This is a genomic window from Gluconacetobacter dulcium, assembly GCF_014174165.1.
Classification (GTDB): Bacteria; Pseudomonadota; Alphaproteobacteria; order Acetobacterales; family Acetobacteraceae; genus Gluconacetobacter; species Gluconacetobacter dulcium.
This window is the reverse complement of the sequence record NZ_JABEQN010000012.1, coordinates 57,672-113,430: the sequence shown is the minus strand read 5'-3', so window position 1 is coordinate 113,430 and position 55,759 is coordinate 57,672. Positions and strand designations below refer to the sequence as shown.

Sequence of the window (55,759 nt, the reverse complement as noted above, 5' to 3'; positions counted from 1 at the left end):
CTGCCGGCGATCCATGCGCTCTCCTGCCGTTATCGCCTGACGCTGGGCCGGCGGGACGAGGTTCTGGCCGAAGGCTGGATGACGGCCGAGGTGGAGCAGGAATGCGTGCTGACGGCCGAGCCGTTCGTGAGCGTGCTGACCACGGAGATCGTCGCGCGGCTGGTGCCGGCGGAGCGGTTTCGCGAGGATGAGGAACTGGACCCCGAGGCGGTGGACGAGATCCCGTATGAGAACGATACGATCGATCTGGGCGAACTGACGGCCGAGGAGCTGTCGCTGGCGCTCGATCCCTATCCGCGTCGGCCGGGGGCCATGCTGCCCGACGAGATCGGGCATGTGGATGTGCCGCCGACGAATCCGGAAGGAGTGGAGGACGCGGAAGAAGGCCGTCCGTCACCGTTCGCGGGGCTGGCGGCGCTGCGGAAGGATGATACATAGAGGCATGCCGGGGGCGGGGTGGTGAGAAGATGCCTTGCGAATGGGCTTTCTTCCTGCTAGAGGCGCCCCCTCATTATTGATAACTGATCGGGCTCCAGCCGGACCCGGTTAAGATCTCAGATCGGAGGGGCCCGGGCCCATGGCTGTACCCAAAAGAAAAACCTCACCGTCCCGTCGCGGCATGCGCCGCAGCCACGAGGCGCTGAGCGTGCAGGCACATGCCGAATGCGCGAATTGCGGCGAGCTGAAGCGCCCGCACCACGTCTGCAGCCATTGCGGCCATTATGACGGCCGTGAGGTCGTTGCGGCCGGCAAGACGCTGAAGACCGCCGTCCGGGCCTGACCGGCGGCGCATGGCTGCGCGGACGCGATGACATGGCCCGTCAGGTGGCGGGCCATGCTTTCTTGCGACACGATTCCGTGACGACCTTGCGAATTTGGTGTTCACCCGGCAGAAGGCAGGCATGAGCGAGACAGGTTCCTCTTTTTCCGGGGCTGAGCCCTTCACGCTGGCGGTTGACGGCATGGGGGGGGATGGCGGTCCGGAAGTTGTGGTGGCCGGCCTGGCGATTGCTGCCGACAGGCACCCCGGCACACGGGTTCTGCTGATCGGCGACGAGCGCCGCCTGACCGAGACGCTGGCCCGCCACCCCAAGGCGGCCGCGATCTGTACGGTGCGCCCGGCGGGTAGCGCCATTTCCATGGACATGAAGCCGACGGCCGCGCTGCGCGTGCGCGATTCGTCGATGCGGCTGGCGATGGATGCCGTGGCACAGGGCGAGGCCCTGGGCGTGGTGTCTGCCGGCAACAGCGGCGCGATGCTGGCGCTGGCCAAGATTGTCATCAAGACCCTTCCCGGTGTTTCCCGTCCCGCCATGGCGGCGATCAGCCCGACGCTGAAGGGCGATGTCGTGATGCTGGACCTGGGTGCGAATGTCGCCTGCGACGCGCGCAACCTCGTTGAATTCGCGGTTATGGGCGAAGCCTTCGCCAAGGCGGTGCTGGGTTTGCCCGCGCCGACCATCGGCCTGCTGAATGTCGGGTCGGAGGAAGTGAAGGGTGACGAGAAGCTGCGTCAGGCGGCCGAGATTCTGCGCAACAGCGCCCTGAGCGCGCAGTTCCGTGGATTTGTCGAAGGACATGATATTACCGCCGGCACGACCGATGTGGTGGTGACGGACGGATTTACCGGCAATGTCGCGCTGAAGACCGGCGAGGGCGCGCTGAAGATGGCGTTCGTGCTGCTGCGGCAGGTCTTCCGGTCGGGCCTGCTGGCCAAGCTGGGCTACCTGCTGGTGCGGCCCGGCCTGGAGCGCATGCGCGAGTGGCTGGACCCGCGACGCTATAACGGCGCCGTATTCGTCGGCCTCAATGGTGTTGTGGTCAAATCGCATGGCGGGACCGATGCGGAAGGCTTTGCATCGGCGGTGGATGTTGCCATGGATATGGTATCGCACCGGTTCAATGAAAGCATAAGGGAACAGATCTCCCGACTGGAGACGCTGTCCGTCATGCGTCCGGGCGTGGAAAAGGAACAGCCGGCGGTCGCAGCCGTAAGCTGACCCGCTCCGCAGGGGCGGTGCGTCTCCACGGGGGCGAAGCCGGGCTTGGAATGATGGGAATGATGGCGAGACGTTCGCTGATGGTCGGGTTTGGCGGGTACCTGCCGGATCGGATCGTGACCAATGACGAGCTGGCGGCTCGCCTCGAAACTTCGGACGAATGGATCCGAGCCCGTACCGGGATCGGCCAGCGGCACATCGCCGGGCCTGGCGACACCGCCGTGAGCATGGCGGCGGCGGCGGCGGCGCGGGCGCTGGACTATGCCGGCGTGGCGGCGGCCGATGTGGGCGCGGTCATCGTCGCCACCAGCACGCCGGACCAGGCCTTTCCGGCCACCGCCGTTCGCGTGCAGGCCGAGCTTGGGATGCGGGGCGGCTTCGGCTTCGATATCGCCGCCGCCTGTTCGGGCTTCGTTTATGCCCTGACCGTGGCCGACTCGCTGATTCGCAGCGGCCAGACGGATTCGGTGCTCGTGATCGGCAGCGAAGTCTATTCGCGCATTCTCGACTGGTCGGATCGCGGCACCTGCGTGCTGTTCGGCGATGGCGCCGGGGCCGTGCTGCTGACGGCCGGCGATGCCGCGCAGCCCGCCGGCATTCTCTCCACACACCTGCATTCGGACGGCACGACGGGCGACCTGCTGTATGTCGATGGAGCCGTGGGGCTGCGCGAGCAGTCCGGCTTCCTGCGCATGCAGGGGCGCGACGTGTTTCGCCATGCTGTGGCCAAGCTTTCGTCTTCGGTGGACGAGGTGCTGCAGGCCAACGGGCTGACCTATGCCGATGTGTCCTGGCTGGTGCCGCATCAGGCCAATCTGCGGATTATCGAGGCGGTGGCCCGCAAGCTGGAACTGCCGCCCGAGCGCGTGGTGGTGACCGTGGACAAGCATGCCAATACCTCGGCCGCGTCGATCCCGCTGGCGATGAACGAGGCCGTGCGTGACGGCCGTATCCGCAAGGGAGACCTGGTGCTGATGGAAGCGCTGGGTGGCGGGCTGACCTGGGGTTCGGCGCTGGCGCGCATATGAGCGCGGGCGCCCGATCGGCCGGAGACGGTTTTTCGCGGGCTTGCGGTGACTTGCCAGACACCGAACGTGAAAAAAGAGTGCGGGTTAACGCATTGAATTGACGTGTCCTCGTCGCATGCCATAGCTTTGCACCATGAGCACCGTGACCCGCGCCAGTCTGGCAGAGCATATTTACAGTCAGGTCGGACTCTCCCGAAACGAGTCGGCCGACCTTCTCGAACACGTTCTCGAGCGCGTGGCGAAGGAGCTTGAGGGCGGGAATACCGTTAAAATCAGTGGATTCGGGACGTTCTCCGTCCGTCAGAAGGGGCGCCGCACCGGGCGCAACCCCAAGACGGGCGTCGAGGTGCCGATCCTGCCGCGATCGGTCCTGGTCTTCCGGCCCAGCCAGCTTCTGCGGGCGCGGGTCAATGGCCGGCAGGTCGAGGGCATCGAGGATGACGGTGAATGAACGCGCTCAACGCGGGGCAGGAAGACTGGCCGGATTCCGGCATGCCGGAGCCGGGCGAGGCCGCCGACCCGCATGTGCTTGATGACGCGGCGGCTGCCGGCCGCCTGAAGAAGGCGCCCCATGCGTTCCGCACCATCAGCGAGGTCGCGGACGAACTGCATGTGCCGCAGCATGTGCTGCGCTTCTGGGAGACGCGGTTCAGCCAGGTCCGCCCGCTGAAGCGGGGCGGCGGCCGGCGCTACTATCGCCCCGACGATATCGAATTGCTGCGGCGGATTTCGGACCTGCTGTATGTGCAGGGTTATACCATCAAGGGCGTGCAGCGGATGCTGCGTGAAGGCGGCGATGCCGTGGCACCTTCCGGCGAGAGCCCGGTCGACGTGGTGCGGGAAGCCGAGCTGATTGCGCCCGATTCGCCTGTTCCGGTCGAGACGCTGGGCGGTGATGTCGCGGCCGAGATATTCGTGCCCGAGATATCCGCGCCTGAGATGCCCGAGTCTGTGATGGACGCGCCAGTGGTGGATGCCCCAGTGGTCGATGAGCCTGTGGTGGACGGGCCGGGCGATGGTGGAATCGTGGTGGAAAGCGTGATCGAGTCCGTGACGGTGGTGGCGGTAGAGGTGGAGGCCGAATCGCCTGCGCCGCCTGCTGCGATTCCGCATGAGGAAACAGCCGCAGCGGCCTCGGAAATCGCGCGAATCCATCGTGAGAACCTGATCCTGAAGGATAGCCTGCGCGGGATTCTGGTCGAATTGCAGGCCCTGAGACGGCTGATTCCGGTCTGAACCGGATTTGCTGCCAGATTGGTGGCACTCATGGGTTGCGGAGGATGGCGCGCGCTGCTACACGGCGTGTCGTCGCAGACGGTCGGGCAGTAGCGCAGCCTGGTAGCGCATCAGTCTGGGGGACTGGGGGTCGTGGGTTCGAATCCCGCCTGCCCGATATTCCCGTCTGCGACCATTTTCCCCTGAAAAGAGAGAAGACCACCGGCTGGATTAAGACGGCTCCGGTGGTTTGACGTTGGCCTGTTCAGCCGAGGCTTCTGTCCGGCAGGTCGTCCATGTCCTCGCGCTCGCCGCGCGTGGGGTCCTGGAGGCGGTCGCGGGTCCAGTTGCGCCAGATCAGGTGCAGGACGGACATGATGGCCGGCCCGATGAACAGGCCCAGAAGGCTCCAGCTTTCCACCCCGCCGAGAATGCTGACCAGCACCCACAGGAAGGGCATCTGGGTCGAGCCGCCGATCAGTGCGGGCCGCACGAAATGGTCGGCGATGAAGATCACGGCCATGCCCAGGCAGAAGATCACCACGGCGGCGATGACGGTGCCCTTCACCAGCAGCGCCAGCGCCACCAGCGTGACCGCCACGACGGCGCAGAACGGGATCATGGCCGCCACGGCGGTGAAGACGCCGAACAGGAACGGGTGCTGCGCGCCCGCGATCAGGTAGGCGACGCCCATCAGCGCGCCTTCGCCCAGCCCCACCAGCACCAGACCGGCGACCGTGCCGTGGATCGAGGCCACGATCTGTTCGGCGATGGTCTCGCCCCGCTTGCCGAAGGCCCGGCGGGACACCACCAGGCATTGCCGGGTGATGGTGTCGCCGTCCTTCAGCAGGAAGAACAGGGTGAGGATGGTGAAGATGAACAGCAGGCCGCGATGGAAGACCTGTGTCCCGACCTGCTGCGTCATGCGCATGCTGCGGCCGATATTGAAGGAATGCAGCAGTTCCGACACGTCGTCGGGGTCCTGTAGATGCTGCTGCCACCAGTTGGTGATGGCCGAGGCGCCGGCGGGCAGGCGGCGGAGCCAGCCCGGCACCGGCACGCCCGTGTGGCGCGCGATGTCGGCCCAGCTCAACACGCCCTGGGCCTCACGCCCCGCTTCCAGCGCGAAGAGGCCCATCGGGATCAGGAAGATCAGGGCGATCGCCGTGGTGAACAGCAGCGGCAGGATGACGCTGCCGGGCCGGATCTTCCAGCGGTTGCGCACCGCGATATAGGGCGGCCAGGCCGCGATGGCGAAGATGACGCCCCAGATCAGCGACGGCAGGAACCCCCGCACCGTATAGAGCCCCAGCAGGACGAAGGAGGTGGCCAGCAGGCCGCGCGCGATGCGCTGCACCTTGTGGCGTTCGCGCATCTGGCGGAACGGCGACCGGTCCATAAGGGGGACGATCGCGGGGCTGCCGTTGTCCGTCATCATGATCCTTTGCTCGGGCGTCACAGCAGGTTCGTGCCATCCGCCGCCCAGATGGCGAACGCCTGAATCAGTGCGGCTTCCTTCAGGGCGTCGAAACGGCCCGAGGCGCCGCCATGGCCGGCTTCCATGTTGATGCGCAGCATGATCGGCCGGTCCGACAACGTGTGGTCGCGCAGGCGGGCGACCCATTTCGCCGGTTCCCAATAGGTCACGCGCGGGTCCGACAGGCCGCCGATGGCGAGGATGGCGGGATAGGGGCGCGGACCGACCTGTTCGTAGGCGGCGTAGCTGGCGATCAGGTCGTAGGCGTCCGGGTCTTCCAGCGGGTTGCCCCATTCCGGCCATTCGGGCGGCGTCAGGGGCAGGCTGGTGTCGGACATGGTGTTGAGTTCGTCCACGAAGGGCACCACCGCCACGATGCCCGCGAACAGGTCGGGGCGCATGTTGGCGATCGCCCCCATGACCATGCCGCCGGCCGAGCGACCGTCGCTGACGATTCTGCCGGCACGGGTGAAGCCGGTGGCGGCCAGATGTTCGGCGCAGGCGATGAAATCGGTAAAGCTGTTGGGCTTGTTGCGTCCGCGCCCGCCGAGGAACCAGTTCCAGCCTTTTTCCGATCCGCCGCGCACATGGGCGATGGCGTAGAACCAGCCCCGATCGACCAGACTGAAAACGCCGGTGGAGAAGGTGGGCTCGATCGTATGGCCGTAGGACCCGTAGCCGTAGAGCAGCAATGGGGCGGAGCCGTCGCGCGGCGTGTCGTGCCGTCCTAGCACGGTGACCGGCACCTCGGTGCCGTCAGGGGCGGTGGCGGTGAGGCGCCAGCAGCGATAATGCGCGGGGTCGTGGCCTGACGGGACCTCCTGGCTTTTGACCAGATGGCGGGTCCGCGTCCGCATGTCGTAGGCGTACCATTGCCGGGGCGTGGTCGGGGACTGGTAGACGTAGCGCAGTTCGGTCGTGTCGTATTCGTAGGAGCCCGAGAAGGACAGCACGTAGGCTTCCTCGTCGGAGGACAGCACGTGCTCCGCCCCGTCGGCGGGGCGGATCACCAAGGCCGTGTTGGCGTCGCGGCGTTCGCGCCAGACCAGATGCCCGGCGAAGGCCACGCACTCGGTGATGTAGCGGCCGGGCTCATGGGGGACCAGGTCGCGCCAGTTTTCCCGTGACAGGGCCGTGTCGGGCGTTTCCATCAGCTTGAAATCGACCGCATCGTCGGCGTTGGTGAGAATCGCGAACCGGTCGCCCCAGTGGCTGAGCGTGTAGAGGACGCCGCTGCGGCGTGGCTCGACGCAGACGGGTGCGGCCTCGGGGCGGCTGCCGGGGATCAGCCAGGATTCCGATGTGTCCTGATTGGCGGCGGAAATGACGATCCAGCCTCCGGAGCGGCTGGCCTCGACCCCGATGAAGAAGCCGGGATCGGCTTCCTGATAGACCAGCACATCGTCGGCGGTGCCGATGCGGCGGCGATAGATCTGCGTCGGGCGGCCATGCGCGTCGCGCCAAGTCCAGAACAGATAGTGCGCGTCGGGCGAGAAGGTGAAATTGCCGCTGCAATTCTCGACCGCCGGCCCGACCGGCGCGCCGCTGGCGATGTCGCGGATGATGACGCGATAGACTTCCGAGCCCTGGCTGTCTTCCGCATGGGCGAACAGGCGGTGGTCGGGGCTGTGGGTCGCGGTGGTGACGGCGAAATAATCGTGGCCCTGTGCCGCGTGCTCGACATCCAGCAGGATGGTTTCGTCATCCGGCCGGCCGGCCGGATGACGGGCGTAAATGGGGTGCTGGGCGCCGCTATTGTAGCGCATGTAATAGCGCCAGGGACCGTGCGGCAGGGCGGGGTAGGTTTCGTCTTCGCGGATGCGGCCGCGCATTTCGGCGACGATGGTGGCCTGCAAGGCTTCGGTCGGCGCCAGGGTGGCGGCGGTATAGGCGTTTTCGGCCCGCAGATGGACGGCGATGTCCGCGCGCAGCACCGATGGGTCGCGCAGGACGGCCTGCCAGTTCTCGTCCTTCATCCAGCCATATTCGTCGACGCGCGTGCGGCCGAGCTGGGTGATCGTCTGGGGCTCCTTGCGGGCGACCGGGGCGGTGGTCATCGTCTCTCTCCATCGCTGTCCGACCGGAAGCCGGGACCAACCGGGAGCATACAAGACCGCCTGTGGAAGGGACAGAGGGGGAGCGACACAGGGCGTGACCTGTACATGACCGCGCCTGGCGGGCGGTTTTCAGAAGGCCTGGCAGCCCGTGCGAATGACCAGCCCGACGGATTGCTGCTGGAAGTCGTGGCGGTATTCCGCGCGGATGGCGTCCAGCCGGGTGGTCAGGTCCGGGGCGTCGGGCCGGGTGGCGATCCAGACGATGCGCGAAGGTTCGGTGGTGACCTGCTGACTGGCGCGGTCGCGCCACTGGCCGCTGGCCTGGAACACGCTGAGCCCGTCGGGGAAGCGCGGGGTGACCGCGCGGCGCAGGAAAGCCTGCCACTCCGCGTCGGTGACCGGCCGGCCGTCCGGGCGGGTCAGGCCGAACAGCAGCGAGACCTCGATGCCGCGATGGGCGCCAAATCGTTCGCAGGCCAGGCTTGCGGGCGTCGCGCGATCAGGCGGGGCCGGGGTGCAGGCGGCCAGCAGGCATGCCGCCGCCAGGATGTGCGCTGCCCTGTGCATCAGGCGAAGGCCGGATTGTCCAGCCCGGACAGGCCCGTGCGCAGGCGCCGGCCGTCGGGACTGTCGGGGTCGATGAGGCCATGGCGGAGGAACAGGTCGATCAGCACCAGATTGACGTTGAATTTGAAATCGTCGCCCGCCCGCACGATCCGCAAGGCTTCTTGCAGGGGGATCAGCGAGAAGGACTCGACCTCGCCATCAGTGGGGACGGGGACGAAATCGGGCGGCAGATCGAGGTCGTAGCAATGCAGCACGTCGCGGCGCAGGCCCTCGGGCCGCTCCATGGCGTAGCGGATGCGGCCGGTGGCTGTGGCCTGGGCGATCAGGGCAGGGGGGATGCCGGCTTCCTCGGCCGCTTCCTTCTCCAGCGCCTGCCGGGGCGTGTGGCCGGCGGGGATGCCGCCGGCGACGAGGTGGTCGAGCTTGCCGGGGTCCAGGCGCTTGTTCATGGCGCGGCGGCCGATCCACAGATGCAGGCCGTCCGGGCGGCGGACCAGCCCGTTCATATGCACGCCGTGGGCGATCAGCCCGAACAGTGGCAGCGCCCCGCGGTCGATGCGCGCGACGGGCGGCGCGTCGGCCGTGGGGGCGACATCGAACAGTTCGTGGTGGGAGCGGTAGAGCCCGTCGGCGGCCAGGGTTTCGCCGAGTGCTTCCAGCCGGGTCGGGTCGTCCAGCACCAGTGCTGCGTCCTGCCGGCGCAGGCCGCGCCGTTCCAGTTCGGGCACCAGGGCGGGCGCGAGCCAGCCGGCCGGGGACGTTCCAAGGCGGAAGGCGGTGCGGTCGCCGGGCAGGCGTGCGGTGTTGCAGGAATCGAGATGCCGGATGAAGGGGGCGGCGTCCGCTGACATGCGCGTCTGCTCCTTATGCGTGGGCTTGGCATACCGGGTGGGGCAAGGTGTGACAATCCTGCCGCGCCTGCCGCCGGACAGGGGTTGGCGGTTTGCAAACGCGCCCTCGCATGCCACATCCAGAGGCATGACACCGCCCTCATCCTCCGCCCGGCCCGCGCGCGAGCGCCCCGTGCATGCGACCCTGCGCGCCCTGCTGCCCTATCTCTGGCCCCGTCACGATCTGGGCACCCGCGCGCGGGTGGTGGGGGCCTGCCTGCTGCTGGTCGCCGCCAAGATCGCGACCATCGCCGTGCCGTATGTGTACAGCCTGGTGGTCGATGCGCTGCATGGCGGGCAGGGGGGCGGCGTTTCCGGCCCCATGCGTGAAATGACGGTGCCGATGGCGCTGATCATCGGTTACGGCACGCTGCGCCTGATGTCGGCGGGCATGGGGGAATGGCGCGATGCGCTGTTCGCCCCGGTGCGCTTTCATATCAGCAGCGTGGCGGCGATGCGCAGTTTCCGCCATATGCATGCGCTGTCGCTGCGCTTTCACCTGGACCGCCAGTCGGGCGGCGTGACGCGGGCCATCGCGCGGGGGACCGAGGCGATCGAGACCATTCTGCGGGTGGGCGTGTTCAACATCGTGCCGACGCTGATCGAGGCGCTGCTGGTGATCGCCGTGATCTGGCGCCTGTTCGACTGGCGCTATGCCGCGATCATGCTGCTGGCGGTGGCGGCCTATGTCGCCTTCACGATCAGCTTCACCTCCTGGCGGATCGGCATCCGCCGCGAGATGAACGAGATCAACAGCGAGGCGAGCTGGAAGGCGCTGGACAGCCTGCTGAACTACGAGACGGTGAAGTATTTCGGCAACGAGGAGCATGAGAGCCGGCGGTACGAGGAGACGCAGCGGCGCTACGAACGCGCGGCGGTCAAGACCCAGCTTTCGCTCAACGGGCTGAATTTCGGGCAGGCGGCGATCATCGCCGTGACGCTGACGGTGGTGATGCTGCTGGCGGCGCATGACGTGGGGCAGGGGCGCCTGACGGTGGGGCGGTTCGTGCTGGTCAACACCTATCTGATGCAGCTCTATCTGCCGCTCAATTTCCTCGGCAGCATCTATTCCTCGCTGCGCACCTCGCTGGTGGATCTGGAGCAGATGTTCCGCCTGATGGAGGAAGCGCCGGACGTGAAGGACCGGCCGGATGCCATCGACCTGCCGGCGCGGCTGGACGAGGCGCCGGCGGCGGCGATCCGTTTCGAACATGTGCGCTTCGGCTACCGGTCCGACCGCGAGATCCTGCATGATGTCAGCTTCAGCGTGCCGGCCGGCGGGCGGGTGGCGATCGTGGGGCCGACCGGGGCGGGCAAATCCACCATCAGCCGGCTGCTGTTCCGCTTTTATGACGTGACCTCGGGGCGGGTGGTGATCGACGGGCATGACGTGCGTGACTACCATCAGGCGGCGCTGCGGGCGGCGATCGGCGTGGTGCCGCAGGATACGGTGCTGTTCAACGACACGATCGGCTACAATATCGCCTATGGCCGGCTGGGGGCGTCGCAGGACGAGATCGAGCATGCGGCGCGGCTGGCGCAGATCCACGATTTCATCACCAGTCTGCCCGACGGCTATGCGACCCGGGTGGGCGAGCGGGGGCTGAAGCTGTCGGGTGGCGAGAAGCAGCGCGTGGCCATCGCCCGGACCATCCTGAAGAATCCGCGCATCCTGATCCTCGACGAGGCGACCAGCGCGCTGGATACCCATACCGAGCAGGAGATCCAGGTGGCGCTGCGCACCGTTTCGGCGGAGCGGACGACCGTGATCATCGCCCACCGGCTGTCCACCGTGATCGACGCGGATGAAATCCTTGTGATGGGGGATGGCGTGATCAAGGAGCGCGGCACCCATCGCAGCCTGCTGGCCCGCGACGGACTGTATGCCGGCATGTGGGCCGCCCAGGCCGAGGAGCGTGGAGAGGATGCCGGCCACGCGGCGGTGGGGGCTGGTCTTCCGGCCTGAACGGGGGCACGGTGCGCCCGCCGCGTCCATGGGGCGCAGGGACAGAATGCCGTCTGAGAGACGCGCGCAGCGAGGAGAGGATGACATGGCGGAGACGGAAGGCGAGGGACCCGCGCTGGGCCAGGATGGATCGGTCCCCGAGGAACTGAGCCATTGCGGCGCCGTGGTCGACAAGGCCATCGAATACATGCTGGGCGAGAACCTGCCGCCGATCGCCATCGCCTCGGCGCTGCTGGGCGGGTCGCTGGGCCTGCTGTCGCGCACCATGGACCAGGGCACGATGCTGGCGATGCTGGAAAACGCCATGCACAGCGTGCGCTCGGGCGACCTGCATCCCGACCGTGACAAGGTCACGCGCCCCGAGTAAGGGGAAGGGCCGGAAGGGGATTCGGGCGAAAACGCCCCGAATCGTGCCTTTCGACTTGACGGGGCGCGGTAGCTTGGCCATAAGCCGCGCCTAATCTTGACGATCGTTGCCGGGCATTATGCCTCGGCCCCAGTTATCCGAGGATGATACCATGTCTCGCCGTTGCCAGATCACGGGCAAGGGCGTGCTGACGGGAAATAACGTCAGCCACGCCAACAACAAGAGCCGCCGTCGCTACCTGCCGAACCTGCAGGAGACCTCCCTGCTGTCCGATATCCTCGGCAGCGCGGTGCGCCTGCGGCTGAGCACCAACGGCATTCGCACGGTCGAGCACAATGGTGGCCTGGATGCGTTCCTGCTGTCGACGCCGAACCGCAAGCTGCCGGTCGAGGCGCAGGCGCTGAAGCGCCGCATCCTGCGCGCCCAGGAAAAGAAGGCCGCGACGGCAGCCTGAAGCCATTGGCGCCGGTCCGGTCGTTTTCGACCGGGCCGGGCTTGCATGTTTCAGGTGCCTGACGCATGTCAGGGCCATCTGTCTATTCAGCCGGTCTGCATCTTCCTCGATCCTGGTGACGAGGTGGGGGGCTTCCGGCTCCGACGGGCGCGAGGGGAAAGGTTCCGTTCGCGCCTGAATTGTTTTGTGGAGGTTCCCCCGTGTCTGAAAAGTCCGATCTTTCACTGATCCGTAATATCGGCATCACCGCGCATATCGATGCCGGCAAGACCACGACCACCGAGCGGATCCTGTATTACACCGGCGTGTCGCACAAGATCGGTGAGGTCCACGAGGGCAACACCACGACCGACTACATGGACCAGGAGCGTGAGCGCGGCATCACGATCACCTCGGCCGCCGTCACCTGCGAGTGGGACGGGCATCGGATCAACATCATCGACACCCCGGGCCACATCGACTTCAACATCGAGGTGAACCGCTCGCTGCGCGTGCTCGACGGCGCGGTGTTCATCATCGAGGGCGTGGCCGGCGTGCAGCCGCAGTCCGAGACCAACTGGCGCCTGGCCGATCGCTACAACGTGCCGCGCATCATCTTCATCAACAAGCTGGACCGCACCGGCGCCGACTTCTACCGCGCGTTCGACACGCTGAAGGAGAAGCTGGACATCGTCGCGATCCCGCTGCAACTGCCGATCGGGGCCGAGGAAAACTTCATCGGCGTCGTCGATCTGGTCGAGATGCGCGCGATCATCTGGGAAGGCGGCGAGCTGGGCGCGAAGTTCCACTATGCCGAGATCCCGGACGACCTGAAGGAAAAGGCCGCCGAGGCCCGCCAGGAACTGCTGGACACGGCGCTGGCCGTCGACAACGCGGCGATGGAAGAATATTTCGAGAAGGGTGACGTCGACGTCGCCACTCTGAAGCGCTGCATCAAGAAGGGCGCGATCTCGGGCGAGTTCCGCCCCGTGCTGTGCGGCACGGCCTTCAAGAACAAGGGCGTGCAGCCGCTGCTGGATGCGGTGATCGACTACCTGCCGGCGCCGGACGACGTGGCGGGCATCCGCATCGCGCCGCCCGAGGGCGAGGACGTCGACGAGAACGCGCTGCCGATCATCCCGGTCGATCCGAATGGCAAGTTCGCCGGCCTGGCGTTCAAGATCATCAACGACAAGTACGGCACGCTGACCTTCGTGCGCGTCTATCGTGGCGTGCTGCGTTCGGGCGACAGCGTCCTGAACACCACGAAGGACCACAAGGAGCGTATCGGCCGTATCTTCCAGATGCATGCCGACAAGCGCCAGGAAGTGAAGGAAGTGCATGCCGGCGATATCGCCGCCTTCGTGGGCCTGAAGGACACGCAGACGGGTGACACGCTGGCCGACGCCGCCGATCCGGTGGTGCTGGAGCGCATGAGCTTCCCGGTGCCGGTGATCGACATCTCGGTCGAGCCGAAGACGAAGGACGGGGTCGAGAAGATGACCCTGGCGTTGCAGAAGCTGGCGGGCGAAGACCCCTCGCTGCGTCTGAAGACCGACCAGGAAACCGGCCAGACCATTCTGTCGGGCATGGGCGAGCTGCATCTGGACATCATCATCGACCGTCTGCGTCGTGAGTATGGCGTGGATGCGAACATCGGCGCGCCGCAGGTGGCCTATCGCGAGACGATCACCCAGCCGCATGTCGAGACCTACACCCACAAGAAGCAGTCGGGTGGTTCGGGCCAGTTCGCCGAAGTGAAGATCGAGTTCGCGCCGCTGGAGCGGAACCAGGAGATTCAGTTCGAGAACAAGGTCGTCGGCGGCACCGTGCCGAAGGAATATATTCCGGCGGTCGAAAAGGGCATCCGCATGCAGTCCACGACGGGCGTGCTGGCGGGCTTCCCGACCGTGGACTTCAAGTTCACGCTGCTGGACGGCAAGTACCATGACGTCGACTCCTCGGCGCTGGCGTTCGAAATCGCCGCCAAGGCCTGCTTCCGCGAAGGCATGAAGCGCGCCGGCCCGGTGATCCTGGAGCCGATCATGGATGTGGAAGTCACGACGCCGAACGACCATGTCGGCGACGTGGTGGGCGACCTGAACCGTCGCCGTGGCATGATCCAGAACCAGGAAAGCTCGGGCTCGACCGTCATGGTCCGTGCGCTGGTGCCGCTGAAGGAAATGTTCGGCTACATCTCGCACCTGCGTTCGATCACGAAGGGCCGTGCGTCCTTCACGATGCAGTTCCATCATTACGACCCGGTGCCGCGCAACGTGGCGGACGAGATCGTGGCCAAGTCGGCCTGATCCCGACCGGATCGCACGAACAGGAAAGCCGGCCCGAAAGGGCCGGCTTTTTTTGTCTCCGGGGCCGGCTGGGGTGGCCCTGATTCCGGGGCCTGACCTGAATGCGCGCGCCGGATCGCCGCCGGCGCGTATGGTCGGTCAGGCTTTCAGAGATAGGCGCGGAGCGTGAGCGTTGCGGAGGATTGTCCGGAGTCGCGGCCGATCGTCAGTGATATCGTCGCGCCCGGCGGGCCGTTCAGCGCCTGCTGGAGCGCCTGCGGTGGCGGGCTCAGGATGGTATCGCCGGGGTGGATGCCGGCCTGCTCTCCGGGGCTCCCCTTGCCGACGCCCGTGACGCGCGCCGCATCCCCGGCCTGGGTGACGGCGAGACCGGAGAGCGCGTAGGTGAAGGGACCGGGCGTCAGGCTGTTGCGGCGGGTCCAGAGGACGCGTTGCACCGGATCGCAGGCCAGATTGAAGCACCGCAGCAGGGGCAGGCCGATCAGGCCTTGGGAAATGTCGACCATCTGATTGTCGGGCAGCAGCAGGGCCAGCAGCCCCTCGAAGGTGTATCCCGCGAATTCCATCTTCTCCAGCCTGATGATCCGCGCGCCGTTTCGCGCCGGCGCGAACGGGCGGTCGTCCGACCACAGGCCGAGCGTGCGGGCTGTATGATGGTTCAGTCGTACCAGCGACAATCCGCCGGTATCGAGCAGAAAGCGCAGGCGCGTGCCGTTGACGACGCCCGAGGCGGTCATGAAAGGCGACCATCGGTCGCCTTCCGGGCGGGTGATGGTGGAATCCAGCCTGGTGAAGCCTTCCAGCTTCGGACGGCCAGTCGGCCAGACGCGCCATTGCAGGGCGTCGAAATCCAGTTCGCTGAAGACCGTTGCGAGGATGCCGGAGGCCAGGGCCCCCGCGATCTGGTCGCCCAGCACATGCGGCCCGACGCCGACCAGCAGGATATTCCGCTGGCGTATGATTCCGGCGAAGGAGGCGTCGCTGATCACGAACGTATTGCGGAAGCCGGTTACCCCTCCGACCCCGACATTGAGCGTGCCGCCGTCCGGGAGGGACAGTTGCCGTGCCAGATCTTCGCGAATCAGGCTGAAGGCGCCACCGGTGTCGATGGCGAACAGGAAGGTGCCTGCGTTGCCGATGCTGACCGGCATGACCACCCGGCTGCCGACCAGTTGGATCGGCCCGACCAGCGGTCCGTCATTGGCGGAGGCAAGGGTGGGGGAGGCGGTGACGGCCAACGTCGCCCCCAGGGATGAGCAGAAGCGACGGCGGTGCATGCGGAACGGCCTTCCTGACGGGTCGTGCATCTTTTCAGGATGGCGCCATTGTTCAGGAAGACAGGCCCGCCAGCAAGATATCCAGCGCCGCCGGTATCGGGGTGGGGCCGACTTTCTCTTCGGTCAGTTGCCCGTCGAGCATCAGCATGGCCAGGCCATGGACCTGTGCCCAGCATGCGGTTGCCTGTGCCGTCAGCGGAGAGTCGCGAAACACGCCGGTGCGTTGCCCGTCCTCCAGAAAACGCAGCAGGATACCGAAGGAGGTCATGGCCGCGTCATGCACCTCCGGGTCCGCTGCCTTGTCCGCGTCCATGCTGAACATCAGCCGATAGAGGCCCGGCTGTTCCTGCGCGAAGGCGATGCAGGCTTCGCCCGCCGCCAGAAAGCGTGTCCGGAACGGACGATCGGGCGGCGAGAGGGCGTTTTCCATGACGGCTGCCAGCCGTTCGAAGCCGATTTTCGCCAGTTGGCTCAGCAGGGCGCCCTTGTCGCGGAAATGCTTGTAGGGGGCGCCGTGGCTGACGCCGGCCTGCCGCGCGACCTCGCGCAGGGTGAAGGTCCAGTGCTGGTCGGTGGCCAGCATGGCCAGCGCGGTTTCGACCAATACCCGGTGCAGGTCGCCATGGTGATAGGGGCGGCCATCGGTTTCACGCATACGCGAGCCCTATGTAGACAGGGGAAACATTTGATTGACGTGCGGCGGAGGCCGGGCGTATCTCGGGAAAGGACATGATCTTCCGTAAAATATGGAGGCCGCGATGGCCGTCAATGCGTCGTCCGATGCCCGCCAGGCCGCCCTGTCGCGGATGCTGGAGCATCAGCGTGCGGCATTCCTGCGCGATGGCCCACCGGACCTGCGACAGCGCCGGGAGGATCTGCGCCGCCTGAAAGATGCGGTCGTGCGGCGGCGCGGCGAAATCGTTCACGCCCTGAACACGGATTTCGGGCGCAGGTCGGCGCGCGAGACGGCGATTGCGGAACTGTTGCCGCTGGTTCGGGCGATCGACATGATGTCCCGGCGGCTGCGGCGCTGGATGAAGCCGGAGCGGCACCGGGTTTCGCCCTATTTCCTGTTCGGGTGTGCCTGGATCATGCGCCAGCCGGTCGGTGTCGTGGGTATTGTCGCGCCGTGGAACTATCCGTTCTCCCTGGCGCTGCTCCCGCTCGCGACCGCCATTGCCGCCGGCAATCGGGCCATGATCAAGCCATCGGAGATGACGCCGGCCACGGCGGCGGTGATCGGCCGGATCGTGGAAGCCATATTTCCGCCGGAACAGGTGGCGGTGGTGACGGGCGATGCGGATGTCGGCGCGCTGTTCACTGCCCTGCCGTTCGACCACCTGCTGTTTACCGGCAGCACGGCAGTGGGGCGCAAGGTCGCGGTGGCGGCGGGACATAACCTGACGCCGGTCACGCTGGAACTGGGCGGCAAGTCGCCGGTCGTTATCGAACCCGGCTTTGCGGCGGCGCGGGCGGCGGCGCATATCGCATTCGGCAAGTTGATCAACGCGGGCCAGACCTGCATCGCGCCGGATTACGTGCTGGTGCAGGAAAAGGACAGGGAAGCCTTTGTCGCGGCCTGCGGCAAGGCGATGGAAAACCTCTATCCCGCCGGGTTCGGTGCCTCGCCCGATTATACGGCGGTGCTGAACAGGCGCCATTACGAGCGTCTCCGGCATCTGGTGCGCGACGCCGACGAACGGGGCGCGCGTATCGTCACGCTGGGGAGCGACGGGCCGCGCCCCGACAAGGACGGGCAGGAGGACAGTCACGGGGCCAATCACGGGGACAGTCTGGTGATGCCGCCCGTCCTGCTGCTGGACGTGACGCCGGAAATGGCGGTGATGCAGGAGGAGATCTTCGGCCCCGTGCTGCCGGTGCTGACCTATCGCACCCTGGACGAGGCGATCGCCTTCATCAACGCCCGCCCTCGGCCGCTGGCCCTGTATTATTTCGGCACCCAGCCGGCGATGCAGGCGCGCGTGCTGGACCGCACGGTGTCCGGCGGCGTCACGATCAACGGGACATTGCTGCATTATGCGCAGGAGGACCTGCCGTTCGGCGGTGTGGGGGCCAGCGGGATCGGCGCGTATCATGGGCGGACGGGCTTCCTGGCCATGACGCATGCGCGGGCGATCTACCGGCAGGGGCGGTACAACGCCACGACGATTCTACGCCCGCCCTTCAGCCGGCTGACCGATATCGTCATCCGTTTCCTTCTCCGCTGAGGCGGCGGAACGCGGGGAATAGGAGACGGGTCAGATGACGTATTCGATATGTTCCTTCAGGCGATGATCCGGGAGCCCGGTCAGATCTTTCCCGATGGTTCCGATGAGCTTGCGTCCGGCCTCCGGCCCGAGGTGGCTGACGATTTCCGCATTGCTGTGCGCGGGCGCGATGACCAGGAGCCGCGCATAGGCATGGTTGCGTTCGTTTATCTGTCCGGCAACGAATTTCGAAAATGACGCCTTTTCCAGCCGGTGGCGGTCATGGCGCGGATTGAGCGCATGATGGGCGGTCGAGCCGGTATGGTAGCTCGCACCCGGTGCGTCGTCTCCCAGGTCGGAGGTGCGCTGATGCGCGGATATCGCGTCGAAGGAGGCGATGGTGTGCAGTGCATGGTCTTCGGCCGGTTGTACGAACCGCGCATGCTCGCCATCTGCCACGACGATCAGGATACCGTTCCGGTCTGCCATTTTTCCGATCCTTATTTTTCCGATCCTTATGGAAAGTGGATCTCGGGCGTTTTCCCTCGGACATGCGGGCGGGCGGGCCGGGAAACAATCCTCCTCCGGACTCTGTGATCGGGCAGGGACGCAGGCTGCCGTGCGGCCGGCGGGTGTCGGGCGAACTTATGCCGCGCACCGATGTTAAGCGTGCTCGCGCGGCAGACGATCGTTCATCGAGGGCACGGCATGACCTGGTCCATCCCGATCGGCAGGTTCGGCGGCACGACGGTCCGCCTGCACGTCACCTTCCTGCTTTTTCTGGCATGGATCGGCGCGGCTTATGCCATGCGGTCCGGCATGCGGGCGGCGATCGACGGCGTTCTGCTGATCACGGCCGTGTTCGCCTGCGTCGTGCTGCATGAATTCGGTCATGTGATCGCCGCGCGGCATTACGGCGTGGCGACGCGGGACATCACGCTTCTGCCGATCGGCGGTGTCGCCCGCATGGCGCGCATTCCCGAACAGCCGACCCAGGAACTGGTGATCGCGCTTGCGGGGCCGGCGGTGAATCTGGTCATCGCGGCCATCCTTTATGCCGTCACGCAGACCGCGCCCCATCTTTCCGCCGCCGACCTCCAGGGCCAGGGCGTCGGCATGCTGTCCCGGCTGTCGAGCATCAACCTGTTCCTGGCCGTGTTCAATCTGATCCCGGCTTTTCCCATGGATGGCGGGCGGGTCCTGCGCGCCTTGCTCACCTATCGGATGGATCATGCGCGGGCGACCCAGCTTGCCGCATCGGTCGGGCAGGGGATTGCCTTTCTGTTCGGACTCCTCGGGCTGCTGGGCAATCCGCTGCTGCTGTTCATCGCGCTGTTCGTCTATCTGGGGGCCGCGACCGAAGCGCAGGGGGCGCTGTTCCGGCAATTGGCGCACGGCATGATCGTGGCGGATGTCATGACCACGCATCTGGAAACCCTGTCACCCGACAGCCGGATCGACGAAGCGGCACTGAGGATGATCCATACGCCCCAGCAGGAATTTCCGGTCGTCGACGGGCAGGGCAAGCTGTGTGGCCTGCTGACGCACGCGGCCATCCTGCGGACCATGCATGAAGGCAAGGCCGACGCGGCGGTCGGGGATATCATGATCCCCGATATTGCCAGCCTGCACCCCTACCAGACGGCGGACGACGCATTGCGCCTGCTGGAGGAAAGCCAGGTGCCGGCGATTGGCGTGAAGGATGGACAGGGACGGTTCGTCGGCCTGATTTCCCGGGCGAATATCGGCGAGGTCATGACGATCCATGTGCTGCGGGACAGGAACCGGCCCCCATCGGCCCTGCCCCTGTCACGATAGCGCGCCTTACGATAGCGCGCCGGCCCGGCCGCCCCGTCGCCGGGAGACCGGGCCGTGCATCATGGCCTGTCCTGTCAGGCATGTTTGACGGGAATGATCGTTTCGCTCTTCTGGGCTTCCGGGGTCTTGGGCAGGGTGATCGTCAGCAGCCCGTTATCGAACGTGGCATCGATCTTCGTCGCATCGACCCCGTCGGGGATCGGCAGCGATCTCATGAACGAGCCGAAGCGACGTTCCGAGTAATGATTAATGATAGTTCCTCCGTTCGTCCTCGCGCCGCTCGCATTTCTCGCCACGAATGCTCAGCACCCCTCCAGAGACCTTAATCTCGATGTCTTTTTCATCTATTCCCGGAAGTTCGGCGACGACGTCATAGGCGTTGTCCTTCTCCACCATGGAGATCGCGGGAACGATATCGAACGTGTCGTCGCGCGGCCAGAGACGGTCGAGGCCCGGCACGCGGCCAACGGGACGCCGCCATACGGCTGAACGGAAATCGTCGAAGAGGCGATCGAATTCCCACCGCAGCGTATCCAGCGTCGAACTGGACGGTGAACGCGCCGCAGGGGCATTCGTCGTCGTCTCCGTTTTTTCCCTGGTTTTTTCGATGTTTGCCATGGTCGTTTTCCTGTTCGCGGTTTTCCTGTTCCCAGGTGGCCCGGCCCCCAATGGGGCCGGGCTTATGACTGAACTGGTCCCGGATGCGGGATGCTCAAGGGGCGTTTCTTAAAAAAATCATGATTGGATCTGATGGAAATCAGAGGGGGCTGGAATGGCTGCCGGTCCCGCCCGTCATGTGTCCGGGATGCAGGTCGCGGGCCTGCGCAAGCAGCCGGATCACGTCGGCATCTTCTACCTGCGGAAAGTCCCGGTAACAGGCACCGACGGCAAAAAAGGTTGCGGCTGTGACAGGCAGACGATGCGATCGCACTCGGTACGCAGCGTTGCGATACTGTCGGCTGGGGCCGCGGGTACGGCCAGGACCAGACGCGCCGGATGATTTTTCCGTACTGCGCGAAGGGCTGCCCGCATCGTGCCGCCGGTCGCGATCCCGTCATCGACCACGATCACGACGCGCCCGGTCACCGGAACGGGCTGCCGGTCCGGCGCATACAGCCGACGTTGCCGGTCGATTTCGGCGCGCTGGCGATCCACGATGGTTCCGATCGTTTCGGCACTTATTCCAGCGTCCCGCACATGGGCGTCATCCAGCACGATCTGCGGGTCGGCTCCGTCCACGATTGCACCGAAGCCATATTCCTCCTGACCGGGGCTGCCGATCTTGCGCACGAACAGCAGGTCCATCTCCGCACCGAGCATCCGCGCGACCTCGAACGCCACCGGCACGCCGCCGCGCGGCAGCGCCAGAACCAGCGGATGGACGGAGGCCAGAGATAACAGAGCCGTGCCCAGCGCCTGGCCGGCCTCCTGCCTGTTCCTGAAGAGGATGGCGTGATCCGTTGGCATGGCACCCTCCCGCAGGGGTTCCGACTCTTCATGCAGGGCGGTGACGGGTCGATGCCCGTGCGTCCTGCGGGTGCGGACCTGCGCCACGCCAGTGGAGGTGGGATACGTGATCACCTCATGCAGCAGGGGCGGCTTTCACGAAATGGCGAGAATGGGTCGCGGCGCGCCCTCAACCGTTTCGCAAGGCACGTGCCGGAGGCTGGCGGGCCGCCTGGAGAGTCTGGGCAATGACTGTCGCGTATCCGATCAGGACCGCGCCGGTCGTCGCCGTCACGAACGGCCAGGGCGTCAGGGCGATGCGCTGATCGAAGCTGCTCAGCCATGTCCGCATCCCTATCCAGGCGATCGGCCATGCGATCAGGTTTGCCAGCAGCACCGGGCGCAGGAAATGGTCCACCAGCAGGACCAGTATGTTTCCGCTATGCGCGCCGAGCACCTTGCGGATTCCGATTTCGTGCCGCCGGCGCGAGACCGTGAAGAGAGAAAGCCCATAGAGGCCGAGCGCGGCGATACCAACCGCGACGCCGGCCCCCATACCGAAGAGAAGGCCGTGCGCGCGGTCGCTCCGGCTGTCCTGCGCCAGGATGTCCGAGACCGTCTCGGCTGCGAAGGGCACGTCGGGCACGGCGGCGATCCATGCCGCATGGAGGCGCGCGATCATGTCCGGGGCGGAGACGCCGGAGAAGCGCACATGCATGGCGACCGCCGTTCTGGCCCGATCGCCGGGACGCAGTCCGTAGAACAGCAGGGGATGGACATGTTCGTGCGGGCCGTTGAGCCGCAGGTTGTCGATCACGCCGATCACACGCAGGGCCGGCGCCGCGTCTTCCTCGCGCACCAGCCGGCCGATCGCTGCCTGCGGGCTGCCGATTCCCAGTTGCTCTACCGCCGCGCGGCTGAGGACGACGCTGCGGACGGTGGGCTGCAAACGGCGCGTTTCGCGCAGATCTTCGCCTCGCCGCGGGTCGAACCATCTGCCGGCCAGCACTGTCAGCCCGTAGAGATCGGCATAGCCGGGTGTGGCGAAACCCCAGTTGAGGGTGGCACCGTTTTCCGGTGTCGTATCGAGGCTGAACGTATCGCCGTTGGTCACGAAATGCGGATAGATGTCGGAGCGCTCGAAACCCGTGACGCCGGGGACCGTGGCCAGGGCACGGCGCAAGACGTCCTGGCGATCGACCAGACTGTCATCGGCGGCGGAGGTGACGACGATCAGGCCCTCGGTCGCGATGCCACGGGCCATCATGCGGACGAAACGCGCCTGATCGGTCATGACCAGCGTGCATATGGCGAGCCCGATCGCGAAACCGAATTGCAGTGTCACGAGGAGCGCATGCAGCCGGGCGCCCATGCGTCCTCCGGCGGGCATGCGGCTTGCCGCCAGGGGTGCGTAGGCCGAGAGGATCATGGCCGGATAGAAACCGGCGCCAGCGCCCAATGCCGGCACGACGGCGAGACACAGCGTTCCGCAGAAGACGGGATCGAGCGTGAGTTGCCAGCCGCCGAGCGTGCCGATGACGTGGAGCGCCATCTCGCACAGCGCCAGTCCGCAGAAGGCCGCGACCGCTGTCAGGATCATCGCTTCCGCCATGAAGTGCCGGACCAGCGACGCCCGGGTCGCGCCCAGGACTTTGCGGACCGCGACCTCGCACGCCCGCAGGGACGCGCAGGCGGTCGTGAGGTTGATATGGTTGATGCCGGCCGTGCCCAGGGCTGCCAGGCCGACGAGGCCGAGGATGGTGACCAGGGCGCGGCTGATCGTACCCGTGCCGATCGTGGCATCGCGGAAATGGATCTGGCGGAAGGGGACCGGCACCAGCCCGCCATCGCCCATATCGTCGCGAATGGTCTGCACGCTGTTCGCGCCCGGATGGCGCGCCATGTAATGGCGCAACCCCGCGCGAATCGATGGCAGGGCGCCAGCATCCGGTATGCGGACGAACAGCGGCCCCCAATGTCGAACCCCAGTGCGTGACGGCCTGCCAGCCCGCGGCCTCTGACGGAAGCCGCATGATGATTCCGAAATGATAGGTCGCATTCCGGGGCGGGTCGGCATAGACGAGCGTGACGACAAACGGTCTGGCATCCTGTGCGATGCGCATCGTGCGGCCGACCGCATGGATGGTTCCGAAATATTTGAGAGCGAGACTTGCGGGAATGGCGATGTTGGCGGGCTCCGCCAACGCGGAACGGCGATCGCCGTCGAGTGCGCGCAGCCTGAAGAAGGAGAAGAAATCGGGATCGACGAAACTGGTGTCCTCCTGTTCGACCCGCGCGCCCGCATGTACCGGTTGCGACTGGGGCACCAGTCGCAGGGTTTCGGTGATGGCCGGAAAATCCTGACGCAGAAACGGTGCCGCGACAAAGCTGGCACCGGCGATTTCTTCGGGCGTGCGACCGGGGAGCGTCCAGGTCTGGTCGAGCCGGTAGAGGCTGCTGGTTTCGGGCAGGTCGGCATCATAGTCCGCCTCGTAGCGCACGATCAGCGCCATCGTCAGAAAGATCGCAAGGCCGAGCGAGAGGCTGGCAAGATTGATCGCCGTATAGAGCCGATGCCGCGCAAGCCCACGCAGAAGAGGGGAGATCATGCTGTCGCTCCGATACCAGACCGTCGGGGCAGACAGTCTGACATGAAACGAGATTTTGCGCATTTATTTGAAATAAAACGAAATTTTCGGGTTCTGTCCGTGCGGGGTGTCCGTATCCGGACAGTGGGAGATACCGCCATGCGCGCCAAGCCCGAGCCTGCGGGGGACAGGGCCACGAGATGTGGAAGAGGCGCGTCGGATCGTCGGCCCGATTTCCGGAAGGTGCGTTTCGCACGCCCGGATCAGGAGACAGGATTATGAAGTACGACTTGTCGTCAGCCAGCCGAAACTTCCGCCTCCCTGTCGGGAGGCGGAAGCCCGGATGAACCAAAATATTGTAAAGTGAGGGCCTTAGCCGCGTGCCGGCGGAACGGGCGGCGGCGGCGGGGGAGGCGGCGGCGGAGGCGGCGTCTCGACCGGGGCGGGCGGCGGCGGGGGCTTGTCTTCGGCACATGCCGCCAGAAGCATCACAGGCAATGCGGCGGCGATCAGCGCGACCACGCGCAGACGCCTGTAACGGGACAATGTTTCGGAAACCGCGAACATCAGGTACCCTCCATTTAGAATTTCAGAAGATAGCAGGTAATTAGAAGCATCTCTTGACAAAAAGTCAAACTACTATTTGCGTGATCGCGTCGATCCGGGAGTCATGGTACGTGCGGGTAGCTTGGTATACGGTCAGAGATGGTCGGCGGCGGGGCGTAGTTGGCGCGCGGTCGCGCAACGCCGCGCGCGGCGTGGTCTCACGCTCCATGAGTGCGCTCGCCTTGGTATTCATGCTGGCGGCGTGCGCGGTGAATCCGGAAAATGCCAATACGGAACTGGGACATCTGATCGACGGTGCGTCGCAACTGACAGTCGCCGGGGAGCCCGTGAATGTTGCGTTGCTGCGGCGTTTCTACGCGCGTCATGATTTCGAGCCCGTATGGACAGTGCGATCGACCGAGGCGCGTTCCCTCCTGGATGCGGTGTTGCGTGCGGGGGATAACGGCCTCGCCCCCGAAATGTTTCATGCCGATCTGCTGCGGCGGGAGACGGATTTAGCGCCGCTGGATCGCGAATTGTTACTGTCCGACGCTTTTCTGTCATATGCCGATGCCCTGGCCCGTGGCGCCGTGCCGGTGGACCGCCGGAGGGACGATGAGACGCTGACCCCCGAACCGGTTGACGTGGCCGCCCGGCTGGATGCCGCCATCGACAGTCCCGATCCGGCGGCGGTCATCGAAGCGCTGGCGCCCGCGACGCCGACCTACCTGGCGTTGCGACAGGCGTTGCGCGCATGCCGCCAGTCTTCCGCCGGCCGTGACGGCCGCAAGGGCGGCGGGGCGACGTGTCTGCGCAGCATCGAAGTGAATCTGGAACGCCAACGCTGGTTGCCGCGCGCGATGCCGCCGGATCGGGTGGTGGTCAATGTGGCCGAGGAGAGGCTGGTCCTGTACCGTGCCGACCGGCCGGTATTCTCCACGCGGGTCATCGTCGGTCAGGATGGGGAGCGGAACCAGAGCCCCGAATTCCGCGCCATGATCGACGCCAGTCTGTACAATCCGCCCTGGGTCGTTCCGGTCGATATCGTGCAGCGGGAGATCCTGCCGAAGATCAGCCGCGACCCCGGCTATCTGGCGCGGAATCGCATGATCATGCTGGCCAATGGCGAGGTGGAGCAGAAGCCGGGACCGGATGCGGGGCTCGGGCTGATCATGTTCGACATGCCGAACCGGTTCGATGTCTACCTGCACGATACGCCGGACCAGAATCTCTTCAGGCGCGATAATCGCCGCATCAGCCACGGATGTATCCGGGTACAGAAACCCCGCGATTTCGCGGCGCTGCTGATGCGGCAACCGATCGACGCGATCGATCAGGCGATCGCGCAGGGAACGACCACGCGCAAGGCGCTGCCCGAGCCTGTTCCCGTCTTCGTGGTCTATCTGACGGCGTTTCTGGATGCGGACGGGGTTCTGCGCTTTCTTCCGGATTTCTACGATCGCGACGCGGGCATCTGGCAACAATTGAGGAAACGGCCTGCCAGACGGCATCCGGCGGCGCAGGCCGACCGCAGGCCGGTGTCCACGACCCGTCTCCTGGCGGCTCTGGATCGGTCGGAGCCGCCGTCGCCTATGACCGGACGGATGGTGTTGCGGTGGCCGACGCTCGGCGGGTAACCCGGCTGCTCTGGTGACGCCGCCGACCGGTGGGCAGCCCCGTCCCGATGGGCAATCGGGACGGAGCGGAGCGGAAGGGGCCGTTCAGGCGCCCGTCCGTTCCAGCACGGGTGTGCCCTGGCCCTGTGCCGCCTGGGCCTTGGCGACGCGGCGCCAGCGGTGCAGGGTCGGCTCCGTGTAGCCGTTGGGCTGGGTGGCGCCGGTGAAGACCAGTTCGGCCGCCGCGCGGTAGGCTGGGCCGTCGGGATTCTCGGCCAGCGGGCGATAGCCTTCCTCGCCCTGGTTCTGCGCATCGACGATCGCGGCCATGCGCGTCATGGACGTGCGCACGTCCTCTTCCGAGATCACGCCGTGGCGCAGCCAGTTGGCGACATGCTGCGAGGAGATGCGCAGGGTCGCGCGGTCTTCCATCAGGCCGACATCGTTGATGTCCGGCACCTTGGAGCAGCCGATCCCCATATCCACCCAGCGCACGACATAGCCCAGGATGCCTTGCAGGTTGTTGTCCAGTTCCGCCCGGCGTTCGGCCGCCGACCAGGTGATCTGCCGGGCCAGCGGCAGGGTGAGCAGCGATTCCAGTGCCGCCGGCTGCGTGGCCTCCAGCCGGGTCTGCACGGCACGGACATCGACGAAATGATAGTGCAGGGCATGCAATGTCGCCGCCGTGGGGGAAGGCACCCACGCCGTGTTCGCGCCCGCGCGGGGGTGGGCGATCTTCTGTTCCATCATGTCGGCCATGCGGTCGGGCATCGCCCACATGCCCTTGCCGATCTGCGCGCGGCCTTTCAGGCCGCAGGCCAGGCCGATGGCGACGTTGCGCTGTTCGTAGGCGCCCATCCACGGCTCGGCGCGCATCTCGCCCTTGCGGACCACCGGGCCGGCCTGCATGCAGTAATGGATCTCGTCGCCCGTGCGGTCGAGGAAGCCGGTATTGATGAACACCACGCGGTTGCGCGCCGCATGGATGCAGGCGGCCAGGTTGGCGCTGGTGCGCCGCTCTTCGTCCATGATGCCCATCTTGATCGTGTTGGGCGGCAGGTCCAGCATCTGCTCCACGCGGTCGAACAGGGCGTTGGACAGCGCGACTTCCTCGCCGCCATGCATCTTGGGCTTGACGATATAGATCGAGCCGGTGCGGCTGTTGACGGTGGGCGAGTTGCCGCGCAGGTCGTGCAGCGCGATGGCGGCGGTGATCGCGGCGTCCAGCACGCCCTCGGGGATGGCGTGGCCGGTGATGTCCGTCACCGCGTCGGTGAACATATGGTGCCCGACATTGCGCACCAGCATCAGGCTGCGCCCCGACAGCACCAGCGACGAGCCGTCGGGCGCGGTGTAGCGGCGGTCGGGCGCCAGTTGGCGCTCCACCATCCGGCCGCCCTTGGGGAAGGAGGCCGTGAGCGTGCCCTTCATCAGGCCCAGCCAGTTGCGGTAGACCAGAATCTTGTCTTCCACATCGACCGCCGAGACGCTGTCCTCGCAATCCATGATGGTGGTCAGCGCGGATTCCGCGATCACGTCCGCGATGCCGGCCTTGTCACGGCTGCCGATCGGCGCGGTTGGGTCGAAGCGCAGTTCGATATGCAGGCCGTGATTGCGCAGCACGATCGCCTCTGGCGCGTCGCCCGTGCCCTGGAAGCCGGCGAACTGGGCGGGGCGGCGCAGTTCGACCGGTTCGGCGACACCTTCGAGGGTCGCGAACAGCCGCCCGTCCGCGATGTGATAGCGGGTGGCGTCGGCGTGGCTGCCCTGTGCCAGCGGGGTGATTTCGTCCAGCAGCACACGCACGCGGCGGATGACCTGCGCGCCGCGCTGTTCGTCATAGCCGCGCGCCGGTGCGCCGGAGGCGCCATAGGGCTCGGCATCCGTACCGTAGAACGCATCGTACAGGCTGCCCCAGCGTGCATTGGCGGCGTTGAGCGCGTAGCGGGCATTGGTGACGGGGACCACCAGTTGCGGGCCGGCGACATGGGCGATTTCGGCATCCACGTCGCGGGTCGTGATCTCGAAATGGGTCGGCTGGGGTTCCAGATAGCCGGTGGTCCGCAGCAGGCGGATCTGGCCTTCGACATCGGCCGCGTCGAATCCCGGCGCGGTCAGCAACTGGTCCACGGCCTGTTGCAGCAACCGGCGCCGCGCCAGCGCGCTCAGAACCTTGGGCGCGAACTGCGAGACGATGTCGGACAGGCCGGCCCAGAAGCGGTCGGCGGCGATGCCGGTGCCGGGCAGGACCTCGTTCGTGACGAAGGCATCGAGGGCGTGATCGACTTGAATCTGACCAATCGTGCGGCGGGACATGGCGGTTCCCCTTGATAGGATGGTACGGACCGGGTCGGGTCCGGCATGGATGTGGTGGCAGGTCTGTCGAGCGGACAGGCTGGGGACGGGTTCAGAACCGGGTCCGGTGGCTGTCCATGATCATGCGCCGGGCAAGGCGTGCATCCATGCCGGCGGGGTGGCGGGCACGGTGCGGAACGGCCTTGTGGATGGCGATGGATTCGACGGGCATTGACGAACCTTCCTCTTCGATGATCCTGTGCGATCAGTTAAGGAGAGCCATGAAGCTGATACCAGACAAAAGAAGACGTTAAATCATGAATGGTGTAAAAACATTTACATACTGATCTGTATATTTGTAAAAACGGGTAAATAAGCATGTCCCCGACCCGCATCGGCCGCATTATCCGCCGGCTTCGGACCGAACGGTCTCTGTCGCAGCAGGCGCTGGCCGTCAGGCTGGGTATTTCGCCCAGCTATCTCAACCTGATCGAGCATGACCAGCGCAGCGTGACGGCGTCGCTGCTGATCAAGCTGACACGGGCGCTGGATGTCTCGATCGAGGCGCTGTCGGGCGTGGACGAGCAGCGGATGGAGGGGTTGCTGCATCAGGCGCTCTCCGACCCGCTGCTGGGGGCGCATGGCGTGCCGGCGCAGGAAATCGCAGCCCTGGCGGCCCAGCCGGAGGCCGCGCGGGCGGTGCTGACGCTGCATCAGGCCTTTCGCGCGGCCCATCATGACGCGACCCGGCTGATGCTGCCGACGGGCACGCGGGTCATCCTGCCGCAGGACGAGGCGCGGCTGGTGTATGACGAGCGGCTGAACCATTTCCCCCCCCTTGAAGAGATCGCCGAGCAGGTGCGCGCGGAGATGGCGCGGACGGCCCGCCTGCCCGATGGCGAGGCGGCGGCGCCCTCGGAAAGCAACCACATGATCGCGACCCGGTTGCGCCAGCATCACGGCATCGTGGTGCGCATCACCGCGCTGGACGGGGCGTTCCGCCGCTACGATCCCGACAGTCGGCTGCTGCTGCTGTCGGACCTCCTGCCGCGGGAAAGTCGGGGATTCCAGCTTGCCTTTCAACTGATGCTGCTGGAAGGGCGGGAGGTGATCGAGGCGCTGTTGCAGGAGATCGCGCCCAGCACCGAGGATGCCCGCATCGTGATCCAGATCGGGCTGGTGAATTATGCCGCCGCCGCGCTGCTGATGCCGTATTCGCCGTTTCTCGCGGCGGCGACGGCGCTGCGCTATGATCTGGATATTCTCTCGGCGCGGTTTGGTGTGTCGTACCAGCAGGCGGCGCAGCGGCTTTCGACCTTGCAGAAGCCGGGCGAGCGGGGGGTGCCGTTCTTTTTCGTGCGCACCGACCCGGCGGGCAACATGACAAAGAGTTTCTCCGCCTGCGGTTTTCCGGTGCCCCGGCAGGGGCATTCCTGCCCGCAATGGAATGCCAACACCTGTTTCGCCACCCCCGGCGCGGTGCAGGCGCAGGTGACCCAGTTTACCGACGGGCGGACGTTCCTGTGCTTCTCGCGGACGGTGTCGGGTATTTCGACCGGCTGGAACGACCTGCAACCGGTCCATGCCATCGCCATGGGGTGCGACATCACCCGCGCCTCGGAAATCGTTTATTCCGACCGGTTGAATCTTCAGGCGCCGGCGATTCCCGTCGGTATTTCCTGCCATCTGTGCGACTGGACCGAATGCCGGTCGCGCGCGCATCCGCCACTGCATCATCGTCTGGCGCTGGATATCAACCGGCGGGATGCGCTGCCCTTTACGCTCGAAACCGCGCCGGAGCGGCCGGGCGGTGGCGGATGAGCGAACGGAAACCCGCGATGAGGGCCATGAACCAACGGGGGCTTCGGATGTTTCAGCACCAGGGCATCCGGGCCTGAAATTGGGCTCGTGTAAAGGAGATAAAACTCTTATATTGAAAGATGTGCATCCCCCCAACCAAGAAATCGGTAATAGAACCGGTCAGACAGGCGGATTGAAAATACAGTGTCGAACAAAGAAATTTTCCAGATTCCGCCGTCCTTCGCCGCGCAGGCCGGCGTTGATGGTGCCCACCTGCGGCAGATGACCGCCGACGCCGCGCGCGATCCGGAACGGTTCTGGCTCGATCAGGCCGGGCGCCTGGACTGGACGCGGCGGCCCACCCTGGCCTCGGGCTCGTCCTTCGCGGATGACGTGTCGATCCGCTGGTTCGCGGATGGCAGGCTGAATGCCAGCGTCAACTGTCTGGACCGCCATCTGGCCGAACGGGGCGAGCAGATCGCGCTGATCTGGCAGGGGCAGGAGGCGTCGCAGGTCGAGCGTCTGACCTATCGCGCGCTGCATGAGCGCGTGTGCCGGATGGCCAACGTGCTGCGCGGGCTGGGGGTCGAGCGCGGCGACCGGGTGGCGATTCATCTGCCGATGGTGATCGAGGGCGTGGTGGCGATGCTGGCCTGCGCGCGGATCGGTGCCCTGCATGTGGTGCTGTTCGGCGGGTTTTCGGCCGAGGGACTGGCCGACCGGTTGAACGACAGCGGGGCGGTGGCGATCATCACCGCCGACGAGGCGCGGCGTGGCCCCAAGCGGATCGCGCTGAAGACCGTGATGGACGAGGCGCTGGCGCGCGGCGTGCCCGGCGTGCGGCATATGCTGGTGCTGTCGGTCACGGGCATCGACCTGCCGATGCAGGAGGGGCGTGACCTGGCGCTGGCGCCGCTGCTGGCGCAGGCATCGTCGGACTGCCCGCCTGCCGACATGGAAGCCGAGGACCCGCTGTTCCTGCTCTATACCTCGGGCAGCACCGGCAAGCCGAAGGGCATGGTCCATTCCACCGGCGGCTATATGGTCTGGGCCTCGTTCACCCATGAGATGGTCTTCGACCATCGGGAAGGGGACGTGTTCTGGTGCACGGCCGATATCAGCTGGATCACCGGGCACACCTATGTGGTCTACGGGCCGCTGGCCAATGGCGGCACGATCCTGCTGTTCGAGGGCCTGCCGTCCTATCCCGCGCCGGGACGGTGGTGGGAGGTGATCGACACCCACAAGGTGACCACCTTCTATACCGCGCCGACGGCCATCCGCTCGCTGATGCGTGACGACGACGCGGTGGTGAAGGGCTACGCGCTGGACAGTCTGCGCCTGCTGGGCAGCGTGGGCGAGCCGATCAGCCCCGATGCGTGGATCTGGTTCCATGAGGCGGTCGGCCGGGGGCGCTGCCCGGTGGTCGATACCTGGTGGCAGACCGAGACCGGCGGCATCCTGATCGCACCGATTCCCGGAGCGGTGCCGCAGAAGCCGGGCTCCGCCACCCTGCCGCTGCCGGGTGTGGACGCCGTGCTGCTGACGGACAAGGGCGAGGTGATCGACGGCGAAGGGGAGGGCTGCCTGTGCATCGCCCGTTCCTGGCCGGGGCAGGCGCGCACCATCTGGGGCGGGCATGAACGCTTCCGCCAGACCTATTTCAGCTTCAGCCCCGGTTATTATTTCTCGGGCGACGGGGCGCGGCGCGATGCCGACGGCTATTACTGGATCACGGGGCGCATCGACGACGTGATCAATGTCTCGGGCCATCGGATCGGCACCGCCGAGGTCGAGGATGTGGTGGCGACCGACCATCGCTTCGTCGAATGCGCGGCGGTCGGCGTGCCGCACGATATCAAGGGGCAGGGTCTGGTCGTGTTCGTGGTGGCGCGCGATGCGTCCGTGCCGGACCTGGCCGACGCCGCGTCGCTGGCGGTGACGAAAGGGATCGGGCGCTATGCGGTGCCCGAGCGGGTCTATCTGGTGCCCGACCTGCCCAAGACGCGATCGGGCAAGATCGTGCGGCGGCTGCTGCGCAAGATTGCCTGCCATGAGCTGGACGGGCTGGGCGACCTGTCGACGCTTGCCGACGCGACGATCGTGGACCGGCTGATCGCGGTGGTCGGACCGGCGAAATAATGGTGCGGGCGGGGGTGTCCCGCCCGCCGTCCAATGGAGGATGACGATGCGGCCATGGCGGCTCGCGGGCCTGTTGTGCCTGATTGCGGCGGCCCTGTTCGCCGGACAGGGTGACGCCATGGCGCGGATGGTGACGCGGCCCGTTACCTGGACCCAGGATGGCGTGCGGTTCGATAGCGTGCTGGTCTATGACGATTCGGTTCCGGGCCGTCGGCCGGGGCTGGTCATGGTGCCCAACTGGCATGGGGTGAATGCGATCGCCATCGACAAGGCGCGGATGATCGCGGGGCAGCGTTACGTCATTCTGCTGACGGACGTTTATGGTGCCTCGGTGCGCCCGGCGGATGATGCGCAGGCCCAGGCGGCGGTCAGGCCGCTGATGGCCGACCGGGCGTTGCTGCGGGCGCGAATGGCGGGGGCGCTGGCCGAATTGCGGGCGCAGGCGGCATCGGCGCCGATCGATCTTTCCCGCCTGGCGGCGATCGGGTTCTGTTTCGGCGGAACGGCGGTGCTGGACCTGGCGCGCAGCGGGGCCGAGCTGGGCGCGGTGGTGTCGTTCCATGGCGATCTGGCGACCGATGATCCTGCACTGGCGCGGGGGATCCGGGCGTCCGTGCTGGTGATGAATGGGGCGGACGATCAGTGGACGATGCCCGACGTTCCGGCCTTTCTGCGGGAGATGAGCCAGACGCCCACGGCCTGGCAGTTCGTGGCGATCGGCCATGCGGTGCATTGCTTTACCGAGACCGAGGCCACCACGCCGAAGGGGCCATGCCGGTACGATGCCGATGCGGCCGAGCAGTCTTACGCCCTGATGCGTGGCTGGCTGGCGACGCATCTCGTGGGGGCGGCACGGTGAGGATGTCGTCCGCCCGGCTGGCCGCCCTGATCGTGGGGCTGGCAGGGGGGCCGTGGGGAGCGGCGGCGTGGTCGCAGGCCTATCCTGGCGGCGCGGGCCTTCCGCCGGGCGTGTTCATGCCGGGGGCGGGCGTGGCGTCGGCCGCCGACCAGGCGCGGCGGCAGGCGGCGGCGGAGACCGCGATCAGGCAGCAGGATCTCGCCGCCCGCACCCGCCAGCAGCAGGCGATTGCGCGCGATCAGGCGGCGCTTGATGCCGCGCGCGGGCAGCGTGGCGCGTCGTCTCCGCCGACGCCGGAACAATGGCAGCGCGAGTAGGCGTTGCGGAATGACATCGATCGGCGGATCGCGGTGCAGCGCCGAGGCGTGACCGTGGCGCCGACCGGGCCGGGCGGATGGATCATGCGGGACGGGGAAGGAACGACCCGGGGCGTGTGCCGCGAGATCGGCGGCGTTCTGACCTGTTAAGAGGGGCGGCCCGTCGCCTTATGGCGGCCAGCCGCCATGGGCGGGTGGGGCGTCGTGGCGGTTCCACCAGCCGCCGCCGAGCGACTGGAACAGGCCGGCGGTGTCGGACAGGCGGGCCGCGCGGGCCTGTGCCAGGGTGACGCGGGCCTGGAGCGTGGTCTGGGTGGCCAGCAGCATGTCCACCCGCGAGGCGTCGCCGTAGGCGAGGCGCGCGCGGGCGATGTCGAGGCTGCGCGTGGCCGCGCGTTCGGCTTCGCTGTCGGCGACCAGGGCCGTGGCATCGGCGCTGACGGCGTTGAGGCTGTCCGTGACGTCCTGCACGGCGGCGACGACGGCGGAGCGGTATTCGGCCGCGGCCTGTTCGTACTGCGCGCGGGCGGCGCGTTCCTGATGCATCAGTTGCCCGCCCTGGAACAGGGGCTGGGAGAGCATGCCGGCGACCATCCACTGGCCGTAGCCGGGGACGAACAACTGGCCGATCGAGGCTGCCGCCAGGCCCGGCTGGGCGCTGAGTTGCAGGTTGGGCAGGCGGTTGGCGATGGCGACGCCCACTTGCGCGCAGGCGGCGTGCCAGCCGGCTTCGGCCACCTTGACGTCCGGCCGCTGGTCGATCAGCCGGGCCGGCAGGCTGACGGGCAGGTCCTGGGGCAGGGTGAAGCCGTCCAGCGTGAAATCGGGCGTGGGCGCGTCGGGCATGTCGCCGGCCAGGGCGGCGATCTGGTCATGCTGCTGCGACAGTTGCTGGCGCAGGGGCACCAGGGTGGCTTCGTCCTGCGCAAGCTGGGCGCGCTGCTGGGCCAGGTCGGCGTCGGACATCTGCCCCAGGGCGATCTGGCGCGTGGCGGATTCCAGGATCTGGCGCTGGCTGGAGATGACGTCCTGCACCGTGTCGACCTGCGCGCGCAGCCCGGCGTAGGCGATGGCCGCCTGGACCAGTTCGCCGGTCAGGGTCAGGTAGGCGGCTTCGAGCTGATAGCGTTCGGCGTCGCGCTGGGCGCCCGAGGCTTCGATCCCGCGTCGCAGGCCGCCCCAGATATCGGCCTGGTAGGAGATGTTCAACTGCGCCGTGTGGACGGTGTACAGCCAGCGATTGCTGTTGGGCACCGGCGAGTAGGTGCGCGAGGTCTTGAAGCGTGCCGGATTGAAGCTGGCCGAGATGTTGGGATACAGCACCCCCGCCTGGGCGGCGCGGTTTTCCTGCGCCACGCGCAGCGCGTGGCGTGCGGCCTCCAGGTCCGGGCTGTTGGCCAGCGCGTGCCGGACCAGACGGTCCAGCGCCGGGGAGTGGAACAGTTCCCACCACCGGGCGGGGATGTCGGCGCCGGGGTGGAAGGTCTGGGCCTGCCCGTCCGCCCCCGCCGTGCCGTCGGTGCGCGTGGGGCGGCCCGCCTGCGCGAACTGCGTCGCGGGGGCGGAGGGGTGGTGGAAGTTCGGTCCGACCGCGCAGCCGCCCAGGTCCGCCAGCAGCGCGAGCGCGCCGGCACCGCACAGCAGGCGCCGGCAGCGGCCCGAAACCGGGGCGCGCGCAGGAAAGGCGGTCATGCCGGGTCTCCCTTCCGGCGCGGGGCGCGGCGCGCCTGCCAGGCTTCCAGCTCGCAATAATAGGTGGGCAGGATGAATAGCGTCAGCAGGGTGGCGATGCCCAGCCCGCCGACGACGACCGTGGCGAGGCCACGCTGGACATCGGTGCCGATACCCGTGGCCAGGGCCGCGGGCAGCATGCCCATGCTGGCGACGGTGGCCGTCATCAGCACGGGGCGGAACCGCTCGCCGGCCCCTTCCAGCACCGCGTCGCGCAGGGGCATGCCTTCGTCGCGCAGCCGGTTGATGGCCGAGATCATGATGATGCCGTTCTGGATCGCGACGCCGAACAGGGCGATGAAGCCGACGGCGGTGGCGATGTTCAGCGTCTCGCCCCGCAGGTTCAGGGCCACCAGGCCGCCCAGCGTGGCCATGGGCACCACCGCCAGCACCAGGAACGCCTGGCGCAGGCAGCCGAACTGGCTGAACAGCAGGACCAGCATGACGCAGAACATGATGGCAAGCGCCACGCTCAGCCGGGCCTCCGCGCGTTCCTCCTGCTGGAAGGTGCCGGCCCATTCCAGCCGGTAGCGCGCGGAGTCGAAATGCACCTGCGCGGCGATGCGGCCCTGGGCATCGGCGAGATACTGCGACAGCGGGCGCTGGCCATTATCGACGCGGATGGTGATCTGCCGGTGGTTCATCTCGTGCGCGATGTTCGCCTCGCCGGTCTGGAGCGCAATGTGGGCGACCAGTCCGAGCGGAATGCGCGCGCCGTTCAGGCCCGTGAGCGGAATCTGGCGGATGGCCGGCAGGTCGTTGTTCAGGCGCCGCTGCATGTGCGCGGTCATGGCGTAGATGCGGTCGCCCACATAGACCTGCCCCACGGCGGCATCGCCGACCATGTTCTGGACCGCGTTCATGATATCCGTGCCGTTGACGCCGTAGCGGGCCGCCGCTGCCCGGTCGACCGTGATATCCATTTGCGGAATCTCGGGTTCCTGGAAGATCGAGGCGTCGGCGGTGCCGGGGACCTGATGCAGGATGGACACGATATGGGTGCCGATCCGGCGCAGTTCCTTCAGGTCGTCGCCATAGACGCGCAGGACCAGCGGGCTGTGCGCGCCGCCGACCAGATCGTTCATGTTGTCGGCGATCGGCTGGCTGATGCCGAAGGTGATGCCGGGAATCTGCGCCAGCCGGTCATGCAGGCGGTTGATGAACGCCACGCGGGTTTCGCCGTGCGGCCAGGTTTTGTAGGGCGTGAGGCCGACCGGGGCCTCGATATGCGAGGGGCTCCACGGGTCTGTGCCTGAATCGTTGCGGCCGATCTGCGTCGCCACGAAACTGGTCTCGGGGAAGGCACGGATCGCGTCGCGGATCTCGTCGGCCATCGCGCTGGCCTTTTCCAGCGACAGGCCCGAGGGAAGCTGGATCTGTAGCCACAGCGCGCCTTCGTCGAGATCGGGCAGGAACTCGCGCCCCGTGCGCGCGCCCAGCCAGACCACCAGGCAGAAGGCGATCGCGCCGCCCAGATAGGCTGCCCACGGCCGGTCCACCATATGGCCTAGGCCCCGGTGGTAGGCATGGTGCAGCTTTTCCAGCGGCACGTTGTGATACAGGCGGTGCGGCTTGCGCATGGCCAGATAGGCCAGTGCGGGCGTAAGCGTCGTGGCGCAGAGCAGGGCGCCCAGCAGGGCGAAGCTGACGGTGAAGGCCATCGGCCGGAACAGGCGGCCTGCCGCGCCTTCGAAGGCGAAGAGCGGGCCGTAGGCGATGATGATGATCAGGGTCGCGAAGACGATTGCCTTGCCCACATGCCGTGTCACGGCAAGGATGTCGCCCTCGTCCATCTTGTGGTCCGGCCGTTCCTCGCGGATGCGCAGGATGGCCTCGGTCACCACGATGGCGCCGTCGACGATCACGCCGAAATCGATGGCCCCGAGCGAGAACAGGTTGGCCGGCATGTGCAGCAGGTGCATCAGCACGAAGACGGTGGCCAGCGCCAGCGGAATGGTGACGGCGGCGACGATCGCGCTGCGCGGGCTGCCCAGGAACAGGACCAGGATCAGGAAGACCAGGCTCACGCCCTCGATCACCGTGTGGGTGACCTTGTCGGTCGTGGTCCGCACCAGGCTGTCGCGGTCGATGATCGGCACGATCCTGACGCCCGAGGAGGCCAGCCGGAGTTGAAGCCGGGTGATCGTGTCATGCAGGTCCTGCAGCACCAGCGACGGGTTCTGCCCGCTGAGCATCGTGACGATGCCCTCGATCGTATCCGAGTTGCCGTTCAGGCCCAGGATGCCCTCGCGCACCTGATGGCCCAGTTGCAGCTCGCCCAGATCGCGGATCAGGACCGGCACGCCGTTGCGCTGGGTCACCGCGATGGCGCCCATGTCCCCGAGCGTATGGACCATGCCGACCCCGCGCACGACATAGGATTGATCGCCGCGCGTGATGCGGCCGCCGCCGCCATTGGCATTGTTGGCCTGAAGGGCGGCGATCACGTCATTGACGCCGACGGCGTAGCGGAACAGGGCCTGCGGATCGAGGACGATCTGGTACTCGATGGTGAAGCCACCGAAATTATTGACCGCCGCGACACCGGGCACCTGTTCCAGGGCCGGGATCACGATCCATTTCTGGATATCGGACAGTTCCATCAGGTTCCGGCCGTCGGATTGCAGCGTGTAGCGGTAGATTTCGCCCGATGGGCCGGTGATCGGCCCCATCGTCGGGACGACGCCCGTGGGCAGCGCGGCCTGTGCGAGCTGCTCCGACACATGCTGGCGCGCGGTGTTGACGTCGGTGCCGTCCTTGAAGATCAGGGTGATCAGCGACAGGCCGAAAGTCGAACTGGAGCGGCTGTCGACCAGCCCCGGCGTGCTGGCCAGCAGGCGCTCCAGCGGGACCGTGACTTCCTGTTCGATCTCCTCGGCGGCGAGGCCGGGTACCTGGCTCGTGATCTGGACGTTGACCGCGCCCAGGTCGGGGTAGGCCTCGACCGGGATCTGATGCCAGGCGATCGCGCCCAGGGTCATCAGGATCATCATGGCGGCGAAGACGATGCGCCGTTGCTGCAGGCAGGCGGCGATAAAGCGGTTAATCATCGTTCAGCAGCACCGCGCCCTGGGTCACGACGCGGTCGCCGGCCGAAAGGCCGGACGTGACCTCGCACAGGTCGCCGTCGTCATAAATGATCTCGATATCGCGCCGCCTGTAGGCATGGGGCGCGACTTCGACGAACACCGTCACGGTGTCGTTGTTCATCAGCAGCGCCGATTGCGGGACCATGATGCGCGGTGGCTGCGGGCTCAGGATGGTCACGGTGGCGAACATGCCGGGCTTCAGCGTGTCATCGTCATTGGCCAGCACCACCCTCGCCTGGAGCGTGCGGGTATCGGGATGCAGCACCGGCTCGATCGCCGCGATCGTGCCATGCGTCGTCCGGCCCGGCAGGGCGGGAAAGGTGATATCGACCGCCTGCCCGGTATGGACGGTATTGGTCAGGTTTTCCGGCACGGCGGCGACGGCCCAGACCTGTTGCGTGCCGGTGACCGTCATCAGCGGTGCCGTCGGGTCGGTGACGAAGGCACCGGGGGCGGTGTTGACCGCCGAAACCGTGCCGTCGATCGGCGTGGTCAGCCGGATCACGCCGCCCTGTCCGGGCTGGGCGCGCAGGGCGGCCAGCCGCGCGGTGGCACGGTCGTCTTCCGCCTGGGCCTGGAGCCACGCGCTGCGGGCGGCTTCCACATCGCGGGTGGCGGCGCCGCCGGCGCTGGCGACGCCCTGGGCGCGCAGCAGGGCGCGCCGCGCATAGTCCAGCCCCGCGCGGGCCTTCGCGGCGTCGGTCGTGGCCAGGGCCATGTCGCCCGAGGCCAGTTCGGCAAGGACCTGGCCGCGCGTCACATGGTCGCCGGCGGTGACCGGCAGGCTGAGGGTCGCGCCGGCAACCGGCGTCATGACCGAAACAGACTGCGACGGCTCGGCACGGATTTCGCCGGGCACCGGAATCGTGCGGCTGGGCGAGGCGAGCGTGACGGAGTTGACGGACAGGCGGGCCGCCAGCGGCGAATCCGCCGCGACCGTCAGCAGGCCATGGTCGTTGCGTACCATGGCCGAAGCCATGGCGGACGTTGCGACCCCGGACAGGATGGCGCAGGCCAGGAGACCGCCCCCCAGCAGACGCGCGGCGCGACCGGATGATCGGGGGGGGGGCGGCGAAGGTGTCACGGGCGCGATCTGGTGCATGGGCCTGAGCCTGAGGTCCTGGAGAATAAGGAGGCATCCAACCCCAACGAGGGCCAGGACGGAACCGATTCTGAACGAGAAGATGTTACGGGAACGCAGGTACGGGGAGGCTGGGGCCGGTGCCGCGTGCTGCCACTAGCGACGATCCCGATCCTTGTCCATGGGCGCGCGGGAGGGGCCGCCTTGCGGGCAGGGAAGCCCGTAGCGGGCGCGAAACGGGGTTGTCGCCCGGCGAGGAAGACGGGTGCCGGAAAGACGGTACGCGCCGTGCCCGCCGTGGGGAAAAGGGAGCCGGCCGCGCGGGGAAAAACGGGATGTGGGAGAGAGGAAAGGAAAACATATGTCTGTATCAGGTCTGGCACGGCGTTTTCTTTTGTATCGGGCCGATCCGGCCGATGCGCGGCCAGGAGGGACGGGCACGACAGGCACGTATGACGATCGATAAAATATTACAAATTTTTTCAAAACCATATCGATAAGATGATCGTTATTTAATATTTTCTCGCGAGAGAATACGGAATTCGTATATGTCATGAAAATTTCACAGGCATTTCAGGGCTCTCCGGATGAGACCCGCCTGTGGGTCGGGCCGCGCGCCGGCCGGTGGCGTGACGGACAGCGTATTTCATGTCATTGCGGAATGTGATCGCCGGGCCTGTGACCCGGCACTGCATGCGATTTCCCGAAATTTTGAAAGGTTGTCCATTTGCGTCCGCTTTCCAAACGCATTCTCGCCCTTTCCTTGTCCACGGCCCTGGCCTCGGTCGGCCTGGTGGGGCTGTCGCAGAGCGCGGGGGCGGCTGACAGCCAGCCCCAGCCGGAGCCTCTGCCGCTGCCCGATTCCATCCCGGCGCCGCGGGACGTGCCGTTCGGCGGCACCATCCGGCTGTCGGTCGATGCCACCGACCTGGCGCGGCATATCATGACCGTGCACGAGACCGTGCCGGTGCCGGCCGCGCTGGCGGCGACCGGCGGCGACCTGCCGCTGTTCTACCCGATGTGGCTGCCGGGCGATCATTCGCCGACCGGTGCGCTCGACCAGTTCGGCGGTCTGGTGGTGAAGGCCGGTGGGGTGACGCTGCCGTGGCTGCGCGACAACGTGACGGTCAGTGCCTTCCATATCCCCGTGCCCAAGGGCGCGCATACGGTGGATGTGTCGTTCCAGCTTCTGTCGCCGGTTTCGCGCGAGGAAGGGCGCGTGGTGATGACGCCCGAGATGCTGAACGTGCAGTGGAATGCGGTGGCGCTCTATCCGGCCGGGTATTTCACGCGCCAGATCCCCGTCGAGGCCAGCCTGCGCCTGCCCACGGGCTGGCAGTACGGCACGGCACTGCGCGCGCAGGGCAAGGCCGGCGATGTCGTGACCTTCAAGCCGGTGCCGTTCAATACGCTGGTGGATTCCCCGCTGTTCGCCGGGCGGTATTTCCGCCGCATCGACCTGGCGCCGGGTGCCGCCGTGCCGGTGGCGCTGAACCTGGTGGCGGACAAGCCGGGGGAACTGGAGGTGAGCGATGCCCAGATCGCGGCGCATCGCGCGCTGGTGACGCAGGCGAACCTGCTCTATGGCTCGCATCATTACGATCATTATGACTTCCTGCTCGCGCTGACCGAGGAACTCGGCGGGATCGGGCTGGAGCATCACCAGTCGAGCGAAAACAGCGGCCCGCGCGGCTATTTTACCGAATGGGACAAGACGTTCGCGACGCGCGACCTGCTGGCGCACGAATACACCCATTCGTGGAACGGCAAATACCGCCGGCCGGCCGGCCTGTGGGCGCCGAACTTCAATACCCCCCAGCGTGGGACGGGCCTGTGGGTCTATGAAGGGCAGACCCAGTATTGGGGGTATGTCCTGGCGGCGCGTGCGGGCCTGATGACGGCACCGCAGGTGATCGAGGCGCTGGCCGAGGTGGGCGCGGTGTATGACACGCGCCGTGGACGCACCTGGCGGCCGCTGATCGATACGACGAACGATCCGGTGATCGCGCGGCGCGCGCCGCTGTCTTGGCGGAGCTGGCAGCGCAGCGAGGATTATTATTCCGAAGGCCAGCTCATCTGGCTGGATGCCGATACGCTGATCCGCCAGCTTTCCGGCGGCAAGCATTCGCTGGACGACGTGGCGCGCCATTTCTTCGGCACCAATGACGGCAGCTTCATCACCAGCACGTACGAGTTCGACGACGTGGTGAAGGCGCTGAACGACATCCAGCCCTATGACTGGGCGACGTTCCTGCGCAAGCGGCTGGACGAGACCTCGGAGCACGCACCGCTGGACGGGTTCACGCGCGGTGGGTACCGGCTGGTCTATACCGATCAGCCCAACAAATATGTCGGGTCGTTCGCCAGCGTGCGGCATGTCGAGGATTTCGCCTTCTCGCTGGGGCTTACCATCGGCAAGGGCGGCGCGCTGGGCAATGTGGAATGGGGCAGCCCTGCCTGGCAGGCCGGCATAACCCGCGATGCGAAGGTGATCGCGGTGAATGGCGAGGCGTATGACCCCGAGGTGCTGCGCGAGGCGATCGTCGACGCGAAGGACGCGCATGCCGCGCCGATCGCGCTGCTGTTGCAGGAAGGCGATCGGTATGTGACGGTCTCGGTCCCGTATCATGGCGGGCTGCGCTATCCGCATCTGGAGCGGGTGGAGGGCAAGCCGGACATGCTGGCCGCTATCCTGGCGCCGCGTCACTGAGGACTGGAGGGGGGAGGCTGATGCGCGTGCGTTTCGGCTTCCCGCCGCCGGGTGGGGCTAGCGGATTCTGACATGCGTCCGACCCTGGCCTCGGTCGTTCTGGTTGCCGATCTGACGGGAACCTTGGTGTTCGCCGCCGAAGGCGCGATGGTGGCGTCCGCGCGCCATCTCGATCTGTTCGGCATCATGGTGCTGGCCTGCGTGGTCGCGTTGGGCGGCGGCATGATCCGCGACGTGCTGATCGGTGCCGTGCCGCCCAGTGCGATCCGCGACTGGCGCTATCCGGCGCTGGCCTTCCTGACCGGGTTGATGGTGTTTCTCCTCCCGCCCGCGCTACGGCTTGCGCCGGGGGGATCGGTGCTGGCGGTGCTGGATGCCGCCGGCCTGTCGCTGTTTGCCGTCGCGGGGGCCGAGAAGGCCCTGTCGCGCGGTGTCGGCGCGCTGGGGGCGGCGCTGATGGGCATGGTAACGGCGGTGGGTGGCGGCGTGATGCGCGACCTGCTGCTGGCGCGCGTGCCGCTGATCCTGGTTTCGGACATCTATGCCACCGCCGCGCTGGCTGGCGCGGCGGTGGTCGTCGCCAGCCGGCGGCTGGCCGTGCCGGTGGCCTGGGGGGCCGTGGCGGGCGGGCTGGTCTGTTTCGGCCTGCGGCTCATGGCCCTGCGGTATGGCTGGAACCTGCCGGGCGTCGCGCGCTGAGGCTGCCTTACGTTTCCGGTCATGATCGGAGCTTTTGAAACAGTCTCTTGTAAATCCAAGCCCGGTGGTATGCTGTCTTCCGCGTGAACAGGCGGGAGAGAGAATGCGACGTCGGACAATGCTGTTGGGGGCGGCGATGCTCCCCGTTCCGGCAAGGGCTTGGGCGTGGGACGGTCGGACGGTGGACGTGCTGTATGCCGGTTCGCTGCTGAAGCTGATGGAACGGGGCGTCGCCCCGGCTTTCGACGCGATCGGCGACGATATCTTTCGCGGCTATGCGGGCCCGTCGGGTGCCCTTGTGCATCAGATCCGGGGTGGGCTGCGGCGGGGCGATGTGTTCATCAGCGCCGATCCGGCCCTGAACGGCCGGCTGGGCGACCTGGTGTGCTGGTTTATCATCTTCGCGCGCTCGCCGCTGGTGATCGGGTACAATCCGCAGAGTCCCATCGTCGACGCCTTGCAGACACGGCCCTGGTACGAGGTCCTGCAATTGCCCGGCGTCCGGATCGGCCGGACCGACCCGGCGCTGGACCCGAAAGGGGCGCTGACCGTCCATATGTTGCAGCAGGCCGAAGCGTTCTACCATCAGCCTGGCCTGGCGGCGCGGATCATGGGCTCTGACCGGTCCGGGCAGGTACGGCCGGAGGAGAGCCTGGTCGGGCGCCTGCAATCGGGACAGATCGATGTCGGTTTCTTCTATGCGATGGAAACCGCCGACATGCAGATCCCGAGCATAGAACTGCCGCCGGAACTGGCGCTGGCGGCCCGGTATTCGGTCACGATCCTGAAGGATGCGCCGAACCCCGATGGGGCGGCGCGGTTCGTTGCCTTCCTGCTGGGCAAGGAGGGGAGCGCGGTTCTGCGGCAGCATGGGCTGGAGAAGATGGTGCCGGTTCTTGTGGGAGATGACAGGACGCTGCCCGCGCTGGTGCGGCCGGTCATTCGTCCCTGACGGCGCGCGGCATGCGGCCCATGCCCGGTGCGGTAAAGGGGCTGGCCTGCCTTCTATGCCTGTGGCTGCTGGCACCCTTCGTGGCGGGCATGGTGCGGCTGGGCGACGCAGACTGGGCCGGCGTGGATCGCGCTGGACTGGCCCGGGCCGCCGGCGTGTCGATGGCCAGTGCCGGGGTGGCGACGCTGCTGATCGGGCTGTTCGGCATTCCGCTGGGGTATGTGCTGGCGCGGGGGCGCGGCTGGTGGACGGTGTGGCTGGGCGGGGTGGTGCAGTTGCCGCTCGCCCTGCCGCCGCTGGCCGGCGGCGTGCTGCTGCTGTTTCTGCTGGGTTATGGCGGGCCGCTGGGCGGGCTGGGGCTGAGCGAGCATTTTGCCGGCATCGTCGCGGCCGAGATGTTCGTCGCGGCGCCGTTCCTGATCATCGCCGCCCGTTCGGCCTTCGCGGCGGTCGATCTTGGCCGGGCTGGTTATGGCGTGGCTGCGGGCCTTTGGCGAATTCGGCGCGACGGTGATGCTCGCCTATCATCCTTACTCCCTGCCGGTCTTTACCTATGTCGCGTTCGGCGAGGCGGGATTGCCGGCCATGTTGCCGGTTCTGGCGCCGACCCTGCTGCTGGCCGGGCTGGCAATGGCGGCGGGGCACTGGCTGACGCGACCCGTCGCCCGTGGTGCCGCGCCCCGCATGGCCACGTTGCCGCTTCTGGCCGCGCGGGAGGGGGTGGAGGCACCACCGCGCCATCTGGCGCTGGCGATCCGCCGTGACCTGCCGGGTTTTACCTTGGACGTGAGGCTGGAAAGCCGGGCGCGGCGCATTGCCATCCTCGGGCCGTCCGGATCGGGAAAATCGATGACCCTGCGGGCCATCGCGGGGTTGGAGGATGTGGCGGGGACGGTGCGGCTGGATGGAAGCGACCTGTCGCCGCTGCCGCCCGAGCAGCGTGCGGTTGCCTATGTGCCGCAAGGTTATGCCTTGCCGGCGCATCTGACGGTGGCGCGGCAGGTGACGTTCGCGACCGATTGCGTGCCGGAGCGGGCGGCGGCCTGGATGGGCGCGCTGGGGCTTGAGGGTGTGTCGGGGCGATATCCGGCCGAACTCTCCCCCGGCCAGCGTCAGCGGGTGGCCCTGGCGCGGGCATTGTCGCGGTGCCGTGTGGACCTGGTGCTGCTGGACGAACCGTTTTCGGCGCTGGATGCCCCCTTGCGCACGCGGCTGCGGCGGGAGGTTCTGGCCGTGCTGCGCGGCATGGAGGTGGTAACGGTGCTGGTGACCCATGACCCTGCGGAGGCGCTGGCCATGGCGGAGGAACTGGTGCTGCTCGATGCCGGCCGCGTGATCCGTGCCGGACCGACCGCTGATGTGTTCGCCCGGCCGGGTAGCGAACTGGCCGCCCGTCTGCTGGGCGCCGAGGCGATCGGCGACGGGACGATGCTGCCGGACGGACGGATCGACGTGGGGCAGGGCGTGACGCTGCTGGCGCGGCATCCGGACGGGGAGGGAACGGATCTGCCGCCGCCGGGGACGCGGGTGCGTTGGTCGGCGCGGCCATACCAGATCCGGGTGGCGGACGATGGCGCCTGCCCGGCCCGTATCCTGTGGCGGGGCGAGGTGCGCGACGGCCAGCGCCCGATGGGGCTGCGTCTGGGGGATGCCGAACTGGAGATCGTGGCCGATCCGTCCTGCGCGGCGGATGGCGCTTGCCGGGTGAGCATCGACCCACGCTGTCTTCAGGTGTGGCCGGCGGCCTGATGTCCGGCTCCTGGAGGCGGATCAGATGATGCCGCGGGCCTCGCTGATCGCGGGTTCGTGGATGGCGTCGCGCACGATGTGCAGCGCCCGCTCCAGGGTCGGTCGGTCGTCCGGAGCGCCGAGGCAGATTCTGAGGCCGGACTCGGCGTCACGGGACACGCAGCAGGCTTCGGGCGGCGTGAGGTCCACCCCGGCGCGCAGGGCGTGGTTCAGGGTGCGCTGGGCCGCCAGTGGGGAGAGCGGCACCCAGACATGGGGCGAACGCGCCGCGCCGGGACTGTCCATGGCAGGCCCCAGGATCTGGCGTGCCATCGCCAGCCGTGCGGCGGCTTCGGCCTGGACCGCGTCGGCGACGGCGTCGGCGGTGCCGTCCGCCACCCAGCGCGCGAAGATCATGCCGCCGAGTGCCGGCGGGCAATAGCCCAGCGCGCGGATGCCGCGCATGATCCGCTCGCGCGCCACATTGGGCGGCAGGGTCACGAACGCCAGGCGGAAGCCCGGACAGACCCCCTTGGAAATGCTGGCGAGATAGACCGTGCGTTCCGGCGCGATGGCGGCGAGGGGCGGCGGGCGGTCGGCCGGATCGGCGTAGAGATAGTAGGCGTCGTCTTCGAAGAGCGTCAGGTCGTGCTGCCGGGCAACCCGTGCGATGTCCTGCCGCCGGGACAGGCTCATCGTCCGGCTGGTGGGGTTTTGCAGGGTCGGCACCGTGAACAGGACGCGGGCACGGGTTTCCAGCGCGGCGCGTTCCAGCGCGGACGGGATCAGCCCTTCCTCGTCCATCGCCACGCCGCGCAATGTCAGGCCCATATGTTCGGCGGCGGTGCGGGCGCCGTAGAAGGTGGCGGACTCGCACAGCACGGTGTCGCCGGGCCGGCAGAGCGAGGACAGCACCAGCGTGATCGCGTGCTGGCCGCCATTGCACTGGATCAGGTCCGCCGGGTCGCATGCCAGACCGTAGCGGCGCGCCAGCCACGCCGCCCCGGCTTCGCGCACCGAGCGCAGGCCGCTGGCCTGGATATATTGGACGGCGGGTTCCAGTTGCCCGCTGGCGGCCAGATCCGCGACCGCGCGTTCCAGTGCCCGGGACAATCCGACACGCGGCGGGATGTTGCAGCGCAGGTCGATGCCGGTGCCCTGCGGGCCGGTTGCCTTGGCTTCGGAGGCGGAAGCCACCGAGTCGAAGCTGGTAGCGATCGCGATATCGGGGCTCGTTCCACGAATGAAGGAGCCTCGGCCGACATGGGCCAGCAGCAGGCCGCGTCGCTCGGCCTCGGCATAGGCTTTGGTCACGGTACCGACGCTGAGCCCGAGGGTATGGGCCAGGTCGCGCTGGGGCGGCAGGCGACCGCCTGCCGGCAGGATGCCGGCCGCGATATCCCGTTCCAGCGCGTCGGTCAGCCGGGCATAGAGCGGGCCGGGTGAAGGCGGAATGTCGGGGCGCCAGATTTGGGTCATTTGTCCTGCCGTGAACGGTGCGATCGGATTGAACTAGGACAATATAACGATTGACCCTCGATAATCCTAGAACAAAACTACAGAAATGAAGAGGAACTCAATATTGTAATAGTACAATGTGTGGGACGGAGGGCCTCTTCGTGCGTGAGAGAGGACGATTGATGATGGTCATCGCAGCAAAGGAAGCGCGATCCGCCCGGAATCCGGTCCAGCCGTTCCGGCGGCCCGGGGAGGGCAGGATCTGGTGTCACGTCGAAGCGGCCGGGATCGGGCTGATCATCGCGCTGGGGCTGATCCTGTTACTGACGCTGCATGGAGCGGCGTGAGGAATGATCGTGGGAATTCGGAGAAAGAACTGATGACGACATATATCTTTCATCAGGTTGACGTCTTCGCGGCGGCGCCGCTGAAGGGGAATCCTCTGGCCGTCGTCGCGGGGGCTGACGGGCTGGACGACGGGCAGATGGCGGCCTTCGCGAACTGGATGAATCTGAGCGAGACGACCTTTCTGCTCAAGCCCACGCAGCCCGGTGCCGATTACCGGGTGCGGATCTTCACGCCGGAGACGGAGTTGTCGTTCGCCGGTCATCCGACCCTCGGGTCGTGTCATGTCTGGCTGGCCATGGGCGGTGTGCCGCAGGGGCGCGATGTGGTGCAGGAATGCGGTGCCGGCCTGGTGACGGTGCGTCGCGATGCTGACGGATTGGCCTTCGCCGCGCCGCCCCTGCGTCGGGCGGGGCCGGTCGATGCGGCGGATCTGGCGGTCGTCACGCGCGGGCTGGGCCTGTCGCCCGATCGGGTGGTGGCCGCGAACTGGGTGGATAACGGCCCCGGCTGGGTCGGCCTGATGGTGGGCGACCGGGAGGAGCTTCTGGCGCTTCGGCCTGATTCGCAGGCGCTGGCGGGCTGGGACGTGGGCGTGGTCGCGCCCTGGAATCCGGAGTGCGATGGGGATGGGGCCAGCTTCGAGGTGCGGGCTTTTACCGGCGGGGCCGCGGTTTTCGAGGACCCGGTGACCGGCAGCCTGAATGCGGGGCTGGCCAAGTGGCTGATCGGTACCGGTCTGGCGCCGCAATCCTATATCGCCAGCCAGGGCACGGTGCTGGGGCGGATGGGGCGCGTGCGGGTGGCGCGGGACGAGGCGGGAATCTGGATCGGCGGTGCGACCGTGACCCGGATCAGCGGACAGGTTGCGCTATAGTTTCATGAGAGGGTTTTGGAAAAGATGGCGTCCTGTTCTTTCCTTATTTCGGATCGTGCAGCAGCAGAACGCAGCCGAACAGGATGAACAGGGCGCCGCTGGTGCGCTGCATGCGCCGGCGCCAGGTGGTGCGGGACAGCACCGCCGCCAGCCGGGCGCCGCTGCCGGCATAGACGAGGTACCACAGCACTTCCACCACCGCCGAGGTTGCGATCAGCAGCGCGTATTGCGGAGCCTGCGGGGCGGCGGGATTGACGAATTGCGGCAGGAACGACGCCGCGAAGATGATGGCCTTGGGGTTGCTGGCGCCGACCAGGAACGACGTGCGCAGCGAGCTGTGCCAGGCCAGTGGCGGCAGGGCGGCGCCCTCCGCCTGTGCGGCGGGGGCATGTGACAGCCAGCCGCGTATGCCAAGCTGGATCAGGTAGAAGGCACCGGCGAATTTCAGGATCGTGAACAACAGGGGCGAGGCCGCCAGCACCGCGCTGAGCCCCAGTGCCGAGGCCGCCATCAGCGCGACCAGCGACAGCAGGCAGCCCGTCATGTCCGGGAGTGCCCGCCGCACCCCGTAGCGGATGCTGGCGGTCATGATATGCGTCATGTTCGGCCCCGGAATGGCCGAAAGCAGGAACACGGCATTGAGGTAGAGCAGCCACGATTGCAGCGTCATGACGGGGAGGGCTCCTATGCCGCGTCGGCGGTCGTGAGCGCGCGCAGGTCGGCGGCAAGCGCATCCACGCGGGCAATATGCGAATCCCACGCGAACATGAAGCGGGCGCTGCCGCCGATGAAGGTATAGAACCGCCAGCCCCGCGCGTGCAGCCCTGCGGTCAGGGTCTCCGACAGTTTGAGAAATACGCCGTTGGCTTCGACGGGGAACATGATTTCCACCCCCGGAAGCCCCTCGACCTGCCGGGCGAAATGGCGGGCGCAGGCATTGGCGTGGGCGGCATGCGTGCGCCAGGCGCCGGTTTCGAACATCACGGCCCAGGGCGCCGAGAGGAAGCGCATCTTGGAGGCCAGTTGCCCCGCCTGCTTGCAGCGGTAATCGAAGCCTTCGGCGAGGGCGCGGTCGAAGAAGATCACGGCTTCGCCGATCGCCATGCCGTTCTTGGTGCCGCCGAAGCTCATGACATCGACACCGGCCCGCCACGTCATTTCGGCCGGGGCGCAGCCCAGGGTTTCGACGGCGTTGGCGAAGCGCGCGCCGTCCATGTGCAGCCGCAGGCCCAGTTCGCGGCAGGTGGCGGAAATCGCGCGGATCTCGTCCAGCGTATAGACCTGCCCGGTCTCGGTCGGCTGGGTGATGGTGACGGCCTTGGGGCGCGGGAAATGGATGTCGGTGCGGCCCAGCACGAACGCGCGGATCGTCTCGGGCGTCAGCTTGCCGTTGGTGGTGCGGCCGACCAGGATCTTGGCGCCGTTGGAGAAGAATTCCGGCGCGCCGCATTCGTCGGTTTCGACATGGGCGATATCGGCGGCGATGATGCTTTCGTAGGACTGGCAGAGCGATGCCAGCGCCAGCGAATTGGCCGCCGTGCCGTTGAAGACGAAGAATAGTTCGCAATCGGTCTCGAATGTCCGGCGGAAGGCGTCGGCGGCGCGCAGCGTCCACGGATCGTCGCCATAGGCGGTGGCCGAGCCGCGATTGGCCTCTTCCATCGCCCGCAGGGCTTCGGGACAGATACCGGCGTAATTATCGCTGGCGAATTGCTGGGTGTTGGGCATCGCGGTTGCGGCCTTTCCTCGCTTGCTACAGGCACCACGAGGATCGATGACAGTGAGGTAGCGGTCCGTTTTTTGCCGGATCGGCCACATCTTCCCATAACGGGAACGCCACCTTGCTCGGATGCAGGTTGGTGCCGGGAGGTCCCGGCTCTGGATGCGGCGCGCACCATATCGCAGCGTATCGGCGGCGGCAAGCGAGCCCCCGGCGCATGGCGGGGGGGGCGACTGGATGGGAAAAGGCGCCCGGCGGTTGGGCCGGGCGCTGCCTGGATCAGGCTTTATAGCGGCTGAGCGCCAGATCCTCGTGCGCGATGTCCGGCTTGCGGCCCGAGAGGATGTCGGCCAGCACCCGGCCCGAGCCGCAGGCCATGGTCCATCCCAGCGTGCCGTGGCCAGTATTGAGATAGAGATTGTCGATTCCGGTCGGGCCGATGATCGGCGTGCCGTCCGGTGTCATGGGGCGCAGGCCGGTCCAGAAGGTGGCGGCCGGCACGTCGCCGCCGCCGGCGAACAGGTCGGTCAGCGAATGTTCCAGCGTGGCCCGGCGCGGGGCGCGGAGCGTGGTGCTGAAGCCCGCCAGTTCGGCGGTGCCGCCGACGCGGATGCGGTCGCCCAGTCGGGTGATGCCGATCTTGTAGGTCTCGTCCATCACCGTGGAAACCGGGGCGCGCGCGGCATCGACGATCGGGGCGGTGATGGAATAGCCCTTCACCGGATAGATCGGCAGGTCGAGCCCCAGGCCGCGCACCATGGCGGGCGAGAAACTGCCCAGCGCCAGCACGTACGAATCCGCCTCCATCCGGCCCCGGCTGGTGTCGATGCCGGCGATACGGCCCCCCTCGCGCTTCAGGTCGCGGATCGTGGTGTCGTAGAGGAAGGTCACGCCGCGTTCCGCCGCCATCGCGGCAAGGCGCTGGGTGAACATGTGGGCGTCGCCGGTCTCGTCGCCCGGCAGGCGCAGGCCGCCCACGAGCTTGCCCTGCGCCGCCGCCAGGCCGGGTTCGGCCCGCACGCAGCCGGCGGCGTCCAGCAGTTCGTAGGGCACGTTGTACTGGTCCAGCACGCGCAGGTCTTCGCCGATATGGTCGAGCTGCTTCTGCTTGCGGAAGACCTGGAGCGTGCCCTGCTGGCGGTCGTCATAGGTGATGCCGGTGCTGGCGCGCAGTTCGGTCATGACGTCACGGCTGTATTCCGCCAGCCGGACCATGCGGCCCTTGTTGCGGTCGTAGGCGGCGGTGGTGCAGTTGGCCAGCATCTGCGTCAGCCAGCGCCACTGGTGCGGGTCGGCCATCGGGCGGAATACGAACGGGCGATGGGCCATCAGCAGCCAGCGCACGGCCTTGAGCGGCACGCCCGGCCCGGCCCAGGGGGAGGAATAGCCGGGCGAGACCTGGCCGGCATTGGCGAAGCTGGTTTCCAGCCCCGCCGCCGGCTGGCGGTCGATGACCGTGACCGTGTGTCCGGCCTGCGCGAGGTACCAGGCCGAGGTCACGCCGACCACGCCGCCGCCGAGAATGATGATCTTCATGATGTGTCGTCAGGTCCGCTCAGGAGAGGGAAGAGGCCGCGCCGTCCGCGACATAGGCGCGGTGGTAGCGGTGGCCCAGGGAAGTCAGGATTTCGTAGCCGATGGTGCCGGCGCCGCGCGCGACCTCGTCGACTCCGTGCTGCGGCCCCAGCAGGTCGAGCATGGCGCCGGGGGGGGTGAGGGAATCGGGGGCGTCGGTAATGTCGACGGCCATCGAATCCATCGAGATGCGGCCGACGATCGGCAGGGGCTGGGTGCCCAGCCAGGCGCGGCCCTCCCGCGCCGCGTGGCGCATGAAGCCGTCGGCATAGCCGGCGGCGATGGTCGCGATCCGGCGTCTGCTGGTCGGGCGGTAGGTCAGGCCGTAGCCCACACCGTCCCTGGGGCCGACGGTGCGGGTCTGGAGAATGCGCGCCTGCAGGCGCACCACCGGGCGCATGGGGTTGGGCGCGGTGCCGTTGGGCGCCACGCCATAGAGGGCGGCGCCGGGACGCACCAGGTCGAAATGGAAATCCGGCCCCAGGAAGATACCCGACGAGGCGGACAGGCTGAGGGGCGCGGCCGGCAGGCGGGCGCGCATGGCCAGCAGGCGGTCACGCTGATGGGCGCTGGCCGGGTCGGACGGGTCGTCGGCACAGGCGAGGTGACTCATGACCAGGCAGTGCCCGATGCCTCGCCAGTCGTCGGGGTCGGCGTCGATCCGGTCGAGATCCTCTTCCGACAGGCCGAAGCGCGACATGCCGGTATCGAGTTGCACCGCCGCAGGCAGGGGGCGGCCCAGCCGGTGGGCAAGGGCGCGCCAGGCGCCGATCTGCTCGACGCTGTTCAGGACCGGGATCAGGTCGTGGTGCACGCAATCGGCCTCGGCCCCGGTCAGCGGACCGTGCAGGACGAAGACCCGGCTTGTGGGGGCAATATGAGGACGCAGGGCGATGCCCTCATCCACATGCGCGACGAAGAAGGTACGTGCACCGGCCTGCTCCAGCATGGGGGCGACCCGTGCCGCACCCAGCCCGTATGCATCGGCCTTGACCACCGCCGCGCATTCCGCGCCGGCCGCACGGGCCCGCACCGCGCGGTAATTGGCGCGGATGGCGTCGAGGTCGATCGTCAGGGTCGCACCTGCCCGGGCACGCGGCCAGCCGGCGTCGTACGAATGGGGAATTGGGGTGGAATGGGGCATGGGCGGCGCGGCCTCGACCGATCAGGGCATGGGGGTGTGCGCCATCAGCTTAGGCTGCCTTGGACTGATATTTCCTGCCGAATGATTGCATGATCTGTCGCTGAGGTGGGAAATATGCAATTCTCTGCGTCTAAATGGCAGGATCTGCCGGGATGGTTGCCGAAGCATGATAGGTTCCGATTCAAAACAAAAAATGGACCGGGCGACCGGAGCGATTCTGCGTCATCTGAGCCAGGATGGGCGCATGACCAATGCCGACCTGGCGCAGCGGGTCGGGCTGTCTCCTTCGGCCTGCCTGCGCCGGGTGCGGCAATTGGAGCAGGCCGGAGTGATTCGCGGCTATCGCGCCATCATTGACGAGCGCGGGCGCGAGGCGACGACGATCGTGATCGTGCGGATTACGCTGGACCGGCAGACGGAGGAATGTCTGCGGCGGTTCGAGGCGCGGGTGAAGACCTGCCCCGATGTGCGCCAATGTTATCTGATGACGGGCGATGCCGATTACCTGCTCCATGTCGCGGTACGCGATGCGGCGGATTACGAGCGTATCCATAACGAGGAACTTTCGCGCCTGCCGGGCGTGGCCCAGATCCAGAGCAATTTCGCCATTCGTCCCGTGGTCTGGCGATAAAGGAGGGCGCATGCCGGACCAGAGCGAGACCGTCATTCCCGACAGCCATCGTGCCGAGCCGGTGGAACTGGAGAAGGATGATACCGTGCGTCGCGCCGTGGTGCGGATTGCCCGCGTCCTGCGCGACCATTTGGAGGCCAACCTGCCGGTGGCGATGGATGGGCGGAATGTGGAGGGCGTGCATCAGGTACGTGTGGCCCTGCGTCGCTTTCGCGCGCTCGCGGGGCTGCTGCGGCGCGATTATCCCAGCGCGACGCTGGACGAAGCAGCGGCGCGGGCGCGCATGCTGGCGCGTGCTGTCGGCGAGGCGCGGGATTGGGATGTCTTCATGCTGGAGACGCTGCCCGGCCTCAGCCCGCTGGGGCGGGCGGGGGTCAATGTCGTCGGGCGCCTGCTGCCGCTGGCCCGGCCTCTGCGCGATGGCGCCTACGCGCGGGTCCGGCAGGTGCTGGCCAGCGCGGATGCCGAGTGGCTGCTGAATTTCATGGGGAATCTTGCCGATGGCAGCCTGTGGGACGAGGCGCGGTCGCCAGCGGCGCTGAAGGCGCTGGAAGAACCGGCGGCCGATTTCGCCGCCCGTCATCTGGCACGACTGCATCGCAAGGCGCGACGCCGTGGCCGGGGGTTCGCGCGGCTGACACCGCCGGAGCGTCATCAGGTGCGGCTGGCCCTGAAAAAACTGCGCTATGCGTCGGAATTCTTCATCGCGCTGCATGCGCCGGGGCAGAAGGGCGGGCTCTATTTGCAGCGTCTGGCGGCGGTGCAGGCGGCCTTGGGGGTGGATAGCGATGTGTTGACCACCGGGCGGTTGCTGTCGCTGTTCGACGGCGAGGCGGGCGGTGAGACGCGCCATGTGGTGGGCGCGGTAACCGGCTTTCTGTGCTGCCGGCAGGATGCGACCCACGAGGCGGCGCATAGGCGGTGGCGCAAGTTTCGCCGCACTCCGGTCTTCTGGGTTTGAAGTCGGGAAAGGCGTTCATCGGATTGTCATGAAGTCTTCATCGGGCCGTCGTTGCTTCCGGTCCGGTATCGTGGTCTTGAACCCGCATTCTTACGGACATGCTGCCGCGAGAAGGAGAGCCATGTCATGATCAAATCCGAGATCGTCGAGATCGACGGTGTATTCGTCGGGGTTGTCATCCAGTCCCGTCACGATGGAACGCGCGTCTTTCGTGCCATTCACGAATGGCTGCGTCCGCTGAACGGGCAAATCATGGCATCGCTTCAGGATGCGCGCGTGCTGGCGGCCAGCCTGTTCCGCCGGCAGCGGGTCGCGTCACTCGCCGCCGCCTGACGACCAGACTGGCAGGCTGTTTGAATGCGTGTGTTCAAACGGGCGAAAATGATCTTAAAAAACAATAAGATAGAGTATTTCCACCAGGCCGCTTTTCGATGGAAATACTCTGGAAACGCGCCCAGGATAACCGCCCGTGCGTGTTTCCAGATGGATGCTCAGGTGCCCTGGACGATGACGACGCGGTAGGACGACCCATTCCAGCGGTGCTTCACCACCTCCTGGTAGGCGGGGCTGTCGTACCAGGCGCGTGCTGCCTCGATATCGGGGAACTCCAGGATCACCACGCCTTCGGGCGGTGTTCCTTCCAGCACCTGCTGGGAGCCATAAGCCGCCAGCACCTTGAGGGGATGGCCGGCGAAGCTCTTGGCGACAGCCTGCCCGTAGGCGTCGAGTTCCGATTGGTCGGTGGTGGATTCGCGGGTAAAGACGATATAGGCGGTCATGGCCTGTTTTCTCCTGTGGAAAAATGATTCTGCCATGACGGCTGGTGGCCGGCCACCCGCCGTCACGTCATTGTGGTCGGGTGCGCATCAATGGGTACGCTGTCATACAGTTCCAGCGCCAGATCGTCCGGATCGGTGAAGAAGGTGAAGCGTCGGCCGCTCAGCGCGTCGATCATGGTATCGAGATCCCGCACCGAGAAAGCTTGATGCCGCAGGCCGAGGACGCCCGTGTAGAAATTCTTCGCGTCACTCCAGGCCGGAAAATAGGCCGTGGGAAGAGCGTCGCACGCATGAGACCTGCGCGATCGATGCCATTACGGAGTATGCGATTTTGACGTCATTCTCGCTGCAATCATTCATGCGGGGAAGGATTCGCGGCAATGGGCGGGGCTTCGGAGCCGTCGGGGCAGCAGAAGAGAGCGGGAAAAAGACTTCTGGCAGCCCATGTGCCGCAGGCGCTGTCTCGCTTGCGGCTTCATCGTGCGCTGGAAGGGCGGAGCGATGACAATATCGTGCGGGTGGGTCATGCCGACAGGGCGTGGTCCGATTTCTATCACCATGCCCTGACGATCCGCTGGAGCAGTTTCTTCTGGTATGCTCTGGCTAGCTATGTCGTGGTCAACGCCGCGTTCGCGCTGCTTTACATGATGGTGCCACGGGAGATTACCGGCACGCGGCCGGGCGTGTTCTGGGATTACTTCTTCTTCAGTATCCAGACTTTTTCCACCGTCGGTTATGGTGTGATGGCTCCGGTGGGCCGGTCGGCGCATGTCATCGCGTCATGCGAACTGTTGGGGGGTATGATCTTGAATGCGGTGGCGACCGGACTGGTCTTTGCACGGTTCGCCCGACCACGTGCCCGGCTCATGTTCAGCAACAGTGCCCTGATCCGCAAGGATGGCGATACGGCGCATCTGAGCCTGCGCATCGCCAACCGGCGATTGAGCCCGATCCTGTCGGTGGATGTGGAATTGTTTCTCTCGCGCCTGATCGTCCAGCCGAACGGACGGCTGGCCCGGCAGTTCGATCCGCTGGTGCTGGTGCAGTCGCATATTCCGG

General features: G+C 66.9%; 50 protein-coding genes, 1 tRNA gene, 1 pseudogene and 1 riboswitch (2 of these 53 only partly in view). Of the genes and pseudogenes, 29 read left to right on the top strand and 23 right to left on the bottom strand.

Annotation, left to right across the window (positions count from 1 at the left end):
- The 7 genes from HLH25_RS11170 to HLH25_RS11135 all read left to right on the top strand — a co-directional run.
- On the top strand, nt 1-438 hold the 3' portion of the coding sequence (locus tag HLH25_RS11170) for a YceD family protein (protein ID WP_182974135.1). 114 nt of this gene lie to the left of the window's left edge; only the last 438 of its 552 coding nucleotides appear in the window; its start codon lies beyond the left edge, outside the window; it ends in the stop codon at nt 436-438.
- 139 nt (nt 439-577) lie between these two features.
- Nucleotides 578-781: a 50S ribosomal protein L32 gene (rpmF, locus tag HLH25_RS11165; protein ID WP_012554867.1), complete on the top strand. Its 204-nt coding sequence runs from the start codon at nt 578-580 to the stop codon at nt 779-781.
- 121 nt (nt 782-902) lie between these two features.
- Nucleotides 903-2,000: a phosphate acyltransferase PlsX gene (plsX, locus tag HLH25_RS11160; RefSeq protein WP_182974134.1), complete on the top strand. Its 1,098-nt coding sequence runs from the start codon at nt 903-905 to the stop codon at nt 1,998-2,000.
- Nucleotides 2,001-2,059: 59 nt separating this feature from the next.
- Nucleotides 2,060-3,028 carry a beta-ketoacyl-ACP synthase III gene (locus HLH25_RS11155; protein ID WP_182974133.1) on the top strand — a complete coding sequence of 323 codons (969 nt, stop codon included), beginning with the start codon at nt 2,060-2,062 and terminating at the stop codon, nt 3,026-3,028.
- A 133-nt stretch (nt 3,029-3,161) separates the two neighbouring features.
- Nucleotides 3,162-3,479: an integration host factor subunit alpha gene (locus HLH25_RS11150; protein WP_114729380.1), complete on the top strand. Its 318-nt coding sequence runs from the start codon at nt 3,162-3,164 to the stop codon at nt 3,477-3,479.
- Nucleotides 3,476-4,264 (top strand): MerR family transcriptional regulator, encoded by a 789-nt coding sequence (locus HLH25_RS20295; protein ID WP_246402033.1) that lies wholly within the window; start codon nt 3,476-3,478, stop codon nt 4,262-4,264. Before HLH25_RS11150 ends, HLH25_RS20295 begins: the two co-directional genes overlap by 4 nt.
- Before the next feature lie 83 nt (nt 4,265-4,347).
- A tRNA-Pro gene (locus HLH25_RS11135) sits at nt 4,348-4,421 on the top strand.
- 87 nt (nt 4,422-4,508) lie between these two features.
- On the opposite strand, the gene HLH25_RS11130 is transcribed toward HLH25_RS11135, so the two are convergent.
- The 4 genes from HLH25_RS11130 to HLH25_RS11115 all read right to left on the bottom strand — a co-directional run bounded on the left by HLH25_RS11130 (nt 4,509) and on the right by HLH25_RS11115 (nt 9,195).
- Entirely contained in the window at nt 4,509-5,678 is a 1,170-nt protein-coding gene (locus HLH25_RS11130) for an AI-2E family transporter (RefSeq protein WP_182974154.1), read from the bottom strand.
- A gap of 20 nt (nt 5,679-5,698) precedes the next feature.
- Nucleotides 5,699-7,777: a S9 family peptidase gene (locus HLH25_RS11125; RefSeq protein ID WP_182974132.1), complete on the bottom strand. Its 2,079-nt coding sequence runs from the start codon at nt 7,775-7,777 to the stop codon at nt 5,699-5,701.
- Between the two features lie 129 nt (nt 7,778-7,906).
- Nucleotides 7,907-8,344: a DUF3574 domain-containing protein gene (locus tag HLH25_RS11120; protein WP_182974131.1), complete on the bottom strand. Its 438-nt coding sequence runs from the start codon at nt 8,342-8,344 to the stop codon at nt 7,907-7,909.
- Nucleotides 8,344-9,195, bottom strand: coding sequence for an NUDIX hydrolase (locus HLH25_RS11115; RefSeq protein ID WP_182974130.1), 852 nt, complete (start codon nt 9,193-9,195; stop codon nt 8,344-8,346). Before HLH25_RS11115 ends, HLH25_RS11120 begins: the two co-directional genes overlap by 1 nt.
- A 127-nt stretch (nt 9,196-9,322) precedes the next feature.
- Here HLH25_RS11115 and HLH25_RS11110 point away from each other — a divergent pair, with 127 nt between their 5' ends.
- The 4 genes from HLH25_RS11110 to fusA all read left to right on the top strand — a co-directional run bounded on the left by HLH25_RS11110 (nt 9,323) and on the right by fusA (nt 14,309).
- Nucleotides 9,323-11,200, top strand: coding sequence for an ABCB family ABC transporter ATP-binding protein/permease (locus HLH25_RS11110; protein WP_182974129.1), 1,878 nt, complete (start codon nt 9,323-9,325; stop codon nt 11,198-11,200).
- An 85-nt stretch (nt 11,201-11,285) separates the two neighbouring features.
- Nucleotides 11,286-11,567 carry a hypothetical protein gene (locus tag HLH25_RS11105; protein WP_182974128.1) on the top strand — a complete coding sequence of 94 codons (282 nt, stop codon included), beginning with the start codon at nt 11,286-11,288 and terminating at the stop codon, nt 11,565-11,567.
- Nucleotides 11,568-11,718: 151 nt separating this feature from the next.
- On the top strand, nt 11,719-12,021 hold the full coding sequence (rpmB, locus tag HLH25_RS11100; protein WP_182974127.1) for a 50S ribosomal protein L28: 303 nt from the start codon (nt 11,719-11,721) through the stop codon (nt 12,019-12,021).
- A 200-nt stretch (nt 12,022-12,221) separates the two neighbouring features.
- Complete coding sequence (gene fusA / locus HLH25_RS11095; protein WP_182974126.1) at nt 12,222-14,309, top strand: elongation factor G; 2,088 nt, start codon at nt 12,222-12,224, stop codon at nt 14,307-14,309.
- A gap of 146 nt (nt 14,310-14,455) precedes the next feature.
- On the opposite strand, the gene HLH25_RS11090 is transcribed toward fusA, so the two are convergent.
- Complete coding sequence (locus tag HLH25_RS11090) at nt 14,456-15,586, bottom strand: aspartyl protease family protein (RefSeq protein WP_182974125.1); 1,131 nt, start codon at nt 15,584-15,586, stop codon at nt 14,456-14,458.
- 52 nt (nt 15,587-15,638) lie between these two features.
- Nucleotides 15,639-16,241, bottom strand: coding sequence for a TetR/AcrR family transcriptional regulator (locus HLH25_RS11085; RefSeq protein WP_182974124.1), 603 nt, complete (start codon nt 16,239-16,241; stop codon nt 15,639-15,641).
- Between the two features lie 103 nt (nt 16,242-16,344).
- On the opposite strand from HLH25_RS11085, the gene HLH25_RS11080 reads away from it, so the two are divergent.
- Nucleotides 16,345-17,814, top strand: a complete 1,470-nt coding sequence (locus HLH25_RS11080) for a coniferyl aldehyde dehydrogenase (protein WP_246402031.1) — start codon at nt 16,345-16,347, stop codon at nt 17,812-17,814.
- Between the two features lie 30 nt (nt 17,815-17,844).
- Here the strand turns inward: HLH25_RS11080 and HLH25_RS11075 are convergent, their stop codons facing one another.
- Complete coding sequence (locus HLH25_RS11075) at nt 17,845-18,282, bottom strand: host attachment protein (protein ID WP_182974122.1); 438 nt, start codon at nt 18,280-18,282, stop codon at nt 17,845-17,847.
- A gap of 219 nt (nt 18,283-18,501) precedes the next feature.
- On the opposite strand from HLH25_RS11075, the gene HLH25_RS11070 reads away from it, so the two are divergent.
- Entirely contained in the window at nt 18,502-19,611 is a 1,110-nt protein-coding gene (locus tag HLH25_RS11070) for a site-2 protease family protein (protein WP_182974121.1), read from the top strand.
- Nucleotides 19,612-19,685: 74 nt separating this feature from the next.
- Here HLH25_RS11070 and HLH25_RS20540 read toward each other — a convergent pair whose 3' ends face one another.
- The 6 genes and pseudogenes from HLH25_RS20540 to HLH25_RS11040 all read right to left on the bottom strand — a co-directional run bounded on the left by HLH25_RS20540 (nt 19,686) and on the right by HLH25_RS11040 (nt 24,212).
- A complete protein-coding gene (locus tag HLH25_RS20540) occupies nt 19,686-19,907 on the bottom strand; it encodes an Hsp20/alpha crystallin family protein (RefSeq protein WP_310889093.1) in 222 nt (73 codons plus the stop codon).
- Nucleotides 19,858-20,229, bottom strand: a complete 372-nt coding sequence (locus HLH25_RS20535) for an Hsp20/alpha crystallin family protein (protein WP_182974119.1) — start codon at nt 20,227-20,229, stop codon at nt 19,858-19,860. The genes HLH25_RS20540 and HLH25_RS20535 overlap by 50 nt, the downstream gene beginning before the upstream one ends.
- Before the next feature lie 234 nt (nt 20,230-20,463).
- Complete coding sequence (locus HLH25_RS11055; RefSeq protein WP_246402029.1) at nt 20,464-21,078, bottom strand: phosphoribosyltransferase; 615 nt, start codon at nt 21,076-21,078, stop codon at nt 20,464-20,466.
- Nucleotides 21,079-21,247: 169 nt separating this feature from the next.
- A complete protein-coding gene (locus HLH25_RS11050; RefSeq protein WP_182974118.1) occupies nt 21,248-22,960 on the bottom strand; it encodes an FtsX-like permease family protein in 1,713 nt (570 codons plus the stop codon).
- Nucleotides 22,961-23,147: 187 nt separating this feature from the next.
- Nucleotides 23,148-23,570: pseudogene (locus tag HLH25_RS20765) on the bottom strand (ABC transporter permease); the annotation flags it as partial.
- Nucleotides 23,571-24,017: 447 nt separating this feature from the next.
- Entirely contained in the window at nt 24,018-24,212 is a 195-nt protein-coding gene (locus tag HLH25_RS11040) for a hypothetical protein (protein WP_182974117.1), read from the bottom strand.
- A gap of 206 nt (nt 24,213-24,418) precedes the next feature.
- Here HLH25_RS11040 and HLH25_RS11035 point away from each other — a divergent pair, with 206 nt between their 5' ends.
- Complete coding sequence (locus HLH25_RS11035) at nt 24,419-25,828, top strand: L,D-transpeptidase scaffold domain-containing protein (protein ID WP_182974116.1); 1,410 nt, start codon at nt 24,419-24,421, stop codon at nt 25,826-25,828.
- 84 nt (nt 25,829-25,912) lie between these two features.
- Here HLH25_RS11035 and HLH25_RS11030 read toward each other — a convergent pair whose 3' ends face one another.
- On the bottom strand, nt 25,913-28,123 hold the full coding sequence (locus HLH25_RS11030; protein ID WP_182974115.1) for a malate synthase G: 2,211 nt from the start codon (nt 28,121-28,123) through the stop codon (nt 25,913-25,915).
- Between the two features lie 357 nt (nt 28,124-28,480).
- Here HLH25_RS11030 and HLH25_RS11025 point away from each other — a divergent pair, with 357 nt between their 5' ends.
- From HLH25_RS11025 to HLH25_RS11010, 4 genes are all read left to right on the top strand, one after another.
- Nucleotides 28,481-29,923, top strand: coding sequence for a helix-turn-helix domain-containing protein (locus tag HLH25_RS11025; protein ID WP_182974114.1), 1,443 nt, complete (start codon nt 28,481-28,483; stop codon nt 29,921-29,923).
- A gap of 183 nt (nt 29,924-30,106) precedes the next feature.
- Nucleotides 30,107-32,044 (top strand): acetate--CoA ligase, encoded by a 1,938-nt coding sequence (gene acs, locus HLH25_RS11020; RefSeq protein ID WP_182974113.1) that lies wholly within the window; start codon nt 30,107-30,109, stop codon nt 32,042-32,044.
- Between the two features lie 46 nt (nt 32,045-32,090).
- Nucleotides 32,091-32,903, top strand: a complete 813-nt coding sequence (locus HLH25_RS11015; protein WP_182974112.1) for a dienelactone hydrolase family protein — start codon at nt 32,091-32,093, stop codon at nt 32,901-32,903.
- The gene (locus HLH25_RS11010) at nt 32,900-33,220 is read left to right on the top strand and encodes a hypothetical protein (protein ID WP_182974111.1); all 321 of its coding nucleotides are present in this window, start codon (nt 32,900-32,902) and stop codon (nt 33,218-33,220) included. The genes HLH25_RS11015 and HLH25_RS11010 overlap by 4 nt, the downstream gene beginning before the upstream one ends.
- 168 nt (nt 33,221-33,388) lie before the next feature.
- On the opposite strand, the gene HLH25_RS11005 is transcribed toward HLH25_RS11010, so the two are convergent.
- Genes HLH25_RS11005 through HLH25_RS10995 form a run of 3 tightly spaced genes read right to left on the bottom strand, consistent with a single transcriptional unit; the run spans nt 33,389 to nt 39,142 of the window.
- Nucleotides 33,389-34,912 (bottom strand): efflux transporter outer membrane subunit, encoded by a 1,524-nt coding sequence (locus tag HLH25_RS11005; protein WP_182974110.1) that lies wholly within the window; start codon nt 34,910-34,912, stop codon nt 33,389-33,391.
- A complete protein-coding gene (locus tag HLH25_RS11000) occupies nt 34,909-38,001 on the bottom strand; it encodes an efflux RND transporter permease subunit (protein WP_182974109.1) in 3,093 nt (1,030 codons plus the stop codon). The genes HLH25_RS11005 and HLH25_RS11000 overlap by 4 nt, the downstream gene beginning before the upstream one ends.
- Nucleotides 37,994-39,142: an efflux RND transporter periplasmic adaptor subunit gene (locus HLH25_RS10995; protein ID WP_246402025.1), complete on the bottom strand. Its 1,149-nt coding sequence runs from the start codon at nt 39,140-39,142 to the stop codon at nt 37,994-37,996. Before HLH25_RS10995 ends, HLH25_RS11000 begins: the two co-directional genes overlap by 8 nt.
- A 706-nt stretch (nt 39,143-39,848) precedes the next feature.
- On the opposite strand from HLH25_RS10995, the gene HLH25_RS10990 reads away from it, so the two are divergent.
- The 5 genes from HLH25_RS10990 to HLH25_RS10975 all read left to right on the top strand — a co-directional run bounded on the left by HLH25_RS10990 (nt 39,849) and on the right by HLH25_RS10975 (nt 45,231).
- Nucleotides 39,849-41,831, top strand: coding sequence for a M61 family metallopeptidase (locus HLH25_RS10990; RefSeq protein ID WP_182974108.1), 1,983 nt, complete (start codon nt 39,849-39,851; stop codon nt 41,829-41,831).
- Nucleotides 41,832-41,903: 72 nt separating this feature from the next.
- The gene (locus tag HLH25_RS10985) at nt 41,904-42,530 is read left to right on the top strand and encodes a trimeric intracellular cation channel family protein (protein ID WP_182974107.1); all 627 of its coding nucleotides are present in this window, start codon (nt 41,904-41,906) and stop codon (nt 42,528-42,530) included.
- A 103-nt stretch (nt 42,531-42,633) separates the two neighbouring features.
- Entirely contained in the window at nt 42,634-43,482 is an 849-nt protein-coding gene (locus HLH25_RS10980) for an extracellular solute-binding protein (protein ID WP_182974106.1), read from the top strand.
- An 11-nt stretch (nt 43,483-43,493) separates the two neighbouring features.
- The gene (locus HLH25_RS20280) at nt 43,494-44,246 is read left to right on the top strand and encodes an ABC transporter permease (protein ID WP_246402023.1); all 753 of its coding nucleotides are present in this window, start codon (nt 43,494-43,496) and stop codon (nt 44,244-44,246) included.
- Nucleotides 44,167-45,231: an ABC transporter ATP-binding protein gene (locus HLH25_RS10975; RefSeq protein WP_259657230.1), complete on the top strand. Its 1,065-nt coding sequence runs from the start codon at nt 44,167-44,169 to the stop codon at nt 45,229-45,231. Before HLH25_RS20280 ends, HLH25_RS10975 begins: the two co-directional genes overlap by 80 nt.
- 21 nt (nt 45,232-45,252) lie before the next feature.
- Here the strand turns inward: HLH25_RS10975 and HLH25_RS10970 are convergent, their stop codons facing one another.
- Nucleotides 45,253-46,689 (bottom strand): aminotransferase-like domain-containing protein, encoded by a 1,437-nt coding sequence (locus tag HLH25_RS10970; RefSeq protein WP_182974105.1) that lies wholly within the window; start codon nt 46,687-46,689, stop codon nt 45,253-45,255.
- 161 nt (nt 46,690-46,850) lie between these two features.
- On the opposite strand from HLH25_RS10970, the gene HLH25_RS10965 reads away from it, so the two are divergent.
- Entirely contained in the window at nt 46,851-47,015 is a 165-nt protein-coding gene (locus HLH25_RS10965; protein WP_183009940.1) for a hypothetical protein, read from the top strand.
- Between the two features lie 32 nt (nt 47,016-47,047).
- On the top strand, nt 47,048-47,890 hold the full coding sequence (locus HLH25_RS10960; protein WP_182974103.1) for a PhzF family phenazine biosynthesis protein: 843 nt from the start codon (nt 47,048-47,050) through the stop codon (nt 47,888-47,890).
- A gap of 43 nt (nt 47,891-47,933) precedes the next feature.
- Here the strand turns inward: HLH25_RS10960 and HLH25_RS10955 are convergent, their stop codons facing one another.
- The 4 genes from HLH25_RS10955 to alr form a co-directional block, all read right to left on the bottom strand.
- A complete protein-coding gene (locus HLH25_RS10955; RefSeq protein ID WP_182974102.1) occupies nt 47,934-48,560 on the bottom strand; it encodes a LysE family translocator in 627 nt (208 codons plus the stop codon).
- Nucleotides 48,561-48,574: 14 nt separating this feature from the next.
- Nucleotides 48,575-49,618 (bottom strand): threonine aldolase family protein, encoded by a 1,044-nt coding sequence (locus tag HLH25_RS10950; RefSeq protein ID WP_182974101.1) that lies wholly within the window; start codon nt 49,616-49,618, stop codon nt 48,575-48,577.
- 58 nt (nt 49,619-49,676) lie between these two features.
- Nucleotides 49,677-49,781, bottom strand: a riboswitch (SAM-I-IV-variant riboswitch).
- Between the two features lie 108 nt (nt 49,782-49,889).
- Nucleotides 49,890-51,146, bottom strand: a complete 1,257-nt coding sequence (locus HLH25_RS10945) for a D-amino acid dehydrogenase (RefSeq protein ID WP_182974100.1) — start codon at nt 51,144-51,146, stop codon at nt 49,890-49,892.
- A 19-nt stretch (nt 51,147-51,165) separates the two neighbouring features.
- The gene (alr, locus tag HLH25_RS10940; RefSeq protein ID WP_182974099.1) at nt 51,166-52,329 is read right to left on the bottom strand and encodes an alanine racemase; all 1,164 of its coding nucleotides are present in this window, start codon (nt 52,327-52,329) and stop codon (nt 51,166-51,168) included.
- A 193-nt stretch (nt 52,330-52,522) separates the two neighbouring features.
- On the opposite strand from alr, the gene HLH25_RS10935 reads away from it, so the two are divergent.
- The 3 genes from HLH25_RS10935 (at nt 52,523) to HLH25_RS10925 (ending at nt 54,254) form a co-directional block, all read left to right on the top strand.
- Complete coding sequence (locus HLH25_RS10935) at nt 52,523-52,960, top strand: Lrp/AsnC family transcriptional regulator (protein WP_114726723.1); 438 nt, start codon at nt 52,523-52,525, stop codon at nt 52,958-52,960.
- A 10-nt stretch (nt 52,961-52,970) separates the two neighbouring features.
- Nucleotides 52,971-53,921, top strand: coding sequence for a CHAD domain-containing protein (locus tag HLH25_RS10930; RefSeq protein WP_220791782.1), 951 nt, complete (start codon nt 52,971-52,973; stop codon nt 53,919-53,921).
- A gap of 126 nt (nt 53,922-54,047) precedes the next feature.
- The gene (locus tag HLH25_RS10925; RefSeq protein WP_182974098.1) at nt 54,048-54,254 is read left to right on the top strand and encodes a hypothetical protein; all 207 of its coding nucleotides are present in this window, start codon (nt 54,048-54,050) and stop codon (nt 54,252-54,254) included.
- A 158-nt stretch (nt 54,255-54,412) separates the two neighbouring features.
- On the opposite strand, the gene HLH25_RS10920 is transcribed toward HLH25_RS10925, so the two are convergent.
- Nucleotides 54,413-54,700, bottom strand: coding sequence for a DUF1330 domain-containing protein (locus HLH25_RS10920; protein WP_182974097.1), 288 nt, complete (start codon nt 54,698-54,700; stop codon nt 54,413-54,415).
- Nucleotides 54,701-55,080: 380 nt separating this feature from the next.
- Here HLH25_RS10920 and HLH25_RS10915 point away from each other — a divergent pair, with 380 nt between their 5' ends.
- Nucleotides 55,081-55,759, top strand: the 5' portion of a protein-coding gene (locus tag HLH25_RS10915) for an ion channel (RefSeq protein WP_182974096.1). 272 nt of this gene lie beyond the right edge of the window; 679 of the gene's 951 nt are visible here — the first part of the coding sequence; the start codon lies at nt 55,081-55,083; its stop codon lies beyond the right edge, outside the window.

What these genes read in the sequence shown, in the direction of transcription:
- HLH25_RS11080 (WP_246402031.1), top strand. Translation starts at nt 16,345, where the DNA reads ATGGCCGTCAATGCGTCGTCCGATGCCCGCCAGGCCGCCCTGTCGCGG.
- HLH25_RS11130 (WP_182974154.1), bottom strand. Translation starts at nt 5,678, where the DNA reads ATGACGGACAACGGCAGCCCCGCGATCGTCCCCCTTATGGACCGGTCG.
- HLH25_RS10955 (WP_182974102.1), bottom strand. Translation starts at nt 48,560, where the DNA reads ATGACGCTGCAATCGTGGCTGCTCTACCTCAATGCCGTGTTCCTGCTT.
- HLH25_RS10945 (WP_182974100.1), bottom strand. Translation starts at nt 51,146, where the DNA reads ATGAAGATCATCATTCTCGGCGGCGGCGTGGTCGGCGTGACCTCGGCC.
- HLH25_RS10925 (WP_182974098.1), top strand. Translation starts at nt 54,048, where the DNA reads ATGATCAAATCCGAGATCGTCGAGATCGACGGTGTATTCGTCGGGGTT.
- HLH25_RS10960 (WP_182974103.1), top strand. Translation starts at nt 47,048, where the DNA reads ATGACGACATATATCTTTCATCAGGTTGACGTCTTCGCGGCGGCGCCG.
- HLH25_RS11015 (WP_182974112.1), top strand. Translation starts at nt 32,091, where the DNA reads ATGCGGCCATGGCGGCTCGCGGGCCTGTTGTGCCTGATTGCGGCGGCC.
- HLH25_RS11030 (WP_182974115.1), bottom strand. Translation starts at nt 28,123, where the DNA reads ATGTCCCGCCGCACGATTGGTCAGATTCAAGTCGATCACGCCCTCGAT.
- HLH25_RS11055 (WP_246402029.1), bottom strand. Translation starts at nt 21,078, where the DNA reads ATGCCAACGGATCACGCCATCCTCTTCAGGAACAGGCAGGAGGCCGGC.
- HLH25_RS11105 (WP_182974128.1), top strand. Translation starts at nt 11,286, where the DNA reads ATGGCGGAGACGGAAGGCGAGGGACCCGCGCTGGGCCAGGATGGATCG.
- HLH25_RS11000 (WP_182974109.1), bottom strand. Translation starts at nt 38,001, where the DNA reads ATGATTAACCGCTTTATCGCCGCCTGCCTGCAGCAACGGCGCATCGTC.
- HLH25_RS11025 (WP_182974114.1), top strand. Translation starts at nt 28,481, where the DNA reads ATGTCCCCGACCCGCATCGGCCGCATTATCCGCCGGCTTCGGACCGAA.
- HLH25_RS10995 (WP_246402025.1), bottom strand. Translation starts at nt 39,142, where the DNA reads ATGCACCAGATCGCGCCCGTGACACCTTCGCCGCCCCCCCCCCGATCA.
- HLH25_RS11040 (WP_182974117.1), bottom strand. Translation starts at nt 24,212, where the DNA reads ATGTTCGCGGTTTCCGAAACATTGTCCCGTTACAGGCGTCTGCGCGTG.
- HLH25_RS20295 (WP_246402033.1), top strand. Translation starts at nt 3,476, where the DNA reads ATGAACGCGCTCAACGCGGGGCAGGAAGACTGGCCGGATTCCGGCATG.
- HLH25_RS20280 (WP_246402023.1), top strand. Translation starts at nt 43,494, where the DNA reads ATGCGGCCCATGCCCGGTGCGGTAAAGGGGCTGGCCTGCCTTCTATGC.
- HLH25_RS10920 (WP_182974097.1), bottom strand. Translation starts at nt 54,700, where the DNA reads ATGACCGCCTATATCGTCTTTACCCGCGAATCCACCACCGACCAATCG.
- HLH25_RS11090 (WP_182974125.1), bottom strand. Translation starts at nt 15,586, where the DNA reads ATGCACCGCCGTCGCTTCTGCTCATCCCTGGGGGCGACGTTGGCCGTC.
- rpmF (WP_012554867.1), top strand. Translation starts at nt 578, where the DNA reads ATGGCTGTACCCAAAAGAAAAACCTCACCGTCCCGTCGCGGCATGCGC.
- HLH25_RS20535 (WP_182974119.1), bottom strand. Translation starts at nt 20,229, where the DNA reads ATGGCAAACATCGAAAAAACCAGGGAAAAAACGGAGACGACGACGAAT.
- HLH25_RS10970 (WP_182974105.1), bottom strand. Translation starts at nt 46,689, where the DNA reads ATGACCCAAATCTGGCGCCCCGACATTCCGCCTTCACCCGGCCCGCTC.
- alr (WP_182974099.1), bottom strand. Translation starts at nt 52,329, where the DNA reads ATGCCCCATTCCACCCCAATTCCCCATTCGTACGACGCCGGCTGGCCG.
- HLH25_RS11125 (WP_182974132.1), bottom strand. Translation starts at nt 7,777, where the DNA reads ATGACCACCGCCCCGGTCGCCCGCAAGGAGCCCCAGACGATCACCCAG.
- HLH25_RS11110 (WP_182974129.1), top strand. Translation starts at nt 9,323, where the DNA reads ATGACACCGCCCTCATCCTCCGCCCGGCCCGCGCGCGAGCGCCCCGTG.
- HLH25_RS10965 (WP_183009940.1), top strand. Translation starts at nt 46,851, where the DNA reads ATGATGGTCATCGCAGCAAAGGAAGCGCGATCCGCCCGGAATCCGGTC.
- HLH25_RS10950 (WP_182974101.1), bottom strand. Translation starts at nt 49,618, where the DNA reads ATGCCCAACACCCAGCAATTCGCCAGCGATAATTACGCCGGTATCTGT.
- HLH25_RS10935 (WP_114726723.1), top strand. Translation starts at nt 52,523, where the DNA reads ATGGACCGGGCGACCGGAGCGATTCTGCGTCATCTGAGCCAGGATGGG.
- plsX (WP_182974134.1), top strand. Translation starts at nt 903, where the DNA reads ATGAGCGAGACAGGTTCCTCTTTTTCCGGGGCTGAGCCCTTCACGCTG.
- HLH25_RS11070 (WP_182974121.1), top strand. Translation starts at nt 18,502, where the DNA reads ATGACCTGGTCCATCCCGATCGGCAGGTTCGGCGGCACGACGGTCCGC.
- HLH25_RS11035 (WP_182974116.1), top strand. Translation starts at nt 24,419, where the DNA reads ATGAGTGCGCTCGCCTTGGTATTCATGCTGGCGGCGTGCGCGGTGAAT.
- HLH25_RS11085 (WP_182974124.1), bottom strand. Translation starts at nt 16,241, where the DNA reads ATGCGTGAAACCGATGGCCGCCCCTATCACCATGGCGACCTGCACCGG.
- HLH25_RS10985 (WP_182974107.1), top strand. Translation starts at nt 41,904, where the DNA reads ATGCGTCCGACCCTGGCCTCGGTCGTTCTGGTTGCCGATCTGACGGGA.
- HLH25_RS10975 (WP_259657230.1), top strand. Translation starts at nt 44,167, where the DNA reads ATGGCCACGTTGCCGCTTCTGGCCGCGCGGGAGGGGGTGGAGGCACCA.
- HLH25_RS10930 (WP_220791782.1), top strand. Translation starts at nt 52,971, where the DNA reads ATGCCGGACCAGAGCGAGACCGTCATTCCCGACAGCCATCGTGCCGAG.
- HLH25_RS11150 (WP_114729380.1), top strand. Translation starts at nt 3,162, where the DNA reads ATGAGCACCGTGACCCGCGCCAGTCTGGCAGAGCATATTTACAGTCAG.
- HLH25_RS11050 (WP_182974118.1), bottom strand. Translation starts at nt 22,960, where the DNA reads ATGGCGCGCCATCCGGGCGCGAACAGCGTGCAGACCATTCGCGACGAT.
- HLH25_RS10980 (WP_182974106.1), top strand. Translation starts at nt 42,634, where the DNA reads ATGCGACGTCGGACAATGCTGTTGGGGGCGGCGATGCTCCCCGTTCCG.
- HLH25_RS11005 (WP_182974110.1), bottom strand. Translation starts at nt 34,912, where the DNA reads ATGACCGCCTTTCCTGCGCGCGCCCCGGTTTCGGGCCGCTGCCGGCGC.
- rpmB (WP_182974127.1), top strand. Translation starts at nt 11,719, where the DNA reads ATGTCTCGCCGTTGCCAGATCACGGGCAAGGGCGTGCTGACGGGAAAT.
- HLH25_RS11115 (WP_182974130.1), bottom strand. Translation starts at nt 9,195, where the DNA reads ATGTCAGCGGACGCCGCCCCCTTCATCCGGCATCTCGATTCCTGCAAC.
- HLH25_RS11120 (WP_182974131.1), bottom strand. Translation starts at nt 8,344, where the DNA reads ATGCACAGGGCAGCGCACATCCTGGCGGCGGCATGCCTGCTGGCCGCC.
- HLH25_RS11075 (WP_182974122.1), bottom strand. Translation starts at nt 18,282, where the DNA reads ATGGCAGACCGGAACGGTATCCTGATCGTCGTGGCAGATGGCGAGCAT.
- HLH25_RS11155 (WP_182974133.1), top strand. Translation starts at nt 2,060, where the DNA reads ATGATGGCGAGACGTTCGCTGATGGTCGGGTTTGGCGGGTACCTGCCG.